Raw genomic sequence first — 55,812 nt, 5'->3', positions numbered from 1 at the left:
TCGTCGGCAGCTTCAGCGCGCGCGTCAGCGCCAACTTCTCGTCCGACAGCACCGGGAACGGCAGATGCAGCCGTGAGGCCATCTCGGTCTGGTATTCGTTGCTTTGTGTCGAGAGGCCGAATACGTGGGTGGCACCGGCGGCCTTCAGCTCGGCGAACAGATCGCGAAACGCACAAGTCTGCGGCGTGCAACCGCGCGCACCCGGGATCATGTCCCAATCGTCGACCAGCGCGATCTTGCCGGGCTCGCCTGTGCGCGGATAAGCGAAAACCACGGTGCGGCCGCGCAGCGCCGACAGCGTGACTGACCTGTCGTCGGTTGCGAGCAGGCCGATCGGCGGCAACGTCATGCCCTTGAGATGCGCGGCGCCGCCATCATCCTCGGGCGCTGGAATCCGGGTCCAATCGACCTCGAGCAGGTTCCGCTGAGTCATCCCGTCAGCCCCTCGCCCGCATCAGGCGTCCCTTCTCCCGACTCCAATCGCGCTTCTTCTCGGTCTCGCGCTTGTCGTGCAGCTTTTTGCCCTTTGCCACCGCCAGCTGTAATTTGGCCCGCCCACGCTCGTTGAAATAGAGCTTGAGCGGGATCAGCGTCATGCCCTCGCGGTCCACCGCGCCCATCAGCTTGTTGATCTGCCGACGATGCAGCAGCAGCTTTCGCGGCCGCTTGGGCTCGTGATTGAAACGGTTGCCCTGGAGATATTCGGGAATGGTGGCGTTGATCAGCCAGATCTCGCCGTTCTTGGAATCGGCGTAGGATTCCGCAATCGTGCTCTTGCCGTTGCGGATCGACTTGACCTCGGTGCCGGTCAGCGCAATGCCCGCCTCGATCGTGTCCTCGATCGCATAGTTGAAGCGGGCCTTGCGATTTTCCGCCATGACCTTGATTGGACGTTCGTTTTTATCGGCCATGACAGGCAAACCTGATCGATGCGCGGGTAAGCTAACAGTTCGGATGAAGCACGCGCGTCACTTCTTGAGGAGATCGCGGATTTCAGTCAGCAGCTCGACCTCGGCCGACGGCTTCGGCGGAGCGGCGGGCGAGGCCTCCTCCTTGCGCTTCAAGGTGTTGATGGCGCGGATCACCAGGAACAACACGAAGGCGACAATCATGAAGTTGAGCGTCAGCGTGAGGAAGCTGCCCCAAGCAAGTACGGCGCCTTGCTTTTTCGCATCGGCTAAGTTGGTGGCGGTGACCGCCTTCGACAAGGGGGTGAAGTAGTTCGAGAAGTCTAGCCCGCCAGTGACGGCGCCGATGATCGGCATGATGACGTCGCCGACCAGCGAATTGACGATGGCGCCGAAAGCCGCGCCGATGATGACGCCGACCGCGAGATCGACGACATTTCCCTTCATGGCGAACTCGCGGAACTCCGTGAGCATCCGCCTACCCCTTTGGTCGATCTCGCCCATGAAAGGTCCCCCGGAAAGGCTAACGCCTCAGTTCAGCAGGCCCGCATGAACCATGGCGGCGCGCACAGCCACACGCGTCGGCTCGGAGACCGGCACCATCGGCAGCCGCAGGGTCTCGTCCAGCTTGCCGAGCAGCGACATCGCATACTTGATCGGCGCCGGATTGCTCTCGATGAACAGGTTGTTGTGCAGCGGCATCAGCTTGTCGTGGATCGCGAGCGCCGCCTTGGTGTCGCCCTTCTGCCAGGCGGTGTGGAACTCCGAGCACAGGCGCGGCGCGACGTTCGAGGTCACCGAGATGCAGCCGTGGCCGCCATGGGCCATGTAGCCGAGGATGGTGGCATCCTCGCCGGAGAGCTGGTTGAACTCCTCGCCCATCGCCGCGCGCTGCTGCGACACGCGCACCATGCTGGCGGTGGCGTCCTTGACACCGGCGATGTTCTTCAGCTCCCACAGCCGCTTCATGGTGTCGACCGACATGTCGATCACCGAGCGCGGCGGGATGTTGTAGATGATGATCGGAATCCCGATCGCGTCGTTGATCGCCTTGAAGTGCTGGTACATGCCTTCCTGGGTCGGCTTGTTGTAGTAAGGCGTCACGACCAGCACGGCGTCCGCGCCCGCCTTCTCGGCGTGCTGCGAGAGCTCGATCGCCTCCTTGGTCGAGTTGGAGCCGGCCCCCGCGACGACAGGCACGCGGCCCTTGGCTTCGGCGATGCACCATTCGACCACCTTCTTGTGCTCGTCATGGCTGAGGGTCGGGCTCTCGCCGGTGGTGCCAACCGGGACCAGACCGTTGGTGCCCTCTGAAATCTGCCAGTTGACCAGCGAGCGGAACGCCGCCTCGTCCAGCGAGCCGTTCTTGAACGGCGTGACCAAGGCGGTGAACGACCCCCGGAATTTCGTCTTGGCTGCCATGGACTTCCTCCGTACGCGCCTATCTCTCGAGCAAGCGCCATTCATATCGGGTCTATCCCGCCGGTAAAAGGCCCGCTTCCGTGTGACGCACCGTTTAGGCCGCGATTTTGCCGCGGTGGTGGTGCAAATCGGCCCGAGGTAAGCGGCTGTTGGTATTTTGTCCGCATATTCAATCAAATACAGCTAGATCTCGAGCCACTTGACTGATTCGGGGCGACAAAACCCGTGACCTCATTCCCTCGCGCCGCTTGGCGAACCACCGGTCTGGCCGTGTGCCTGATGGCAGGGCTCTCGTTCGGCTGCGCCGCCCTGGCCAAGTCCAATGAGACGACGGCGGAGACCGCCAAGGATACCGCCAAGGATACGGCCAAGGACGCTGCGAAGAACACCGCAAAGCCAGCCGCCAAGGATGCAGCGAAGGGCTCGTCCAAGGAAACCAACAAGGGAACCAGCACTTCGAAGGACGCAGCCAAGGGCGCCAGCAAGGGCGCGGCTAGCGCCCCGAGCAAGGACGCAGCGAAGAAACCGGCCAAGGACGCTAGCAAGGATACTGGCAAGGACGCGGGCAAGAGCGCCGGGAAAGAACCCGCGAAGGACAAGCCCAAGCCTCCCGCAGCAGCACCTGCGCCGAAGACACATACGACCGCCAACGGTTCGCCTCCGAAAGCGGCCCCCGCGCCGGCCGTGACCGCCACCGTCAGACCTTCCGCTCCTGCTCCGAAACCCGCCGCGGCCCCTGTGCTGGCTCCGGCGACCCGCCAGCATGCCGCGCCGCGCAAGCCGGTCGTCCCGGCCGCGGTCGCTGCGACGTCGTCGACGTCCCAGGGCGACAAGGAGACCCTGGAGAGCGTCATCGAGCTCGTGCGCAAGCGCAAGGCGGGAGACGCCACCAATGCGAGCGCCAGCATCTCGGATCCGGTCGCGCGAAAGCTCGCGGAATGGATCATCCTGCGCAGCGAGGACAATGGCGCGACCGTGGAGCGCTATCGCGCCTTCCTCTCTGCCAATCCGAGCTGGCCGTCGCAGACCTTTCTGCGCCGACGCCTCGAAGCTGCGATGTGGGACGACAGGCGCGACGATTCCGTCGCGTGGTCGTGGTTCGAGAACGAATCTCCGATCTCGGCCAAGGGCCGCTTCACGCTCGCCAAGGCGATGCTGGCGCGGGGCGACCGCGCCAACGCCGAGCGGCTGGTGCGCGAGGCCTGGCGCAGCGATCCGATGTCGGAGGACACCGAGAACAACGCGCTCGACCAGTTCGGCGCCCTGCTGACGGCGGGCGACCAGAAGGCGCGGATGGACACTCTGCTCTACGGCAGCGAGAACGAGGCCGCGCTACGCGCCGCAAAGCGTCTCGGCGCCGGCTATGTCGCACTCGCCAGGGCGCGCATCGCCGCCGTCAAGAAGGCACCAAACGCACGCGCGCTGCTCGACGCGGTACCGCGTGAGCTGCACAACGATCCCGGCTTCACCTTCAGCAAGATCCAGCTCCTGCGCCGCGAGGAGAAATTCGCCGAGGCCGCCCAGCTGATGCTGTCAGCGCCCAAGGATCCGGGCCGCCTCCACAATCTCGACGAATGGTGGATCGAGCGGCGTCTGCTGGCGCGCAAGATGATCGACACCGAGGAATTCCGCAGTGCCTATCTGATCGCGCGCGATGCCGCGCTGCCCTCGCGCGACATCTACAAGACCGAGCAGGAGTTCACCGCCGGGTGGATCGCGCTCCGCTTCCTCAACGACCCCGCCGCCGCCGCGCAGCATTTCGCCCGCATCGGGGTCGGCAGCGTCAATCCGACCGCGCTGGCCCGTGCCGGCTATTGGCAGGGCCGCGCCGCGGAGGCGATGGGCCGCCAGCAGGAGGCGCGCAACGCCTACGCTAGAGCCGCCGAGCAATCGACCAGCTATTACGGCCAGCTCGCACGCGCAAAGCTCGGCCTGCCGCAGATCGAGCTCAACAGTCAGCCGCGCGGGCGCGGCGCCGAACGGCTGGAGATCGTGCGCGCCGCGCATTTGCTCTACGAGCTCGACGAGCGCGAGATGGCGATACCTCTGCTCGCGGACATGGGCGAGAACGGCGATCCCGAGGCGCTTGCCGGCCTCGGCGAGCTCACCCAGCGCTACAATGATGCGCGCGGCATGCTGTTGCTCGGCAAGGCCGCGCTCAACCGCGGCCTGCCGTTCGACTTCTACGCCTATCCCGTCAACGGCATTCCGCAATTCACGCCGATCGGCCCCGAGGTCGAGCGCAGCATCGTCTACGCGATCGCCCGGCAGGAAAGCGCGTTCAACCCCTCGGTGGTCTCGCCGGCACAAGCCTACGGGCTGATGCAAGTGACGCCGGACGCCGCGCGCTATGTCTGCAAGCGGCACGGCGCGACTTACGATCTGGGCCGGCTGAAGAACGATTCGGTCTACAACGCCACGCTTGGCTCGGCCGAGCTCGGCGGACTGCTCGAGGATTACCGCGGCTCCTACATCATGACCTTTGCCGCCTACAATGCCGGCCGCGGCAGCGTGAAGAAGTGGATCGACCGCTACGGCGATCCGCGCGACCCCAAGGTCGACGCAGTCGACTGGGTCGAGCTGATTCCGTTCTCCGAGACGCGCAATTACGTGCAGCGGATCATGGAGAACCTTCAGGTCTACCGCGCCCGCTTCGGCGGCGGCTCGCGCTTGCAGATCGAGGCCGATTTGCGCCGCGGCGCCGCAAGCGTGGAATAGCGATCCTCTCTCTCGATTCGTTGCCGCGAGCATGGGCGGCGAGCGCTGTCCTGGCTGGACCTGAGCCGCCGAAGCATATCCAGCACTCGAAGTGCGGTCCTCAGGCGAGCCTTCCTCGACGCGCTCCTTGAGCGCTGCGACAGCTGCGGTCAGATCGGCAAGCTCGCCGTTGCCCCGCCTGCGCGAAGATGAAGGCGCCGGACGCTACCGCTGCAAAGGCAGGTCAGCGAGGCGTTTGCACGGCCACGCTGGCCAACGGCAGTTCTCCCTGCGCGCCTCGGTCGGGGGCAAGCGCGGAGATCCCCTTCCCCACGATAGCCTCCATCAGGTCGCAACGAAGACCGATCAATGGAGAACGACGGGCCAACCTGACCCATTGCGCAAAGCAAGCACCGCGGCAAAAGAAAAGCCCCGGCGGTTTCCCGCCAGGGCTCTCTGTCAGGTCGTTAGACCGAACTTACCAGTTGCGCTGAGCGCGGAGGAGCAGGGTGATGGTGTCCTGATCCTTCAGCTCGTACACGGCAGCCGGCTTGGCCGTCGTGCCGGCACCAGCGTAACCAACAGTACCGGAGTACTTCTGGTCGAGATGGGTCCAGTTGAGGTCAGCCGAGAACGTCAGGTTCTTGACCGGGGTCCAGCGGGTGATGATACCGACCTGGCCGATGGCGAAGTCAGGATTACAACCCGTCACACCGGCGAGACCGCCGAACACGCCGCCTGCACCGCCAGCGCCGCAAAGCGTGGTCTTGGCGAGCGAGCCGAACTGCGCCTGAGCGTAGGCACCGTAGAGCGCGGTGTTCCAGTAGGGATCCCAGTTGTGGGTGTAAGCACCACGGAAGCCCCAGGTCTTCACAGTCTCCTGCGAGGAGCCGGTCACGAACACGGTGTCCGGAGCGATGGCGAAGCCGACGCTCTGGTAGGCAACGCCGGAGCTGCCGAACATCGAGTAGCTGCCGCCCGACAGGTTCTGGAAGTTGTAGCGGGACGCGCCGTCGGTGTAGACGCCCGAAATGTTGATCACGTCACCCGCACCAGTCGGGATGTTCTTGATCGACAGAGCGAGCTGAACAGCCCAACCCCACTTGTCGTCGGGGTGGCCAGTCGGCTCGGTGGCGCCGTAGTAGGCAACGTGGTTGTCATGCGCAGCAACCGACGCCTGGAACAGACCCCAGGCCTGGTCGACACGGACCATACCGACGAGGTTCGGCGAACGCGAGCCGCCGATGGCGTTGGAGCCATACGAGCCGCCGATCATGCCGGTCGCAGTCGCGCCGGTCATGTTCAGGTTGCCGGCCTGGTAGTAGGCCGTCGCATCTTCAGCCGAGAACGACGCCGTCACGCCCTGACCGAAGTCAGCGGTGTAGGTGAACTGGTTGACACCAGTGACCGTGCCGCTGCCGCCGACGAGGCTGTCGAAGTTGTTGCCGGGATAGTTGGTCCAGGGCGCGTCGAACTGCGACACGGCCTTACCCATGGTGAAGCCGGCGAACTGGATGAAGGCGTAGTACACGCCGAGCGAACCGCCCGAGGTGTTGCCGTCGGTGCCGTTGATCGACGAACCAACGAGCGCCGGGGCGGCGCCGGAGGTGTTGAGCGCCAGCGTGCCGCTGTAGGCGGTGGTGCCGGTCGCGCTGCCGGTGCCGGCGTAGTTGCCGGTGGTCCAGGAGAACACGCCGTCGAAGAAGGTACGGACGACGCCGTACTCGGTCGCGGTGCGCGTGTCGATGTTGAGATCTTCACGAGCGCGCATGGTGTAGTAGTTCGTCAGACGGTTACGCGAACCGTTATTCGACGTCAGCTGACCACTGAAGCTCGAGTTGGTGTTCAGCGCGACTTCAGCGCGCAGATAACCACCCAGCTTGATGCAGGTGTCGGTGCCCGGGATGTAGTAGAACCCGGCTCCGTACAGCGAGCAGATCTTCACGTATTCGACCGCTTTGGCCTTCACGGGGAGATCGGCTGCCTGCGCTCCGCCCACGGCGATCAGACCCGCCGCTGAGCCGAGCAAAAGGCTCTTAACCAACTTCATGTTAAACCTCCAAGTTGCTCTTCAGGGAAGGTCACTGACCGGACGGCCAATTCCCCAACCCCCTCTAAATCACCGCTTTGGGCTCCTTCGCGTCTTCGGACACACCCGCATGAACGCGAGGGACTTAAGCGAATGACCTAAACGGGACGACCTCGGGATGCCCCCCTCCGTCGCTCAGTCACAATTACCGAACGTCTTTGCACACACAACAACAGAACGCTTCGAAACGGGCCCATGGAGCTTGTTTTCCGACGGGTGTTGCACAAATAACACGCAGATGTGATCAAACCGCCTTCGCAACGTATTGTTTTGATTGATGTTTTTGAGACGGTTCCGACTGCCATCAAAGTTCCTCACTTAAGGCACCGCAGGCGGGGACGTGGCCTGGAGGGGCTTCGACGCGCTCGAATCGTGGAATCAGAGGGAGACTCATGGAGAAGGAGAAGGCATCTACCTGCCCTGCCGATTCCCGGCCTGACACAGGCACGGCCTCAGGGCGCGCGGCGAACAGCCTGCAGTGAACACTCTTTATAGAGGGCGGGACTATGCCGGCCGGCCGGCGGAGACGGGCGATTCGAACTTTCGACAGGCCATCTCCCGCGCCCGGATTGGATCTCCTAGTAAAGTCAAGCTGTTACACGGAGCAAGGACGTCCTCATACGCGGAACCATGCTTCGACATGTGCCTGACGCTCCCCCTCTGCGCCCATTCTCGCAACGTTACGTCACACCCCGGGAGCCAAGCCGTCCTGTTTCGAAAATCGTTGGGAATATTCGAGCGAAAACACACGCTTCCAAATTGACCGGCCCAAGCAATTAGATGCATAAGGCTCGCACCGGAGAGGTGGCCGAGTGGCTGAAGGCAACGCTTTGCTAAAGCGTCATACGGTCTCAAGCTGTATCGAGGGTTCGAATCCCTCCCTCTCCGCCACCCAGCGGCAGAATCAATCAAGGTCTGTGCGTTTCACCTGAAAGCGATCGTGAGGCCGGCGCGAAAGCCTGGCGCTGGGATCGGGGCGGTGCGCTCAGCTCGATTCGCACCATCCTTAATATATGTGCGCCCGCGTCGAGCGGTGGAACCGCCAGATCCGCCAGTGCGAGGGCGAAATCAGCACCGCTTCGTCGGCCCAGGTGCTGAACCATACGCCGGACCTGCGCCGGCACGGAAACGACCAGGCCAGAATCCCCGTCTTGTGCCGACGTCCGAGTTCCAGGTCGCACTCATCGGGAGCGATCTGAATCGGCAGCCATCGTCCATTCGTGTCGGGGTCGCTCATGCCGCTCGGGTCTTATGTGGCGGCACGACGAGGAAACTTGATTCAGCGACAACCGGGCCCACCCGTGCGAACACGGGTGTGGATGCGTTTCCGAGGTTCAGTGGGCGGAAACCCACGCCCTCGCCTCACGCTGCGCAGCCGAGATCTCGACCTCCGACATCTGCCCGGCAACTTCCTGGCGCAGCGTCACGGCGTCCTTGCGGCCCTTCAGGGCGGCGAGGTTGAACCATTTATGTGCGGCGATGAGATCGACGAGGCCGGCGCGGCCGCTCGCCCAATAAATCCCGCGCTCGAACAGCACGTCCGACAGCGCGCTCGCGTCGATCGGCGTTGCCGTCTCCATATCGAAAGTACCCTGAAACATCACGCATCCCCTTTTTTCTTGTGCCGCCTCGTTCCCCGAGCGCGGCTCCCGTCCAACTCTGATTTCGCATGATCCTTCCCGGAAAACCGGAAAACCACTTTTCCGGGATCATGCGCTGTTCAACTCTCCCCATGCCGTTTGCCGGCTTGTTGGAGGCGATGATGGCGGGCAAATTTGAATGGCAGTTTAAGTATCGCGATGAAGCAGACGTAAACGCGAGCGCGCGACGCGAGCGCGAAGAATTCGAGAAGCCCTTGTCTGACGGGCACTTCCGCGATTCTTCAGATTCGGTTTACCCTGCGATTTTGGGAGAACGATAACCATCGCGCGCGGTGGGATGCGCCCTATAGCATTTTGCGCACCGCTCTTCGTCGTCACTACGCAGGCGGGGGACCCAGTCTTTCAGAAGCAGCAGCCATCCACCGAGAAGCCGCGGCGTACTGGATCGCCCGGTCGCAGCCGGGCGATGACACCGCGAATGGCGATGCAGCGTGCGAAATCGCAATCAAGCCGCCGCCCTCGCCTGCCCAAGGACAGAGCAAGACGTCAGCGCGGCCACGTCGCGGTCAGATCAGCAATGTCGGGAAAAGGGATGCCGGCAATACCCCGGCCTCAGGAGAACGAGGGCGTCGGCGAACACGTCAGGATCAGATTTCACGTTGGCCCGAAGGCCGCCTGTGAAATTGCGGAGCCCCTTACGGAGAACCGCACCGAACGAAGAAAACTGGTTTCTTCTGCCGGACCGTCAAAGAGAACGATCCGACCGTTGACCTGATGTCTCGCCGACACCCTCTATCGTCGACCAGAACCTTTAGGAGGCGCTGATGACGTGCCGGCTCATTTAAAGAGCCGGCAACTTCAGAAGCGAAGTTACTTCTTCTTGGCGACCTTGCGGGTCTTCTTCGCAGTCTTCTTCACTGCGCTCTTCGCCTTCTTCGCCTTCTTTGCCTTCTTAGCTTTCTTGGCCATGTTGCCCTCCGATGTGTGAGATGGCTCTAATCGCTGCATGCAGTCGGGGATCGAGTGCACACTCATCCCGAATACACCAACACCACGAAAAAAACAGCGTCTCGCTTAAAGAAGTGTTGACGGCGTAAGCCGCGTGCGCTTGGCGAGCGCGACGCGAGTGCTCCGCACGAGGTGCTGGCGTGATCGCAGGGAGTGGGTGCATCGTGCATGTTCGCGACAGATGCGATTGCATAAAAACACTATGCAGAAAGTATTTTCCTGCACTCACGCATTGCGCATCATCGATGCGATGACGCCTATCCCGACGGGCGCGATCACCTCGCGAAGGCGTTCCGCGGACTCTGAGTCGCGATTTTTGGCAACGAAAATATTTTCATGGCTAACGGGGCGAGCGCCCGGCGAAGCGTGTTCAAGCCGCCGTTTTGCGCGAATCGCGTGACGGCGATTCGGACGCCGCATCGCCGTCGATCAGGATGAAGTTCACCGCCAGGGTGCACGCGAACGTCGCGTCGCGAACCCATCGCGAGATGACGAAGCGTGTTCGTCACCTCGTTCGAACGCGCGACGCTAGACGCCGAGCTTGGACTTGAGCAGGTCGTTGACGCTCTGCGGGTTGGCCTTGCCGCCGGACGCCTTCATCACCTGGCCGACGAACCAGCCGAGCGACTGCGGCTTGTCCTTCACCTGCGCGGCCTTGTCGGGATTGGCTGCGATGATGTCGTCGACCACCTTCTCGATCGCCGATAGGTCGGTCACCTGCTTCATGCCGCGGCTTTCCACGAGCGCGCGGGGATCGCCGCCCTCCTGCCAGACGATCTCGAACAGATCCTTGGCGATCTTGCCGGAGATCGTGCCCTCGCCGATCAGGTCGATGATCGCAGCCAGCTGCTCGGCGTTGACGGGAGAGTCCGTAATATCCCGGCCTTCCTTGTTGAGACGGCCGAACAGCTCATTGATCACCCAGTTCGCCGCCACCTTGCCGTCGCGCGCGCGGTTGGCGAGCCTGTCGAGCACGGTCTCGTAGAACACCGCGCTCTCGCGCTCGGCGACCAGCACGCTCGCGTCATAGGCCGACAGGCCGAAGTCGGCGACGAAGCGCGTCTTCTTCTGGTCAGGCAGCTCCGGCAGCTCCGCTTTCAGCGCGTCGACGAACGCCTGGTCGAACTCCAGCGGCAGCAGGTCGGGGTCGGGGAAGTAGCGATAGTCATGCGCCTCTTCCTTGGAGCGCATCGAACGCGTCTCGCCCTTGTTGGGGTCGTAGAGTCGCGTCTCCTGGTCGATGGCGCCGCCGTCCTCGAGGATCTCGATCTGGCGCCGCGCCTCGTACTCGATCGCCTGCCCGATGAAGGTGATCGAGTTCATGTTCTTGATCTCGCAGCGGGTGCCGAGCGGCCCGCCTGGCTTGCGCACCGAGACGTTGACGTCGGCCCGCAAGCTTCCCTTCTCCATGTCGCCGTCGCAGGTGCCGAGATAGCGCAGGATCGAGCGCAGCTTGGTCACATAGGCCTTGGCCTGCTCGGCATCGCGGATGTCGGGTTTTGACACGATCTCCATCAACGCCACGCCGCAGCGATTGAGGTCGACAAAGGACATGCTCGGCGACTGGTCGTGCAGCAATTTGCCTGCATCCTGCTCCAGATGCAGCCGCTCGATACCGATGGTGGCTACCTTGCCGCCGTCCAGTTCGACGACGACGTCGCCCTCGCCGACGATCGGCGACTTGTACTGGCTGATCTGGTAGCCCTGCGGCGAGTCAGGATAGAAATAGTTCTTGCGGTCGAACACCGAGCGCAAATTGATCGCGGCGTTGAGGCCGAGCCCGGTTCGGACAGCCTGCCTGACGCACTCCGCGTTGATGACAGGCAGCATGCCCGGCATCGCCGCGTCGACCAGCGAGACATGGCTGTTGGGCTCGCCGCCGAATTCGGTCGAGGCCCCGGAGAACAGTTTCGACTGCGAAGTGACCTGAGCATGCACCTCCATGCCGATCACGACTTCCCAGTCGCCGGTCTGGCCCTTGATCAGTTTTCCCTGTCTGACTGACGCGTTCATGCTTTTCCATCCCCGAGCAGCGCGGAAACCATCCGCTCCCACTCCGCTTCCAATGAATCCTTTGCCGCTGGCCGGCCGGCCTGGCGGTACCAGTAGCCGGCATTGCCGAGATCGCCTTCGACGCGGTGCAGGTAGGCATGCACCCAGGCCGCCTCGCGGCTGCTCTCGTCCTGAACGATCTTGTGCGCGCGGTCCCAGTCGCCCTTGGCGGCCCACCAGAGACCTCTCAGCGGCGCGTTCAGGTCCGGTGCGGGCGCCGCGCCGTCGAGGCTCGCGATGAACGCGGCGACATTCACCACCACCTCGCGGGCGTGAAGCGGCCGGCCGCCTGCTCGATCACCTCGCCGAGAGAGAACAGCGTCTCCTCGTCGAAGGGCCGTCCGATCAGCTGCAGGCCGAGCGGCAGACCTTGCGCGTCCTTGCCGGCGGGCACGGCGATGCCGGGCAGGCCCGCCATGTTCACGGTCACCGTGAAGATGTCGTTGAGGTACATCTCGACCGGATCGGCACCGCCCTTCTCGCCGATGCCGAAGGCCGCCGACGGCGTCGCCGGCGTCAGGATCGCGTCGACGCCCCTCGCGAAGCAATCCTCAAAATCCTTCTTGATCAGCGTGCGCACCTTCTGGGCACGCAAGTAATACGCATCATAATAGCCGGCCGAGAGCACATAGGTGCCAATCATGACGCGGCGGCGCACCTCGGCACCAAAACCTTCGGCGCGGGTGTTCTCGTACTGCTCGATGATGTTCTTACCCTGCTCGCGCAAGCCGTAGCGCACGCCGTCGTAGCGCGCGAGGTTGGAGGACGCCTCCGCCGGCGCCACGATGTAATAGGCCGGCAGCGCGTATTTGGTGTGCGGCAGCGACACCTCGACCAGCTCGGCGCCGGCCGCCTTCAGCCAGGCCGCACCCTCACTCCACAGCTTCTCGATCTCGGCCGGCATGCCGTCGAGACGATACTCCTTGGGGATACCGATCCTCATGCCCTTCACGGACTTGCCGATCGCGGCCTCATAGTCCGGCACGGCAACGTCAACGGAGGTCGTGTCCTTTGGATCGTGCCCTGCCATCGAACGCAGCAGCATCGCGCTGTCGCGCACGCTGCGCGCGATCGGCCCTGCCTGGTCGAGCGAGGAGGCAAAGGCGACGATGCCCCAGCGCGAGCAGCGGCCATAGGTCGGCTTGATACCGACGGTCGCGGTGAACGCCGCCGGCTGGCGGATCGATCCGCCGGTGTCGGTCGCGGTCGCACCCATGCACAGCAGCGCCGCCACGGCCGAGGCCGAACCGCCGGACGAGCCGCCCGGCACCAGCGTGGTGTTGCTTCCCTCGCGCCGCCAGGGATTGCCGACGGGGCCGAAGCAGGAGGTCTCGTTGGCTGAGCCCATCGCGAACTCGTCATTGTTGAGCTTGCCGAGCATCACCGCACCGTCGCGCCAGAGCTGCGAGGTGACCGTGGACTCATAGGTCGGCACGAAATTGCCGAGGATCTTTGAACACGCCGTGGTGCGCACGCCTTTGGTCGCGTACAGGTCCTTGATGCCGAGCGGGACGCCGGCGAGCGGACCGCCCTCACCCCTCGCGATCTTGTCGTCTGCGGCCTTCGCCATGTCGCGCGCCTGGTCCGGCGTCTCCATCACGAAGGCATTGAGCACGCGCGCGGCTTCGATCGCGGAAAGGTGCGCGTCGGTCAGCTCGAGGGACGTGAAAGTCTTGTCGGCGAGACCCTTGCGGGCCTCGGCGAGCGTCAGCGATGTCAAATCGGTCATTTATTGATCGGGCTGCAGAAGAACGGAGACAGGGTCTTGTCGTTGGCCGGGTCGTCTTTCTTGGCGGCTGCTTTCGCGGCGGCCTCGATCTCGTCGAGCACGGCATTGACGGCGACGTTGGGGTCGGCAGCCTTGCCCTGCCGCTCCATCTTGTCGAGATAGTTCATGTAGGCCTGATAGGCCTTCTCATCATCGCAAAGCATGCACATCGGACTTGGTCCTAAGAACTACTCAACAACCTTGGGCACCAGGAAGAAGTGACCTTCGGTCGCGGGCGCGTTGGCAACGATATCGTCGGCGATCTCGCCGTCATTGACCACGTCCTGCCGCTTCTTCATCTGCATCGGGGTGACCGAGGTCATAGGCTCCACGCCCTCGACATTGACCTCCGAAAGCTGCTCGACAAAGGCGAGCATGGCATTGAGCTCGCCTTGAAGATGCGGAACCTCGCCCTCGGAAACCGCAATGCGCGCCAAATGCGCGATGCGGCGGACGGTAGCGGCGTCAACGGACATTATATAAGGCCTCTCACGGCAAAACCTATGTGCCGTATAGCAGAGGCCGGTTTTGCGCCGCAACCGGCGCGGCTGGCCTAGCCGGCCAGCGCTTTCATGCGGGCCAGCGCCGATCTGGCCAGATCCCGGGTCAATTCAGCCGCCGGGACCTCGCGGCTCAGGGCGACGGCCTGGCCGGCCCAGAGATTGGTGAAATCCACCCTGCCCTGCTTTTCGGCAGCCGCCTTCAGCGGCCCCAGCGCGGTCGCAGCATGGGGAAAGGGAGGCGCATCCGGCGAGACCGGGCCGGCCTCGCGCATCAGGCGGTTCTGGACCCCGCGCGCCGGGCGGCCGGTCATGACATTGGTGATGACGGTGGAATCATCCTGCGCTTCGGCGAGCGCCTTGCGGCCGCCCGCGCTGAGCTTGGATTCCGGGCAGCGCAGATAAGCGCTGCCGATCTGCACACCGGATGCACCGAGCGCGAAAGCCGCGGCAATGCCGCGCCCGTCGGCGATGCCGCCGGCAGCAATAACCGGCACCTTCACGGCATCGACGACCTGCGGCACCAGCGCGAAGGTGCCGGGCTGCTCGGCGATCTTGTCGGTCAAGAACATGCCGCGATGACCGCCGGCTTCCGCACCTTGCGCGATGACGGCATCGACGCCGTGCTGTTCCAGCCAGACCGCTTCCTTCACCGTCGTTGCCGACGAGATGACGAGGCAGCCGGCCGCCTTGACGCGCTTGAGCAGCGTCGCGTCCGGCAGGCCGAAATGGAAGCTGACGATTTCCGGCTTCAGCTCCTCGACGACCTCGCAGAAGGAGGCATCAAACGGCGCACGGTTCGCGGCCGTGATCGGCGCGGCGGGATCGAGGCCATGCTCGGTGTAATAGCCCGCGAGCCGCTGCTTCCAGCGCGCCTCGGCGTCGGCCGTAAGGTCAGCCGGCGTGTGGCAGAAGAAGTTCATGTTCACCGGCGCCTTCACGCGCTGACGAATGAGCTTGACCTGCTCGCGCGCCTTCTCCGGCGATAGCATCGCACTCGGCAACGAACCGAGCCCTCCGCCTTCCGCCACGGCGATCACCAGCTCCGCATCCATCACGCCAGCCATCGGCGCCAGCACGATCGGAAATTCGGTCTTGAAGAGGTCGATCAATCGACGGTCGGGCCACATGGTTTTGCTCTCTCGTTCTTACCCTCTCCCCTTGTGGGAGAGGGTGGCTCGCCGCATAGCGGCGAGACGGGTGAGGGGTTTGCATCAGCGGATACAGGCCTCTCTGGTTTTGATTTTGTTCGCCGCGGTTAGAACCCCTCATCCGGCGCTACGCGCCACCTTCTCCCACAAGGGGAGAAGGAAGAACTCCTCTCACTGAATTACGCCGGCCGGTTAGCAGTTGCTCCGCTTCGGTCGCAATCCGTTCGACGATCTCGGCGGCTGGCGGAATATCATGGATCAGCCCGACAGCCTCGCCGGCAAAGACAGCGGCGACCTCAAAATTGCCCGCGGCCTTTGCCGCAGCATACTCGACGCCAACCTCGGCCGCGCGCTGCATCAGCTCGATCTCGCGGCCGGTCCAGCGCCTGATGTGATCGTTGACCAGCGTTCGTGCCGTGAACGGGGCCGGCCAGAACAAGCTCCGCGACCAGTCAGCGACAACGCCGCGCACCGTATCGTTGCTGTTCGCCATGCGAATGCGCTCCTTGGCCTCCTGCGCGCCGTTGGCCTCCACGCTCGCATAGAAGCGCGTGCCGATCAGCACGCCGGATGCGCCCAGCATCATCATGGCGGCAAGGCCCCGGCCGTCGGCGATCCCGCCGGCCGCGACGACCGGCACCCGTTCGGCCGCCAGATCGACGATCGCGGGCACGATGTCGACCGTGGTGCGCGATGCGCCATGGCCGCCGGCTTCGGTGCCCTGCGCGATCAGGATCGCCGCGCCGGCATCGAGCGCCTGCCTGGCCATTTCCTCGCTCTGCACCTGGCAGATCAGTCGCGCACCGCTCGCCCGAATGCGCGGCGCGAACGGCGCGGGATCGCCGAATGACAGCATGATGGCCTGCGGGCGAGCGTCGAGCGCGATGTCGAGCAGTTCGGGCTGCTTTGCCAGGCTCCACGTGATGAAGCCGATACCGAACGGCGCAAAGCCCTTCAGCTCTGCGGTCTCTGTCTCAAGTCGGCCCCGGTCTCCGTATCCGCCACCCAGGATGCCGAATCCGCCGGCCTCGCTGACAGCGCGGGTCAGCCGGCTGCCAGCGATCGTATCCATGGGCGCCGACAGGATCGGATGCCTGATCCCCAGAAGCTCCGTCAGCGGCGTGGCAATCGGCATGGGTCCTCCCGCTCTGGACAGGAAGATTAGGCCCGAATAACATTCTTCAAAATTGAATTCTATAGAACGATGCCATCTCAAATTGGGAACGCGGCCATGGAACTCGGCGACCTCAAGACCTTTGCTGCAGTCGCCCGCACCGGCGGCATCACCCGCGCCGCGGAGGAGCTGAACACCGTGCAATCCAATGTCACCCAGCGCGTGAAGGCGCTGGAGGCGGAGATCGGCACGGCGCTGTTCGAACGCCATAGTCGCGGCATGACGCTGACCGGCGCCGGCAAGCGCCTCCTGCCCTATGCACAGCGGATGGCCGCGTTGTCGCGCGAGGCCGTGCTCGCCGCGCGCGACGATGGCGAGCCAAAGGGACCGCTTGCGATCGGCTCGATGGAAACGACCGCGGCGGTGCGGCTGCCGCCGCTGCTCGCCGATTTCCACCGCCGCTTTCCCGCCGTGCGGCTCTCCTTGCGCACCGCAACCACGGCCGACCTCGTGGCAGGCGTGCTCGAAGGTGCGCTCGACGGTGCCTTCGTCGCAGGTCCGATCGCGCATGTCGACCTCACTGCGACGAGCGCCTTCCGCGAGGAGCTGGTGCTGGTCAGCGCGCGGCGCTGGAGCTCGCTTGCCGAGCTACGCGCCGGCACGCCGGAGTCCGGCCCGACCGCGCTGGTGTTCCGCACCGGCTGCACCTATCGCCAACGGCTCGAGCAGATCTTCGTCGATTTCGGCTGGCCTTCGGCCGCACGCTTCGAGCTCGGCACACTCGACGGCATGATCGGCTGCGTCGCCGCCGACATGGGCGTGACGTTGTTGCCGCGTGCGGTCGTCGAACGCAGCGCCATGAATGGCAGCGTCTCGATCCATACGCTGAGCCCCTCGCATGCGCGCGTCGAGACGCTCTTCATCCAACGCAGCGCCGGACATCGAACCAGCGCGCTCTGCGGTTTTGCCGCCTGCCTGAAGCAGGACGAGGACGTCATCGCCGCTTGACGCGACGCGTCGTTCCATCCCGCGAAATTAGCTGCCACAAATCTGTCGTACTTGAATCGATTTGCGCGCTGCGCTGTTTCAGCTCTCGCAGCGCAGCGCGTTGAAACATTTTGAAGCGCGCGCTCCTTCTGCGCTACGATGCGTCACTGGCCAAGCGCGAAACCATAACGAAGCCAAACATCGGCAAAAACATTGGGAGGACTATCGATGCGCAATACCTTCGTGTTGTGCTGCGTCGCTGCGTTGTCGGCGATATCTGGAACTGCAAGCGCACAGGACTGGACCAAATCGAAATGGGGGCCGAACGACGAGATCGGCGCCGCCAACTACATGACGCCCGAACTCGTGATGAAAGCGGCCTCGCTGGTGAAGACCGGCAAGACCTACGCCCTCGGCATTCCCGTCACGCCGCAGACGCCGGCCTATCCGCCGCGCGCATTCAAGCTCACCATCGTGCAGCCTGGACAGGCCGGCAGCCCGGGTCTCGGTCCCAACAAGGCGACCTATAACGACGACATCCTCGACACCTGGGTCGGCATCGGCAGCCAGCTCGACGGGCTCGGCCATCTTGGCGTCGAGCACGTCTACTACAACGGCAACAAGCTCGCTGATTTCGCCGATCCGAACGGATTGAAGAAGCTCGGCATCGAGAAGGTGCCGCCGATGGTCACGCGCGGCGTGCTGCTCGACATGGCGGCCTACTTCAAGACCGACGTGGTCAAGGAGGGCACCGCCTTCAACGTCAAGGAAATCGAGGAAGCCGCCAAGCAGCAGAACGTCGAGATCCGGCAAGGCGACGTCGTCATCTTCCACACCGGCTGGCTCAGTCTGATCGGCAAGGACGACAAGCGCTATTCGGCGGGCGAGCCCGGCCTCGGTGTCGAAGGCGCGAAGTACCTGACCGGCAAGGGCGTCGTCGCGGTTGGTGCCGACACCTGGGGCCTCGAGGTGCTGCCGTTCGAATCCAAGAACGTGTTCGAGGTGCACCAGATCCTGCTGGCGATGAACGGGACCTACATCCTCGAGAACATGGACACCGCCGCGCTCGCCCGGGACAAGGGTTACGAATTCCTGTTCGTGCTGGGACAGCCGCGCTGGACCGGCGGCGTGCAGGCGATGATCAACCCGATCGCGATCCGCTGAGCTGCAAGCTCCTCACGGGCGAGGACCGCAAGTGCCCTCGCCCGCCCCCTTTCTGACCGCGGCCTGAGGTGCCACCTCCGCAGCGCGACGACGGCCCAGATCGCCTCGACCAGACCGAACGGCCAGGCGCCCTGGAGAAAACCGTAGGCCGAGCCGAGCGCGCAGGACGCCGCGAACACCAGCACGAACCAGTGGCTGCGATCTTCCAGGGCGTAAGTGACCAGCATCGCCGTCACGGCGAACAGCCCGAATAATGTCAACGCATCCATGTTCCGGGTTCACTCCGCGGCGCGACGCGTGATATGCGCTAAATCCATGCCGGCTCTTATCCTGCCTCTCGTCGATGCTGCAACCCACTGGCCCGCGCGCGGCGCGCTGGTCGGGCTCGATTTGGGCACCAAGACCATCGGCGTTGCCGTGTCCGACCCGGACCGGCGGCTTGCGACCGGCGTCGAGACGGTCCAGCGCAAGCAGTTCAAGCAGGATGCCGCTCGTCTTCTCGCAATTGCGGCCGAGCGCAAGGCGGCCGGTTTCGTGCTGGGCCTGCCCATCAACATGGACGGCAGCGAGGGCCCGCGCGCGCAATCCACCCGCGCCTTCGCCCGCAACCTTGCCGGCCTGACCGCCCTTCCCATCGGCCTCTGGGACGAGCGCCTCTCGACCGCGGCGGTCGAGCGCGAGCTGATCGGCATGGACGTCAGCCGCGCCAAGCGCGCCGAGGTGATCGACGAGCATGCCGCGATCTTCATCCTGCAAGGCGCGCTCGACCGCCTCGCCAATCTTCGCGCCGCCTCGGGGACTGACTGATCCATGGCCGTCGTGATCGCGGCGCTGCTGCCGGTCTTCATCCTCATCGTGCTCGGCGTGGTGCTGAAGCGCAGCCTGATGCGGCTCGACACGCAATGGCACGGGCTGGAGCGGCTGACCTATTTCGTGCTGTTTCCGATGCTGCTGATCCAGACGCTGGTAAAGGCCGACCTCTCCAAGGTGCCGGTCGCCGGCGTCGGCGGCGCGCTGCTGCTGTCAGCGCTCGCGATGTCGCTGCTTTGCCTCGCGCTCCGCCCCGCGCTGGCGCGGCTCGGTATCGACGGTCCCGCCTTTACCTCGATCTTCCAGGGTGCGACACGCTGGCAGACCTTCGTCGGGCTGTCCGTCTGCGCCAACATGTTCGGCGACGTCGGGCTGGCGCTCGCCTCGGTCGCCATGGTTGCCATCATTCCGCTCGTCAACGTGTTCAGCGTCGCCGTGCTCGCGCATTATGCCGCGCCCGAAAAGCAATCCGGCCGCGCCATCGTCATGACATTGGTCCGCAATCCCCTGATCTGGGCCTGCGCGATCGGGCTCTTCGTCAATGTCACCCATCTGCCGCTGCCGAAACTCTGGCATGAGGTGGCCGACGCGCTCAGCCGTTCCTCGCTCGCGATCGGCCTGCTCGTCACCGGCGCGGGATTGCATCTCGAAGGCCTGCTGCGCCCGAGCGCCGGCGCTGCCATCGGCGTCGCTTTCAAGCTCGTGCTGATGCCCGCACTTGCCCTCGCCCTCGCCGTCTGGTTCGGGCTGTCAGGCGAGAGCCTGGCGATCGTCGCGATCTGCTCGGCGGTCCCGACCTCGTCGAGCGCCTATGTCCTCGCCCGCCAGATGGGCGGCGATGCGCCGCTGCTGGCGCAGATCATCACGCTGCAGACGATCTTTGCGGCGATCACGATGCCGGTAGCGATCGCGCTGGTGGCCTAGCTCCCCAACCACATCGTCAGCACCACGGCGGTCAAATTGTTCAGCGCGTGCAGGATGATGGTGAGCCAGAGCGAGCCCGCGCGATAGCGCATGTAGCCGAACCACAGGCCGATGGTGAAGACTTCGGCGAGGAAGTACATGTCGTATTGCAGGTGCACGATTGTCCAGACCAGCGACGACAAGAGGATCGCGCCCGGTACCCGCAGGAAGCTCGCCGACCAACCCCGATAAAGGAATCCGCGCGCCAGAATCTCTTCCGACATCGGCGCGGCCACGCTGAAGGCGAACAGAAGCAACAGCGCCGCCCCCTTGTCGCGACCGGATTTCAACAGATCAGTCATGAAGCCCGGCGTCGCCTCGCGGCCGAGCGCGCGCGACATCGTCTCCCAGACCAGCACGATCAGGATGAGGCCGACGGCACCCAACAGGAGCTGCTTCCAGGACGGCCAATGCAGCGCGAGATAGTCGACGAAGGAGGCTTTCTTGATGCGAATGGCGAGCCACACCGCGATAAGCGTCGCCGGCAGGCCCATGATGACCGACAGCGCGAGCGTCTGCGGCTCGTGGCCGACGAGCTGGACCGAGGCGAGGTCCATGGGAAGACCACGCTGCGCGGCCAGCAGAACGACGGCGCCGATCTGCCCGACGAACATCGCGACGAAGACGAAGAGGCCCCACAGCGCCGTGCCCCAGAACTTCCAGACGCGTGGCGCCTGCTCCGCAGGCGTCAGGGTCAGCGGGGGATGATCGGGATTGAGGGAGTCCATCAGGAGGCTTTCGTTAGTAAGCGCTAACTATCGGGAAGTCGTCATGCCCGGGCTTGTCCCGGGCATCCACGTTCTTCGCGCCGCAACTCAAGACGTGGATGGCCGGGACAAGCCCGGCCATGACGATGTGGATCGAAAATGCCTCAATCACGGCAGCGCCCGGTCCAGCAGCGCGCGCACCTCGCCGCTCGCCAGCTCCACCGCGCCATACATGCTGGCGTGATTGGCGGCGAGACGCGTGGCGGCGAACAGCTCGGCGTGCTGCGGTGACACGCCGTTGAGCGCCGCGGCAGCCGCAAGCAGCGCCAGCTTCTCGACCGCAAGCCGTGCGATGCGTTCGCCATCGGCGCGGCGGAAGGTCTTGCCGATGAACGCGACCGTCTCCCCGGCCCCAGGCAAGCCCTTCGTCTCGGCCGCGAGCGATTGCAGCACCGCCATCGCCGGCTCCGGTTCGCGCGCCAGCGCGCGGAGCACGTCGAGGCACATCACGTTGCCCGACCCTTCCCAGATCGCGTTGACCGGCGCCTCCCGATAGTGCCGCGCCAGAATGCCGTCCTCGACATAGCCATTGCCGCCGAGGCATTCCATGGCTTCATAGAGGAACGGCGGCGCGCTCTTGCACGTCCAGTATTTGATCGCGGGCGTCAACAGCCGCATATAAGCGGCCTCCGCCGCATCGTGCGGCATGCGGTCGAAGGCGCGGCAGAGCCGCATCACCAGCGCGGTGATCGCCTCGACATGCAGCGCCATGTCCGACAGCACGGCCTGCATCAGCGGCTGGTCGGCAAGATGCTTCTGGAACACGCTGCGGTGACGGGCGTGATGCAGCGCGTGCGCCAGCCCCGAGCGCATCAGGCCGACGGAGGCGATCGCGCAATCCTGCCGCGTCAGCTGCACCATCTGGATGATGGTACGGATACCCTTGCCCTCCTCGCCGATCCGTTCGGCGTAGGCGCCTGTGAATTCGACCTCGGACGAGGCATTGGAGCGATTGCCGAGCTTGTCCTTCAGCCGCTGGAACTGGATCGCATTCACGGAGCCATCCGGCGCGAAGCGCGGCATGAAGAAACAGGTCAGCCCGCCATCGGCCTGTGCCAGCACCAGAAACGCGTCGCACATCGGCGCCGACATGAACCATTTATGGCCGGTGATGCGATAGGCCTCCCCCTCGCGCACCGCGCGGGTCAGGTTGGCGCGCACGTCGGTGCCGCCCTGTTTCTCGGTCATGCCCATGCCGAGCGTCATGCCGCGCTTGTCCCACCACGGCGCGAAGCTCGGGTCGTAGCTCCTGGTCGATAGCACCGGCATCACGCGCGCGAGCAGGTCCGGCTGCGTCGCCAGCGCACCAACGGAGGCGCGCGTCATCGTGATCGGACAGAGGTGGCCGGTCTCGACCTGCGCAGCGATGTAGAATTTTGCTGCCCGAATGACTTCGGCGGCATCGCCCGCAGGCTTTCCATCCGCGGTCCAGGTCGAATTGTGCACGCCGGCGTGCGCAGAGTGCGCCATCAGCTCGTGATAGACGGGATGAAACTCGACCTGGTCGCGCCGGTTGCCCTTGGCGTCGAAGGTGCGCAGCTTTGGCGTGTTCTCGTTCGCGGCGCGCCCGCGGTCGGCCATCGCGGCCGAGCCCCATTGCTTGCCGAACTCGGACAGCTCGCGTTCCGCTGCCGCACCGCCATTGGCCTTGACCGCCTCGACCAGCGGCCGATCCACGGCGAACAGGTCGATATCCTCGAACGGCGGCGATTGATTGAAGACCTCGTGGGTCGCGAAGCTCGGCTGGGTCATCAGTTTCCTCGGCGCAGACTTTAGTTCCGGCGCGGCTGGATCGGGAAATCATAGGCTGCCCCACCGGCCCCTGGCAGGGAAAAATGCCACCACTCCTTCGAATAGTTCACAAAGCCTTGCCTTGCCATTGCAGCAACCAGCCGCTTGCGCCAGATGCGCTGGTCCGGCGTGATCGACGGTGCCGCGGTATAGCCTTTCGTGTCGGTACAGTCGTAGCCGGTGCCCATGTCGACACTGCCTTCCGGCGCGCGCGTCTCGACCGAGGCCGTACAGTCGGCATAGGTCCTCGAGGCGTCGTACTTGCCCGAATTGTCAGCTTTGAGATCGACCAGCGTGAGATCGAGTGCTGCACCGGTAGAGTGCTGCGAGCGGCTCGCGATGTAGCCGAGGCGGAATAGCTCGGTCTTGGGGATCTCCGGATTGTAACGCCGCTCGGCGGCGGTCTCGTGGCCGTTCTGCGACCACTTGACCATGTCGAGCGAGGCCCGCGCCGGCCGGTAGCAGTCAAACATTTTGAGCGACAGGTTTTGCCCCGCCAGCTCCTCCTGCACCGCCCTCAGCCGCAGCCCCACCTCCCTTTTGACCACGCACTCTCCGGCGCCATAGCCGGCAAGCGGACGCCCGACGAAATTGTTCGACGTGGCGTAGCGGATGTCCTGGATGATGCTGGGATCGATGTCGCGCAGATAGGCGAAGCCGCCGGGGAGCGATTGGGCGTGGGCGGGCGAACCGATAGCTATCACGACAGTCGCAATCAGAAGTGATCTCACGCTATGGCCTCCGCACCGTCATGGCCGGGCCTGTCCCGGCCATCCACGTTCTTTTGCGTCAAATGCGATAGAAGATCGTGGATGCCCGGGACATAGGCAAGCGGAAGCGACGCCGTCCTTCGGACGGCTAAGCCCGGGCATGACGGAGGGGATGACGTCGCGCCGCCCGCGCCGACAGATCGGGGGATAACTCCCATCCCGCCGTTTGCCCCTTGCTCCCCCCGCCATCCCCCCCTATAGCTCTGCTTTTAATGACATCGAAATCGACCTTCGTCCTCGGCCACCGGCATTTGCTGGGCATCGAGGGCCTTTCCGCGGCCGACATCACCGGCCTCCTCGACCTGTCCGAAGAATATGTCGAGCTCAACCGTCAGGTTGACAAGAAGCGCACCGTCCTGCGGGGACGGACGCAGGTGAACCTCTTCTTCGAGGCCTCCACCCGGACCCAGTCCTCGTTCGAGCTCGCCGGCAAGCGCCTCGGCGCGGACGTCATGAACATGTCGGTGTCCTCCTCGTCCATGAAGAAGGGCGAGACGCTGATCGACACCGCGATGACGCTGAACGCGATGCATCCGGACATCCTGGTGATGCGCCATCACGCCTCCGGCGCGGTGGAACTGCTGGCGCGCAAGGTTGACGGTTCCGTGATCAACGCCGGCGACGGCGCCCATGAGCATCCGACGCAGGCCTTGCTCGACGCGCTCACCATCCGCCGCAACAAGGGCCGGATCGAAGGGCTCGTGGTCGCGATCTGCGGCGACGTGCTGCATTCGCGCGTCGCCCGCTCCAACATCATCCTGCTCAACACGATGGGCGCCCGCGTCCGCGTGGTCGGCCCCACCACGTTGTTGCCGCCCGGCATCGAGCGGATGGGCGTCGAGGTCGCGCGCGACATGCGCGAGGGGCTCAACGGCGCGGATATCGTCATGATGCTGCGGCTCCAGCGCGAGCGCATGAACGGCTCCTTCGTGCCGTCGTCGTCCGAATATTTCCACTATTTCGGGCTCGACCAGAAGAAACTAGCCTACGCCAAGCCGGATGCACTCGTGATGCATCCCGGCCCCATGAACCGCGGCGTGGAGATCGACTCGATCGTGGCCGACGGCGCGCAGTCCCTGATCCGCGAACAGGTGGAGATGGGCGTCGCCGTGCGCATGGCGGTGCTCGAAGCGCTCGCCCGTAACCTGCCGAACGCGTGATGCCGATGTTGACCGATCGCCGCCCCATCCTGCTCGCCAACGCCCGCGTCGTCGATCCCTCCAGGGATTTCGACGGTGTCGGCGACGTCCTCATCGCCGATGGTATCATCCGCGAGACCCGCCGCGGTATTGGCGCTGCCGGCGTCCCCGAGGGCACCGACATCGTCAACTGCGCCGGCAAGGTCGTCGCGCCCGGCCTGATCGACATGCGCGCCTTCGTCGGCGAGCCCGGCTTCAGCCATCGCGAGACCTTCGCCACCGCGAGCCAGGCGGCCGCGACCGGCGGCATCACCACCATCATCTGCCAGCCCGACACGTCTCCGGTGATCGATAACTCGGCGACCGTCGACTTCGTGATGCGCCGCGCCCGCGACACCGCCATCGTCAACATCCAGCCGATGGCGGCACTCACCAAGGGCATGCACGGCGAGGAGATGACCGAGTTCGGCCTGTTGAAGGCCGCTGGCGCCGTCGCCTTCTGCGATAGCGCCAGAAGCGTGACCAATGCGCAGGTGATGCGCCGCGCGCTGACTTACGCGCGGGATTTCGACGCGCTGATCGTCCACTACACCGAGGACCCCGATCTCGTCGGCGAGGGCGTGATGAACGAGGGCGAGTTCGCATCGCGGCTCGGCCTCGTGGGCATCCCAAATGCCGCCGAGGCGGTGATGCTCGAACGCGACATGCGCCTCGTGGCGTTGACCGGCGGCCGCTATCACGCGGCCTCGCTGACCTGCATCGACTCGCTCGACATCCTGCAGCGCGCGCGCGATGCCGGGCTCGCCGTCAGCGCCTCGGTCTCGATCAACCATCTGGCGCTGAACGAGAACGACATCGGTCCCTACCGGTCGTTCCTGAAACTGTCGCCCCCGCTGCGCACCGAGAACGACCGCCGCGCGCTGGTGGCCGCAATCGCCTCCGGCCTCCTCGACGTCATCATGTCCGACCACAATCCGCAGGACGTCGAGGTCAAGCGCCTGCCGTTCGCGGAAGCCGCTCCCGGCGCCGTCGGTCTGGAAACCATGCTGCCCGCCGGCCTGCGCCTCGTTCACAACGGCGAGCTGGAACTGAAGACGCTGATCCGGGCGATGTCGTCCCGCCCGGCCGAGCTGCTCGGCCTGGCTGGCGGAACCTTACGCGCCGGAAGCCCGGCCGACGTCATCGTGATCGACCCCGATGTGCCCTGGGTGGTCGATCCCGCCGACCTCAAATCGCCCTGCAAGAACACCCCGTTCGACGAGGCCCGCTTTACAGGCCGCGTGGTGCGCACCATTGTCGGCGGCCGGACGGTGTATGAGCATGTCTGACGTGCGCGATCCCTCGACATTGAGATCCAGCCTTTGGAGCTGCTGCCATGGGGCTTGAAGCATTCCTGCCGGTGGCCTTCGTCATCGGCTACCTGCTCGGCTCGATTCCGTTCGGGCTGATTCTGACCAGGCTCGCCGGCACGCAGGATATCCGCTCGATCGGCTCCGGCAGCATCGGTGCCACCAATGTGCTGCGCACCGGACGCAAGAGCCTTGCTGCGGGCACCCTGCTGCTCGACGCGCTCAAGGGCACCGTGGCCGTGGTGATCGCCGGTTACATTGCAGGCCCCAATGCCGCCATGGTGGCCGGGCTCGGCGCCTTCCTCGGCCATCTCTTCCCGGTCTGGCTCAAGTTCAAAGGCGGCAAGGGCGTCGCCGTCTATATCGGCATCCTGCTCGGCCTGTTCTGGCCCGGCGCACTGGTGTTCTGCCTGCTCTGGCTGGCGACCGCCTTCACCACCCGCTACTCCTCGCTGTCGGCGCTGGTGGCGGCGTTCATCACGCCGATGTTCCTGTGGTGGTTCGGGCACCTCGCGCTCGCAGCACTGTTCGCGGTGCTGACGCTGCTCTTGTTCTACGCGCATCGCGAGAACATCAAGCGATTGCAAGGGGGCAAGGAAAGCCGGATCGGCGAGAAGGCTTAGAGCGTTTTCGAGCGAAGTGGAGACCGGCTCGCGTCAAGACAACGCGTCAAAACAAGAATCCAAAGCCGGGCATCTACGGATATCGAAGTGCCCTTTCTGCATTATATCTCAAATCCTGTTCGCAACTTGCGGCCGAATCACGGTTGTATTGGCGAAAGGGTCCGGGGCCTGTCATCCTGACGGCCGAGATGGCGTTACGCGGTTGCTCAGAATGAGCGAGAAGATTGTCGACGCGCATGACGGAGTTGGTTCGCTGGGTGCTTCCTGCACCGCAGCAAGCCGGCTGCTCTCGACGACCAATATCTGGTCCGACGCGCCCTCGCCTCCGCCATCGCCGAAACCTCTTCCGGTTTTGCCGCCAGCGTCGCAAGCCGATGTGATCGCGCAAGCGCCTGCGACGGTCGAGGTCGCGAGCACGACCGCACCGGTCGCGCCCGTGCAGCCGCGTTCCAACCAATGGCCGCCGCGAAGACTGTCGCTGGCGCTGCAGGGCGGCGGCACCTTTGCCGCCTTCACATGGGGCGTGCTGGAGCGGCTGCTGGAAGAGCCCGGCATCGAGATCGACACCATCAGCGGCGCCAGTGCCGGCGCCATCAATGCGCTCCTGCTCGCCTCCGGCCTCGCGGAGGGCGGCCGCGAAGCTGCACGTAGCCGGCTGAACCGCTTCTGGCTCCGCCTGATGCACGAGGCCTCGTTCCGCTCGCTGATGCTGGTCGGCGGCTTCTCGCCGGCGGGAAGCTCGGTCGCTTTCGGTCCGACGTTGCGCTCCGGCCAGTTCGATCCGTTCGATCTCGATCCGCTGCGGCAGGCGCTGTCGCGCGACATCAATTTCGCCGTCCTGCTTAATCCGGACTGCCCGAAGCTCTTGATCGCGGCGACGCGGATCCGCGACGGGCAGCAGCAAATCTTCCGCAACGACGCCCTCACCGCCGACGTCGCGCTGGCCTCGACCTGCCCGCCGCTGGTTCACTGCGCCGTCGAGATCGACGGCGAGGCCTATTGGGACGGCGGCTTCGGCGGCAACCCGCCGCTGCTGCGGCTGGCGCAGGAGACGACGACCTCCGACGTCCTGCTCGTCCAGGTTACGCCGGCGCGCGACAGCTACGTGCCGATCACCCTCGCCGCGATCGACCGTCGGCTCGACCAGATCGCGGCCAACGCCGCGCTCAGTGCCGAGATCGCGGCGCTGGAATGGGCGCAGTCGCATGCAGCCTCCTCGCTGCGGCTCACGAGGATCGCGGCAGAAGACTCCGTTGACGGGCTGGCGCAGCGCTCATCGACCGATCTCGGCCGCGGCTTCATTCGGCTGCTGCACCGGAGCGGCCGCGCAGCCGCCGAGCGCTGGCTCGGGCAAGGCACGACGAGCAACGAGGCCCAACGCAGATTGCCCGCGGCCGAACCGGCGCTAGCCTGACTTCGCCAGCGAGTCCTCCAGGAACCACGCCGCCGCGAGTGCGCGTGCGTCATTGCCGAAGCGCGCGATCAGCTGCACGCCGATCGGCAGGCCACCCACCTTCAGCACCGGCACGTTGACGCTAGGATTACCCATCAGCGTCCAGAGCCGGTTGTAGCGGGGATCGCCGGTGGTCGCGAGCTCCTTGGCCGGCGCCGTCCCCGGCGCCGAATAGGTCAGGAGCACGTCAAAACCCTCGAACAGCTCACTAAGCTCGCGGCGGCCACGACGGGCGATCCGGCGTGCCTCGTCATAATCCTTTGGCGTCAGGCCGACCGTCGCATCGAGGCTGGCGCGCAGCAGTGGCTCGATCTCATCGTGACGTTCGGAGAATTCCCAGGCGAGCGCGCGATGCGCCTCGAATTCCATGACGACCGGATGGATGCGCCAGGCCTCCTGCACCGCCTCGGGCAGGTCGATGGCCTGCACACTGGCACCGGCGCGCTCCGCGGCCTTGATCGCGGCCAGCAAGCCCTCTTCCGCCGCCGGCTCGACGGCGCCGGCGAACTCCTGCCTGACCACGCCGATGCGCGGCGACTTCGCCGGAACGATGCCGGAAAATTCGCTGCGGCCCGTCATCGCCAAAAGTCCGCGCGCGAGATCCTCCGCACGCGCGCCGAACAGGCCGACCGTGTCGAGCGCCCACGAGTAGCATTTGACGCCGACCGTCGGCAGCATGCGGAACGACGGCTTGATCGCAGCGGTCCCGCAATAGGCGGCGGGCCGGATCACCGAGCCACCGGTCTGGGTGCCCAGCGCCAGCGGGATCATGCCGGCGCCGACGGCTGCGGCCGAGCCCGCGGACGAACCGCCCGGCGAATGGCCGAGATTATGCGGATTGAGCGTCGGGGTCGGATCGCGCGAGGCGAAAGCCGTGGTCGTGGTCTTGCCGATGATGGTGGCACCTGCCCGCTTCAGCATCATCACCACCGGCGCATCCGAACGCGGCTGCCAGCCGCGATAGATTTCCGAGCCCATCTCGGTCGGCATATTGGCGGTGTCGATGATGTCCTTGATGCCGACCGCGATGCCGCGCAGCGGACCGGAGGCCTGCGCCTTTGCGGATTTGTCGTGACGGACGAAGGCACGGACGTCCTTCTCCTTGGCCTCGATCGCCGCATGCGACTGGGCGATGGCGGCATCGGGCGACAACTCGCCGGCTTCAATGCGGCGCTGGAGGTCGGCGAGTGAGATCATGGCAAAATCCTTCTTATTGGATCGCTTTTAGCATCGGGGCGAGGTCGCGCAAGCACACGTCACTGTTGCGCAACGCCCTCAGGTTGTTCCATGCTGCGCCTGCAAGGAGACGCCGTGGACGCCATCAATCCGAGCGTGGAGCTGACCGAGGCTGATCGGATCGACCGTCTGCGGCTGATCCGCTCCGACAATGTCGGGCCCCGCACATTCCGCTCGCTGGTCGATCATTTCGGCAGCCCGCGCGCCGCGCTGGAGCGGCTGCCGGATCTGGCGCGCCGCGGCGGTGCGCAGCGATCGGGGCGTATCTGTAGTGCCGATGAAGCCAAGGCCGAGCTCTCTGCGAGCCGCAAGTTCGGCATCGCCTGGCTCGCGCCAGGCGAGGACGGCTATCCGGCGCGGCTGGCGATGATCGACGATGCGCCGCCACTGCTTGCCGTGCGCGGCGACACCAAAACCTTGATGCGGCCGATGATCGCGATCGTCGGCTCGCGCAATGCCTCCGGCGCCGGACTGAAATTCGCAGGCATGCTCGCGCGCGAGCTCGGCGAAGCCGGTTTCGTCGTCATCTCCGGGCTCGCCCGCGGCGTCGATCAGGCCGCGCACCGCGCGAGCGTCGAGGGCGGCACGATCGCGGTACTCGCCGGTGGACATGACTGCATCTATCCGCCCGAGCATGGTGATCTCCTCACAGCGATCCTCGACCACGCGGGCGCCGCGATCTCCGAGATGCCGCTCGGCCACGAGCCGCGCGCCCGTGACTTCCCTCGCCGCAACCGATTGATCTCCGGCGCCTCGCTCGGCGTGGTCGTGGTGGAAGCAGCGCACCGCTCGGGTTCGCTGATCACCGCGCGCATGGCGGCCGAACAGGGCCGCGAAGTGTTCGCGGTACCGGGTTCGCCGCTCGATCCGCGTGCCGCGGGTGCCAACGATCTGATCAAGCAGGGCGCTACGCTCGTCACGGAAGCCGCCGACATCGTCAACGCGGTGCAGCCGATCATGGAGCGGCCGCTGATGATTCCTGCGAGCGAGCCCGACAGCGAGCCGTTCGAGAGCGATCCGCAAGGCGACGACCGCGACCAGATCACCGGCCTGCTCGGGCCCGCCCCTGTTACGATCGACGACCTCGTGCGGATGTCGGGCGCCTCGCCTGCGATCGTGCGCACCGTGCTGCTGGAGCTCGAGCTTGCCGGAAAGATCGAGCGCCATGGCGGCGGGCTGGTTTCGCTGCTTTAGCTAGTCACCCTTTGCATCGAAACGCGCCCGCGCCGCCTCGATCTGGCCTTGGTGCTCCCTCGCCCACAAACCGAGCGCCACGACAGGCTGTTGGAGACCGCGGCCGAGATCGGTCAGTTCGTAATCCACGCGCGGCGGAATGGTAGGATAGATCGTGCGCGTCACGAGCCCGTCGCGCTCGAGCCCGCGGAGCGTCAGGGTCAGCATCCGCTGCGAAATGCCTGCGATCATGCGCTTGAGCTCGTTGAACCGCCGCGGCCCGTCACCGAGCATCATGATCACGAACACGCTCCATTTGTCGCCGACCCGGGCGAGGATCGAGGCGACGCCGCGGCAGTCGGCATGATCAGGGTGCGGCGCCTGCAAGGCAGGCAAATCGCTGTGTGTCGGTTCCAAAGATGTGCCCATGGCTCAAAAATGTGCGTTCTTGCGGGGGTTTCGATAGTCACTCATGTAGCGCTGGTTACAAACTTATACCAGGGTGATCCCAAATGAAACTCCTCCATATCGACTCCAGCGTCCTCGGCCCCCACTCCGTCTCCCGGCAGGTCTCCGCCGCCATCGTCGACCGGCTGCGGCAGGCGACGCCGTCGCTTGAGGTCGTCTACCGCGACCTGACCCAGAGCCCGCTCGCTCACCTCTCCGGCTCGCACCTCGCGGCCGCGCAAGGCGCCCCTGCGCCGGCGGAACTCGGACCTGACCTCGCCGCCAGCAAGGCTGCGCTGGAGGAGTTCCTGGCCGCCGACATCGTCGTGATCGGCGCGCCCATGTACAATTTCACGATTCCCAGCCAGCTCAAGGCCTGGATCGACCGAGTCCTGGTGGCGGGGAAGACTTTCAGCTACGGGGCGAACGGACCGCAGGGGCTTGCCGGCGGCAAGCGTGTGATCCTGGCGATCTCGCGCGGCGGCTATTACGGCGCGGAGACGCCCTACGCAGCGCTGGAGCATCTGGAAACCTACTTGCGCGGTGTATTCGGCTTCATGGGCATTCAAAATCCCGAATTCATCGCCGCAGACGGCATTCAGGTCGGCCCCGAGCATCGCGAGAAGTCGCTCGCAAGCGCGCTTGCGGCGGCAACCAGCCTCCGCGCAGCCTGAGGCCACGTGGAAAATCAGCCGCCGCCGGACTGCGCGGCGGCTGATGCCTGCGCGCGATCTGCGAAGCTAAAACCAGACGCCCTGCATGCCCACGATCACGGCAATCAGCGAGACGAACAGGCCGATCCCGGAAAACAGCGCCACCGCCACGAATTCGGAGGTGTCTGAGCGCCTTGCCGGAATGACGGATTGTTCGGTGAAAATACGCGGCGCTGAAATCGGCGAAAAAATGCGAGCTGCCTTTGGCATGACGGGCTCCCTTAAATGAGTCTTGTGACCCCTGCCCGTAAAAATGTCTTGGCAGACGGCGCGAAGGTTCAACGCGTCACGCAAGGTTCAGAGAATACAACTTTGATGGAACTGGCCGGCGCGACCGCTTCCGCTGCGCCGACCGATTCAATTTTCGTCTGATTTGATCAGCCGCGATAGATCGGCGCGCCGCTTGGAGATGCGACCGCGCCGCCGTCGACGAAGATTTCCTGGCCCTGCACATGCGCGGAATCATCCGAGGCCAGGAACAACACCGTCTTCGCAACGTGATCGGTTTCGCCAATGCGCCCGAGTGGCGTCGACAGCGCGATCCGCTTCTCGAACGCCTTCTCGGCTTCCGGCGTCGCGGTCGCAGGCCCCCAGATCGGCGTACGGGTCGCACCGGGCGCGACGACGTTGACGCGGATGCCGCGCGGCGAGAGCTCCGAAGCCATGATCCGCGCCATCGCGCGCACGCCCGCCTTCGCTGCACCGTAGGCCGAGTAACCGGGAATGCCGAGCACCGAGATCACCGAGCCGTTGAGGATGATCGAGCCGTTGTCGTTGAGATAAGGCAGCGCCGACTGAACGGTGAAGAAGACGCTGGTGAGGTTGGTGCTGATGACCTTTTCGAAAACCTCCAGGGTCGCCGAGCCGAGCGGCGTGCCGCCGGCGATGCCGGCATTCGCGAACACGATGTCGAACTTGCCGAATTTTTCGGCGCCCCGCTTGATCGCAGCTTCAGTCGCGGCGATGTCCGTGGCATCGGCGGCGAGCGCGAGCGCGTTGGGCCCAAGCTCCTTCGCGGCGGCCTCCAGCGTCGCCTTGTTGCGTCCGGTGACCACCACCTTCGCGCCTTCGGCGACGAACAGCTTTGCGGTCGCAAGACCAATGCCGCTGTTGCCGCCGGTGATCAAGGCCGTCTTGTTTTTCAGTCTCACGTTCGCCTCCAGTGGTTGCATCATAAAACCAAGTTGCCATCTAGGGCATGTGGTTTTATAATGCAACCACACAAGCGTGTGATCGGCGCCAGACTTGGCGAATGCTGTGGGACTTAGACGGTGGTGAAACGAACGAGCTTCGAAGGCGATTCCTGCCCGGTCGCACGGGCGCTGGAAGCAATCGGCGATTGGTGGTCGCTGCTGATCATCCGTGAGGCGCTGTCCGGCCAGCGCCGCTTCGGCGAGTTTCAGAGCAAGCTCGGCATGGCCAAGAACATCCTGTCGGCGCGGCTGCGCGCGCTGGTCGATCACGGCATTCTGGCGACCGCCCCCGCCTCCGACGGCAGCGCTTATCAAGAATACGTGCTGACGCCAAAGGGCCGCGGCGCCTTCCCGATCCTGGTGGCGCTGCGGCAATGGAGCGAGGAGTTCGACGATCGTCCCGAGGAAATCGCGACCATCCTGGTCGATCGCGCAAAGGGCCGCCCGGTGAAGAAGCTGGAACTGCACGCAGAGGACGGACGGCGGCTCAGCTCGGCGGAGACGACGTTGAAGCCGCGGCTCGCGCGACGGCGAAGGTCGGTCTGACAGCGCCGAACCACCGCGACACCGTCTTGCGAGCGTAGCGAAGCAATCCAGAGTCTTTCCGCTGAGGCAGTCTGGATTTGCTTCGCTACGCTCGCAATGACGCCGTTAGAGCGGCGCTCCCAACGCTCTTCCCGTCACCCTGAGGCGCTCGCCTCTTCGGCGAGCCTCGAAGGGCGACGGCCCGGCTGCATCTCGGCCGTGCATCCTTCGAGGCTCCCGGCGCGATGCATTGCATCGCGCCACTCGCGCCTCAGGATGACGGAACTGATAGAGGCGCCGGTCTCACGACAGCTTGCGCCTGCTCCGCAGCCGCAAATGCTCGTCGGCCTCGAGCTGCGTCATGCCCAATAAATAATGCAACACGTGCAGCTTGTGGCGCTCGGCGAGCTTGCGCAGGGCAGCCGTCTGCTCGGCAATGAAGGCGACCGCCTCATCCGCCCCGCCTTCGCCCGGTTCCTCGTGGCGCGAGCCCCCCGCCACGCCTGATGCGGCGCGCGGCCGTTTCTTTCCTGGCTTAGTCACCAGACCCCACCCCGAATCCATGCCCCGCGGAAACATTACGCCGACATCGGCCGCAACTCCAAGGTGGTATTCTGCAACTTTCTCGATATGAAACTTTTCCCATCGCGGCGGCTTTCAACACGCTTCGATTTGACAGGAACGACCTCACCACCCATGTTCGGGTCGAAACGGCCGACCCGAGTCCTTTCGTTTTCGGCCCAAGTTTTTCCCATAAGTTACTGGAACTACATGAATATCGTCATTGTGGAGTCGCCGGCGAAAGCCAAGACGATCAACAAATATCTGGGCTCGTCCTACGAGGTTCTGGCCTCGTTCGGCCATGTCCGCGACCTGCCCGCCAAGAACGGCTCCGTCGATCCCGAGGCCAATTTCAAGATGATCTGGGAGGTCGACCCCAAGGCGGCCGGCCGGCTCAACGACATCGCCAAGTCCCTGAAGAACGCCGACCGCCTGATTCTCGCCACCGACCCTGATCGCGAGGGCGAGGCCATCTCCTGGCACGTGCTGGAGGTGCTGAAGGAAAAGCGCGCGCTGAAGGACCAGAAGATCGAGCGGGTGGTGTTCAACGCCATCACCAAGCAGGCCGTCACGGACGCGATGAAGCATCCGCGCCAGATCGACGGTGCGCTGGTCGACGCCTATATGGCGCGCCGCGCGCTCGATTATCTGGTCGGCTTCACCCTCTCCCCCGTGCTGTGGCGCAAGTTGCCGGGCGCCCGCTCCGCCGGCCGCGTGCAGTCGGTGGCGCTGCGCCTCGTCTGCGACCGCGAGCTCGAGATCGAGAAGTTCGTCGCGCGCGAATATTGGTCGCTGATCGCGACCCTGCTGACCCCGCGCGGCGATGCGTTCGAGGCCCGCCTCGTCGGCGCTGACGGCAAGAAGATCCAGCGTCTCGACATCGGCACCGGTGCGGAAGCCGAGGATTTCAAGAAGGCGCTGGAAACGGCGGCCTACGCCGTGACCTCGGTCGACGCAAAACCGGCCCGGCGCAATCCGCAGGCGCCCTTCACGACCTCGACGTTGCAGCAGGAAGCCAGCCGCAAATACGGCTTTGCGCCGGCGCACACGATGCGCATCGCCCAGCGCCTCTATGAAGGCATCGACATCGGCGGCGAGACCACCGGGCTCATTACTTATATGCGTACCGACGGCGTGCAGATCGCGCCCGAGGCGATCACGCAGGCGCGCAAGGTGATCGGCGAGGATTACGGCAACGCCTATGTGCCGGATGCGCCGCGCCAGTACCAGGCCAAGGCCAAGAACGCGCAGGAAGCGCACGAAGCGATCCGCCCGACCGACATGTCCCGTCGCCCCGACAGCATGACCCGCAGGCTCGATGCCGATCAGGCGAGACTCTATGAGCTGATCTGGAAGCGCACCATCGCGAGCCAGATGGAATCGGCCGAGCTCGAGCGCACCACCGTCGACATCACGGCGAAGGCAGGCTCCCGCACGCTGGAGCTGCGCGCCACAGGCCAGGTCGTCAAGTTCGACGGCTTCCTCGCGCTCTACCAGGAGGGCCGCGACGACGAGGAAGACGAGGATTCCCGCCGCCTGCCCGCGATGAGCCCGAACGACGCGCTCAAGCGGCAGAGCCTGTCCGTCACCCAGCACTTCACCGAGCCGCCGCCGCGCTTCTCGGAGGCCTCGCTGGTCAAGCGCATGGAAGAGCTCGGCATCGGCCGGCCCTCGACCTATGCCTCGATCCTCCAGGTCCTGAAGGACCGCGGCTACGTCAAGCTGGAGAAGAAGCGCCTGCATGGCGAGGACAAGGGCCGCGTCGTGGTCGCGTTCCTCGAGAGCTTCTTCAGCCGCTACGTCGAATACGATTTTACCGCCAATCTGGAAGAGCAGCTCGACCGCATCTCCAACAATGAGATCTCCTGGCAGCAGGTGCTGAAGGATTTCTGGACCGGCTTCATCGGCGCCGTCGACGAGATCAAGGACTTGCGTGTGGCGCAGGTGCTCGACGTGCTGGACGAGATGCTCGGACAGCATATCTATCCGCCGCGCCCCGATGGGGGTGACATCAGGCAGTGCCCCAGCTGCGGCAATGGCCGCCTCAATCTGAAGGCCGGCAAGTTCGGCGCCTTCGTCGGCTGCTCGAACTATCCGGAGTGCCGCTACACCCGTCAGCTCGCCGCCGATGGCGAGGCGACTGCTGACCGTTCGCTCGGCCAGGATCCTGATACGGGTCGCGATGTCTGGGTCAAGGCCGGCCGGTTCGGCCCCTACATCCAGCTCGGCGAGCAGAAGGATTATGAGGAAGGCGAGAAGCCGAAGCGCGCAGGGATTCCCAAGGGCACCTCGCCCGGCGATGTCGACCTCGAGCTCGCATTGAAACTGTTGTCGCTGCCGCGCGAGATCGGCAAGCATCCTGAGACCGGCCAGCCGATCACCGCCGGCCTCGGCCGCTTCGGGCCGTTCGTGAAGCATGAGAAGACCTATGCCAGCCTGGAAGCCGGCGATGAGGTCTTCGACATCGGCCTCAATCGCGCGGTGACGCTGATCGCGGAGAAGGTCGCCAAGGGCCCGAGCCGCCGCTTCGGTGCCGATCCCGGCAAGGCGATCGGCGATCATCCGACGCTCGGCACCGTCACCGTGAAGAGCGGCCGCTACGGCGCCTATGTCACCGCAGGCGGCGTCAACGCGACGATCCCCGCCGAGTTCGAAAAGGACACCGTCACGCTGCCGCAGGCGATCGCGCTGATCGACGAGCGGGCGGCCAAGGGCGGCGGCAAGACCAAAGCCAAGAAGGCGGCAAAGCCGGCCAAGGCCAAGAAGGCTACGGAGAAGGCCGCGGACGGCGAGGACGCCGCGCCAAAGCCGAAGAAACCGGCCGCGAAGAAAGCCGCGGCCAAATCGAAAACCGAATCCACCAGCAAGGCGCGCGCCGCATTGTCATCGACAGCCAAGACGTCGCCGACCAAGGCTGCCGCCAGCAAGGCTCCGGCCAAGAAGAGTGCCGGCAAGACCTAAGTCAGAATTAGAGGTTAAGTGAAACGCAAGAATGACCATGGCTTTCCCGACAGGCAAGCCATCGTCGCCTTCATCAAGGCAAATCCAGGAAAGGTCGGGACCCGCGAAATTGCGCGCGAGTTCGGCCTGAAGAACGCCGATCGCGTCGAGCTCAAGCGCATGCTGCGCGAGCTCGCCGACGACGGGACCATCAAGAAAAAACGTCACAAGGTGTCCGAGCCGGACGCGCTGCCGCCGACGCTGGTCGCCGACATTACCGGGCGCGACTCCGACGGCGAATTGATCGCCTCCCCCACCGAATGGGACGAGGTCGAAAGCGGCGAGCCGCCGAAGATCCGCATCCAGATGCCGCGCCGGCCAAAGCCGGGCACCGTCGCCGGTGTTCGCGACCGCGTGCTGCTGCGCGTCGAGCCGAGCAACGAGGCCGAAGGCCCGGCCTATCTCGGCCACGTCATCAAGGTTTTCGACAAGACCAAGAGCCGTATCCTCGGCGTGTTCCGCAGCCTTCCCGAAGGCGGCGGACGGCTCGTGCCCGTCGACAAAAAGGCTGCCGACCGCGAGCTGAACATTGCAGCAGTCGATACGCACGGCGCGCAGGACGGCGACCTCGTCAGCGTCGACATCGTCCGCACGCGCAGCTTTGGGCTGGCGTCTGGCCGGGTGAAAGAAAAGCTCGGCTCGGTCAAGTCGGAGAAGGCGATCAGCCTGATCGCAATCTATGCCCACGACATCCCCCTGCAATTCTCCCCTGCCGCTGAGCGCGAGGCGGAGGCGGCTGAGCCCGCGAACCTCAAGGGGCGCGAGGACTGGCGCGACGTGCCGCTCGTCACCATCGATCCGCCGGACGCCAAGGATCACGACGACGCGGTGCACGCGCAACCCGACGACGACCCCAACAACAGAGGCGGCTTCATCGTCAACGTCGCCATTGCGGACGTCAGCTTCTACGTCCGGCCGGGCACTGCGCTCGACCGCGACGCGCTCGACCGCGGCAACTCGGTTTACTTCCCCGACCGCGTCGTGCCGATGCTGCCCGAACGTATCTCCAACAATCTCTGCTCGCTGGTGCCGGGCGAGCCGCGCGGCGCGCTCGCGGTCCGGATGGTGCTCGGCCCCGACGGCCGGAAGCGCTCGCACAGCTTCCACCGCATCCTGATGCGCTCAGCCGCGAAGCTGAGCTACGCGCAGGCGCAGGCCGCGATCGACGGACGGCCGGATGACACCACCGGCCCGCTGCTCGATCCGATCCTGCGGCCGCTCTACGCCGCTTTTGCCTGCGCCAAGCGAGCGCGCGACGAGCGCGATCCGCTCAATCTCGATCTGCCGGAACGCAAGATCCTTCTGAAGAGCGACGGTACGGTCGATCGTGTCGTGGTGCCTGAACGGCTCGACGCGCACAAGCTGATCGAGGAGTTCATGATCCTCGCCAACGTCGCCGCGGCCGAGATGCTGGAGAAGAAGTCGCTGCCGCTGATCTACCGCGTGCATGACGAGCCGACCTTGGAGAAGGTCCACGCGCTCTCTGAGTTCCTGGAGACGCTCGACGTCCCCTTCGCGAAATCAGGCGCGCTGCGCCCCACCCTGTTCAACCGCGTGCTGGCCCAGCTCGAAGGCCATGACTACTACCCGCTGGTGAGCGAGGTGGTGCTGCGCGCCCAGGCGCAGGCCGAATACTCCTCCGAGAATTACGGTCATTTCGGCTTGAACCTGCGCCGCTACGCGCATTTCACCTCGCCGATCCGCCGCTATGCCGACCTCGTCGTGCACCGTGCGCTGGTTCGCGCGCTCGGGCTCGGCGAGGGCGCCCTGCCCGACAGCGAGACGCCGGAAAGCCTGGGCGAAGTCGCCGCCCACATCTCGGTGACCGAGCGGCGCGCGATGAAGGCGGAGCGCGAGACCGTCGACCGCCTGATCGCCCATCATCTCGCCGACCGCATCGGGGCGACCTTCCAGGGCCGCGTTTCCGGCGTCACGCGCGCCGGCCTGTTCGTCAAGCTTGCCGAGACCGGCGCCGACGGTCTGATCCCGATCCGATCCCTCGGCACGGAATATTTCAACTATGACGAGGGACGGCATGCCCTCGTCGGCACGCGCAGCGGCACCATGTATCAGCTCGGTGACGTCGTCGACGTCCGCCTGATAGAGGCTGCCCCCATCGCGGGCGCGTTGCGCTTCGAGCTGCTGTCGTCGGCCAGTGAAAGCGCGCCGCGCAGTCGCAGGCCATCTGGCCCGCAACGCCGCCCCTCGTTCAAGGCGCATCCCGGGCGCAGCCCGGATAAGAAACGCAAGCCGGCGAAGCCAAAATCCGGCAAGGGGAAGAAAAACAAGGGAAAAGCCGGGGGCAAAAAGGGCAAAGCATGGTGACGATGAGCACGGCCCCAAAAATCTGGACGCGCGAGACAGGTCTCGTCGAGAAGCGCGATCTCTGGACGTCAATGAAGCGCGGCTTTCGCGGCCGCTGCCCGCGCTGTGGCGAGGGAAATCTGTTCCGCGCCTTCCTGAAGACAGCGGATAATTGCGCCAATTGCGGCCTCGACTTCACGCCGCATCGCGCCGACGATCTGCCCGCCTATCTCGTCATCGTCATCGTCGGCCACATCGTGGTGCCCGCCATCCTATGGATCGAGACCAATTACACCACGCCGGTCTGGCTCAGCTTTGCGGCCTATCTGCCCTTCACCTTCGTCGCCTCGCTCGCGCTGCTGCAGCCCGTCAAGGGAGCTGTGGTCGGCTTGCAATGGGCTCTGCGCATGCACGGGTTTGACGAGAACCCTCCGGATGGTATTCCGCCTGTATAAGCAAAATAAGCAGGAACGGTCTGGGTGAGGACATGACGGATACGACGCAAGTTGCGGAGAAAGCAAAGGTTCACGAGGAAAAGGAAGCCGATCATCATCCCTATTTCCGCCCGAGGGATGCGGCGACCCTGATCCTGGTCGATCGCAGCGGCGCCATTCCGAAAGTGCTGGTCGGCAAACGCCACGACAAGGTGGTGTTCATGCCCGGCAAGTTCGTCTTCCCGGGCGGCCGCGTCGACAAGGCCGACTATCGCGTGCCCTGCGCGGCGCCGATCACGGCCGAGCTAGAGGCCAATCTTGCCAAGGGCAGCCCGAAGACGCCGGCGTCACGCGCGAAGTCTCTCGCCATCGCTGCAATCCGCGAAGCCTGCGAGGAGACCGGTCTCTGTCTCGGCCGCAAGACCGAGGGCAAGCTGACGAAGCTCGATGGTCCCTGGAAGCCATTTGCGGATGCAGGTCTCCTGCCCGATCCCTCAGGCCTGTTCCTGATCGCCCGCGCCATCACACCGCCGGGCCGCGTCAAGCGCTTCGACACGCGTTTCTTCACCGCGGATGCCTCCGCGATCACCCACCGCGTCGACGGCGTGATCCACGCCGATGCCGAGCTGGTCGAGCTGGTCTGGGTCGAGCTCGGCTCGAAGCCGCTGGCCGATCTGCATCCGATGACGCGCAACGTCCTCAACGAGCTCGACACCCGCCTTGCCACCGGCCCGCTCCGCCACGATGCGTCGGTGCCGTTCTTCCACTTCTACGGCGGCAAGATGCAGAAGGATGTTTTAAGCTAGGCTGGCATTTCGCGGCGCGGCTCTCACCTCCGTCATTCCGGGGCGCGCGTAGCGCGAACTACGGTGCGCAATTGCGCATCTGAGAAATCCATTCATCCACCGTCTCTGCGGCGCGATGGATTCCGTCGCCGCTACGCGGCGCCCCGGAATGACGCGATTGTGCTGAGCGCGCATCGAAAAACAAAATAATCTTCCCGCCTCCGCCGATGGCGGAGTTCCCCGGCATGCCTATGTCTTCCCGAGCGTCACCAAGAACGGACACCGGGCGATGGCACAACGGCAACTCAAGCTTGGCGCGTTCATGCGCCCGATCAGCATCCACACCGGCGCCTGGCGCTATCCCGGGGCCTGGCCCGACGCCAATTTCAACTTCTCGCACATCAAGCAGCTGATCCAAAAGCTAGAGGCCGGCAAGTTCGACGCCTTCTTCATGGCCGATCACCTCGCCGTCCTCAACATGCCGATCAACGCGCTCAAGCGCAGCCACACTGTGACCTCGTTCGAGCCGTTCACGCTGCTGTCGGCGCTCTCGGCCGTCACCGAGCGGATCGGCCTGATCGCGACCGGCTCGACCACGTTCGACGAGCCCTATCACGTCGCCCGCCGCTTCGCTTCCCTCGACCATCTCAGCGGCGGCCGCGCGGGCTGGAACATTGTCACCACCTCGAACCCGGATGCCGCACTCAACTTCGGCCTCGACGATCACATGGAGCACGCCGAGCGCTACAAGCGCGCCCGCGAGTTCTACGACGTCGTCACGGGCCTGTGGGATTCCTTCGCCGACGACGCCTTCGTGCGCGACGTCGAGAGCGGGCTATTCGTTGATCCCGCGAAGATGCACACGCTCGACCACAACGGCAAATATCTGAAAGTGCGCGGCCCCCTCAACATCGCCCGCCCCGTGCAGGGCTGGCCGGTGATCGTTCAGGCCGGCGCGTCTGAAGACGGCAAGCAGCTCGCGGCTGAAACCGCGGAGGCTGTGTTCACCGGCGGCGGCAGTCTTGCCGACAGCCAGAAACTCTATGCCGACATCAAGGGCCGCATGGAGAAGATCGGCCGCGACCCCGAGCACCTCAAGATCCTCCCCGGCGCCTTCGTGGTGGTCGGCGACAGCGTCGATGAGGCCAAGGAAAAACGCGCGCTGCTCGACAGCCGCGTGCATTACGACAGCGCCATCGCCTCGCTGTCCGTCATCCTCGGCACCGACGCCTCAGGCTTCGATCCTGACGGCCCACTTCCTGAAGTCCCCGAGACCAACGCCAGCAAGAGCGGCCGCCAGCGCATGGTCGATCTCGCCGCGCGCGACAAGCTCACGGTGCGCCAGCTCGCGCAACGCGTCGGCGGCTATGGCGGGCTGTCCTTCGTCGGCACCGCCAAAACCATTGCCGACCAGATGGAGGAATGGCTGGTCGGGCGCGGCTCCGACGGCTTCAACATCATGTTCCCATTCCTGCCCGCCGGCCTCGACGATTTCGTCGACAAGGTGGTCCCGGAGCTGCAGCGCCGCGGGATTTTCCGCAAAGAGTATGAAGGGGCCATTTTGAGGGAGAATCTGGGCCTGCCGCGGCCGAAAAACCGGTTCTTCGAGGCCTAATGGGCCCGTTTTGGGTGGTTTTTGGGGCCTAGAGCCCCTTCGGCGCTCTAGGTTGTTGTTTTTGACGCGTTTTCTTGACGCGAACCGGTGCCCACTTCGCTCGAAAACGCTTCGAAACCTTGACATCAGGCGGTTTCTGACTAGGTTGCCGGCCAACGCGGGCCGTTTGGCCGGCTCCAGATTCCCTTCATCTCTGAGGTTCAGAACATGGCCAAAGCGGTCACCATCAAGGTCAAGCTCGTGTCCTCGGCCGACACCGGCTTCTACTACGTCGCCAAGAAGAATTCGCGCACCATGACCGACAAGCTGGTCAAGAAGAAGTACGACCCGGTCGCGCGCAAGCACGTCGAATTCCGCGAAGCCAAGATCAAGTAAGAGATCGGCGCAGCGTCGAAGAGTTTTGCGGGGCCCGTTCGGGCCCCGTTTTTATTTTGCCCCTCTCCTCTCATGTCGGCGCACCCGCGGCACCAGACTGAAGTTGACGCGACGCCTTTTCTCCACGCCGTCATTGCAGGGAGCTCTTGCGACGAAGCAATCCAAGAGTCGTTCCGCGGAAAGACTGGATTGCTTCGCTCCCGCCTTCGCTCTTCGAGCTTCGACGGACAAGCCGCTCGCTACGACTGAGTGTGAGTGACAGCACAGATCACTCTCGTATTGCCAGTCAATGCCGCGCGATTGCGCAGTCATCTCATCAACCCTCGGTTGCCCAATTCGGGATGTATGTTAGCGTGCACTCACCGGCACGGCATTTCCGTGCCGGATTTGGAAGGACATGGTCATGAGATTTTCATCAAGCCTTGTCGTGCCTTCAGCTATCGCCACCTTGTCAACCGTGTTGCTCTGCGCCCCCGCAGCGTCTCAGATCCCAACAGGCTCCGCCGCCACGCTTCCCCCCATCACGGTCGACGCGCCGAAGCAGGTGGCAAGGCCGCACGTGTCGGAGCGGGGAGTAAACACAACGGCGCCGCGTCGGACCGCGTCAACCGCTCAAACGTCGTCTTCGGCGACACGGACGCCTTCGTATGCGCCGGGTTCTGTGATGGGGAGGATTGCCAGCCTGGAGAAAGTCGCCAGCAGCTGCAACGGTGGCTGTGCATCAAGCTTCCCACACGGCAAAGAGCCGTGGATTGGATGCAGCGAGTCGGGCGGCAATGTGAACTACGGACCTTTCTCGCCAACGTGCCGAGACACCATCACCCATAAATCCTACATGGATTGCGTCGAGACGAAGGTGTTCCTGGGCGAGAATCGAAACAGAGCCCACTGGTTCTGCAGCAGCCTGGCCGCCGGCAACAGGTTCAAGGTCGCCGATCTCAAGCGGTCAGGACGCACGCGTTAATTCTTTCTCTCCGTAGGCATTCTGTTGCGGTCGAGCTTCAGCTCTCTCGTGTCCCGGACGCGGTGCAGCGCTTAGCGCTGCTCCGCAGAGCCGGGACCCAGAAAGCAACACAGCGCGCTGCTCAGGCATGGGCTCCGGCTCTGCAGCAGCATCGCATCGCATTGGACGATGCCGTGCCAAGGAAGCGCTGCGTCCGGGGCATGAGAGCTGGACTACGTACCCCCCAATATCTGCCCATTTCGACGGCAGCCGACCAAGTGTGACCCACCTCGCAGAGCGACATGGGCGGCTTCAATATCTCCAGCGGGATCGTTGCATGAACCTGGTCCATTCCCGTGAAGAGCCATTTGCCCCTGCTGGATCCGCTGCGCTTCGGAGCCGCGCTCGGCGTCGCCATCTTTCACCAGATGTTCTGGTCCTGGGCCTGGGTTTCGATCGGCGTCCCCGGCTTTGAGCGCTACGTCGCCGCCGATGTTCTGTACCCGTCGGCCGCGCCCTTCACATGGTTCGGCTGGGTCGGCGTCGAAATCTTCTTTGTCATCTCCGGTTTCGTCATCGCGAATTCCGCGAGCCAGTCTTCACCGGGCGCGTTTCTCCTCGGTCGCGTACTCCGGCTTTATCCGGCGGTCTGGGTTTGCGCCACTGCGACCTTCCTCGTTCTGTTGCTCTTCGGCAGCGGCCCGGCCTCCGAATTCATTCTGCCCTACATCCACGCCATGCTGATAGTTCCCAAGGGCGTCACTGGTCAATGGCTTGACGAGGTCTACTGGACGCTGGCAGCCGAAACAGCGTTCTATGGCCTCGTGTTTTGCGCGATGCTCACGAGGAAGATCACGCTCCGGCACCTGGCCTTTGGTCTCACCATCTACAGCGCAATATTCAACGCCGTCGCGCTGCTGGTCGCGTCATGCACGACGCCGTCCGACCTGCCCTATCTCGTCATCCTGATGTTTCGGGTGCCGTGCGCAGCGTTCCTGTTGAGCCACGGCTGCTTCTTTGCGCTCGGTATCTGGCTGTTCATTTCCGCAAACAGACAATTGACGGAGCTCGAGCAGGTCGCCGTTGCGGTCACGTGCCTCTCGGGTGCCGCCGAGATCTACGTCTTCGCATCTTTCTTTTTGGCATCGATACCCGCCATCGCGGATCAATCGGCCCTTGTGCCGATCATGGTCTGGGCGGCTGCGGTGCTCCTCATCGCCCGTGCCGCGAACCGAAACAGGCGCGCTGCGTGCATCGCTTCTCCCGAAGCGCCAGCCTATTTGAGAACGCTCGGGCTGATCACCTATCCACTCTATCTCACCCACAACGTCATCGGCACTGCGATCATTCGTGCGCTGGTCGAAGCTGGCCTGGACGCCACCACGGCCGTGTGGCTCGCGCTCGGCATGCTTGTCCTGGTCTGCTGGTTCATTTGCGCGAGGATCGAGCCCGCCGTCAAATCCGCGCTGATGCAAACCCTCTCGCATTACGGAAAGCTCCCGAAAAGGCAGCCGGCGGCGCGCCGCCCGGCACTTGCTCGGCGGCTGCGCCTTCCGCTACCCGTCTCGGTCAAGGTGAACGTCGCGGCGTCCCAGCCAGCGCCCGCAGTTTTGCGGCCTTCAGCGACCGGTGACACCGGCAACAGCCAGCCCTTCGGCGAAACGATCGACGAAGCTTTGATCGTTGCAAAAGAACAGTTCCTGCCGCGCGGTCCCGATCGTGTAATCCGGCTTGCGTTGCAGCAGCTCGACGGTTGCCGCATGGGCCTGCGTCTTGTCGCCGAGATGGCCAAGGGACGCAGCCAGCGTCGCATAAGCGCGATACGTGGCGTTCGGTTGCCGCGTCGCCCTGCGAGCGAACTCTACCGCAATGTCATATTCCTCGAGCGAGAAATGCGTCCACGAACGAACGTGGTGAAAGCTCCAGAGATGGCTGTCGCGGGGACTGAGCATCGTCGCGCGATCGAGCAGCGCTTCGGCTTCGATCTCCCGCCCGCACCACAGCAGGTTGAACCCTTGCGCAAAATATCCCTGTGCGAAACTCGGATTGAGCTCCAGCGAGGTGTCGATGGCGGCCACCGCCTCGTCGTTCTGACGCGTCAGGCATAGCGCTCGCCCGAGCGCGCAATGACAGAAGCAATCGAGCTCGTCGAGCTTCACTGCAAGACGTGACTGGCGCAGCGCCGTTTCCAGCCGCCCGGGGCGCGTCTTCGGATCATCATACAGCGCGCGCTGGATATTGACGTAGGCCAGCGCGCCATGGCCACGCGCGAAGCCGGGATCCGCCGCGATCGCACGCTGGAAATAATCCTCGGCCGAGTCGAATCCCGGCGTGGTAAATCGCCAGAGATTCCATAGCCCACGCTGGTAGCAGTCCCACGCGTCGAGGCTTTCGGGCGCCTTTCGCGCGGCGAGCTGCTGCTCGACCTTCGACAATTCGGGTTCGATGGTGGCGGCGATCTGCTTGGCCATCTCCTCCTGGATGTCGAAGATGTTCTCGAGCTGAAGTTCGTATTTGTCGGACCAAAGCTGCATCCCGTCCGCGGCCCGGGTGAGCTCCGCCGTAATCCGCACCACATCGCGGCTCTTGCGAACGCTGCCGGACATGACATAGCTCACACCGAGCTGTGCACCGACGTCGCGCGCGTCGACGACCCGCCCCTGAAACCCGATCGTCGAGTGGCGCGAGATCACGGAAAGCCAGCGATTGCGGGCGAGCAGCCGGATGATGTCTTCCGTCAATCCGTAGCTGAAATACTCGTTCTCCGGATCGTTCGACATGTTCCTGAAGGGCAGTACGGCGATGAATGAACGCGAGTTCGCCTCTGCCTTGACCGATTCCGAAACGACGTCGTCGAGATGGGACACGTCGGTCGAGAGCGATGCCTGTTTCGGAACGTCGATCGTCGCACGCTGGTCCGGTGCAAGCCGGATCGCATCGGCGTCGGAGCCGCCGATCGCCTGCACCTGGGCGACGAACCGAAAGCCGCGGCGATGCAAAGTCCTGATGAAGAGCTGATCGGTGCCGTTGTCGCCGAGCACGCGTCGGGCGCCGTTGATGCGGCTGGAAAACGCCGCCTCGGAGATGATGCGGCCGTTCCACACGATGTCGATGAGCTCGTCCTTGCTCACAACCCGCTCGTGGTTGCGCACCAGATGAACGATGAGATCGAAGACCTGAGGTTCAATATGGACAGGCATCCCCTCACGTCGAAGCTCTTGCTGGCTGAGATCGACCTCGAAATCCGAAAAACGGTATTTGACTACCATTATCACTTTCCTACCGAGGCTGACCGCATATGGCGGCCGTCGTCGAAACAACTCCAACTCAGGGAAAAACCAACGTGTCCTGAAGAACTCCGTCAAGCGTGAGGGATCGGTTGAGTTTAGAGACCGGTCAATCATCGTTCAACCGGAGACGCCACATGATCCGTGCGTCCAATCGTCTGCACCGCTATTGCGCCGGATGGTTTGCCGTCATGGCACATCGCGGCTCCCTGGAGGCGCTTGCATCTCTCCCGTCCGCGACGCGGCCGACCCTGAGGAAGAAGGTTCTGCTGCTGGCGGCCCGTCTGAGGCGTTTGTTCAATACGTGGGCTGCAGCGTCGCTCGCTCATCACGCCGCTTCAGCTGCTGGACAATTGCCGGCAGCGCGCGGGATTTCTTCCAGCGCTGTGCGATCGACTCGTGCGGCGCAAAGCGGCGTCGTTCGACGAGCACCGCCATGATCCAACTTGGCGGCGAATAGCGGAAGCATCGCGAGCGGGTCGCAATGCTGTTGGATGGCTCTCGAGCGGCCCGCGATGACTGAGCGAGCCGCTCGACGCCCTCCCTACGCCGTCCGCAGCACCGGCGCGGGCGGCTGCGACGGCCTGACGAGCGCGAACGCGACCTGCACGATGCCCCCTGCCAAGCCCAGCGCCACGCCGATGCGCCAGGCCATGGTGTAGGAGCCGAGCGCGTCGTAGAGCACCCCGCCTCCGTAGGCACCGAGGAAGCTGCCGATCTGGTGGCTCATGAAGGCGAGGCCCTGGATCATCGCCTGCCAACGCAGGCCGAACATCTCGGCGACCGCGCCTGCAACCAGCGGACCGACGCCCATCCAGAGGAAGCCCATGATGGCGCCGAACAGCAGCGTCGAGAACGGCGTTGCCGGCAGCATGAAGTACCAGGCAAGCGCCAGCGAGCGCAGGATGTAGATCGCGCCCAAGAGCGCCAGCTTGTTCCAGCGCTCGCCGGCCCAGCCGAAGAACAGCGAGCCCAGCACGTTGAAGCCGCCGATCATACCGAGCGTCTGCGCGCTCAGCATCGGGTCGAGGCCGCAGATCGCCAGATACGACGGCAGATGCGTGGTGAGGAACACGAGCTGCATGCCGCAGACGAGATAGGCGCAGGTCATCACCACGAAGGAGGTATTGCCGAACGCCGCCTTGGTTGCGGACGCTGCGGTCGCATCATCGATGTCGTCGGCGGTGGGCTTGGGCAGCGGGACCTGATCCACGCGGCCGGCATACCAGGCCGCGGGGATCATCAGCACCGACATGATGACAAAGCCGGCGAGCCCGACACGCCAGCCAAAACCCTCGTTGAGCATCTGCCCGATCGGCGCCGACAGCAGCGCGCCGAGCGAGCCCGCGCCCGAGACGATGCCGAGCACGGTCGAGCGCACCGTTGCAGGGACAGCGCGCGCCGCCACCGACATCGCGATCGCCGCCGCGGTGCAAGCCAGCGACGTTCCGATCAGCACGCCGGCGCCGATCATGATGCTGACCAGCCCGTTCGCGGTCGCCATCAGAATGAGGCCGACGATGTACATCAGCGAGCCCACGATCATGATCGGACGGAAGCCGTAGCGCACCGTCATCGCGCCAGCGAGCGGCTGGAGAAAGCCCCAAGCGAGGTTCTGCACCGCCAGCGCCAGCGTGAAGTCCGAGATCGAAAGGTGAATGTCATGCGTCAGCGGCTGCATGAAGATGCCGAGCGACTGCCGCAGCCCCATGCTCAGCGTCAGCATGATCGAGGCGCCGATCAGGATGGGCAATGTCGGACGCAGGACCTGCAACAGGGGCATGTTTCTTCTCCCTCGGCGGCGCGGCGCGAACGCCGCCGTCTGCAATATCAGTTGATTTTGGTTACACAGACCTGTGTACTTAGGCTATGAATGATGCCCGCTGTCAAGCAAACAGGACGCCCGTCGCCGCATGGCTCCCCCGCCCGCCCCACAGACGATGAAAGAGCGGATCCTCGCGACCGCCGACAAGCTGTTCTATCTGCAGGGCATTCGCGCGATCGGCGTCGACACCATCGCGGCCGAGATCGGCATCTCCAAACGCACGCTCTACAACCACTTTCCCTCCAAGGACGCGCTGATCGCGGCCTATCTGGAACGCCGCTTCGTCGCTCAGCGTCCCTCCGACAAGCCCCCGGCCGAGCAGATCCTCGCCACCTTCGATTCGCTGGAGCGGCGGTTTGCGGCCAAGGATTTTCGCGGCTGCCCGTTCGTGAACGCGGTCGCCGAGCTTGGCCCTCAGGACCGTGCCGTGAAGAAGATTGCAATCGCCTTCAAGGAAAGCCGCCGCGTCTGGTTTCGCGACCGCCTGAACGAGCTCGGTGTACGGGACGCGGACGCGCTCGCAACGCAGCTGGTACTGCTGGTCGACGGCTCGATCGCGCAGGACCTCGTGCGCGACGATCCGGCGATGGCAAGAGCCGCGAAGGAAGTGGCGAAGGTGCTGCTGCGGAATGCGGGGGTGGATGTGGGGGATGGTGCGAAGGCGCCGGTGAAGGGACGCAAACGCGCGCCATGATAGCAGTCGCCGTAGCACGCGGCGCCATCAGCCGGCAAAAGGAGGATATCCAACGCGCGCCTAAGAAAAGCAGTCCCCGCTCACCCAAGCTGTCCGCGTATCCCTCTTGTTCTCCGGCGCTGTCGAGTTTCGCTACGCCCGGAAGTTTTTCTCCAGCGCATCAAAATTGGGCCAGAGCGCATTCGTCGGCCCACGCCCGGAATTTCTTGTCCTCAAACCGGAGCTCCCGCGCTAAACAGGCAAGGCGATTGTCGTCGTGCATGCGGCCCAGCAATCTAGACCGTCGAACCGAGCGATGTCAGGATGAACCGGATCACTTTCAGCTCGGACCAGCTTCCCGCGCGCCTCGGCGACGCGGCGCGGTTCGGGCATTGGCATGAGCAATTCGAGGCGCTCACCTGCTGCGTCGACTATTCGCGCTTCGAGGAGTACGCCTTTCGCGCTCAGTTTCAATTTGCGCAATTCTCCGATGTGCGAGTTGCGTTGTTCGATGGAACGCTCAAACGGTTTGCCCGGTCCGCAAGCGCCATCGCACGCGGCCCTGACGATGATTTTTGTCTATTGCTCAATCGCGGGACGGCGCGACTACAACTGTCACAGTTCGGACGGGATGCGGTGGCTGGAGCCGGTGGCGCGTTCCTCGGGACCAACGGCGCGACCGCCGAGATGGTCGTCGAGGCACCAGGGGAATGGGCGACGGTGACGATCGCCCGCGAGCGTCTGCTGCAACTCGTTCCTCGCGCTGACGATCTTATGGCAAGGCCACTCGATCCCGGCCAACCGGCGCTGCGTCATCTCAAGCGCTACTTGGAGAGCGTGCTCGATCCAAACGACGCCGGCAGCGATCCGGATTTGGACCAACACATAGGCACGACCCTGCTGGATATTCTCGCGCTTACGCTAGGCGCCGGCCGCGATGCCGCAGAGGTGGCCACCCTGCGGGGCTTACGCGCAGCGCGGCTGCGCGAGATTCTTGCCGAGATCAGAGCGAATTTCACCAATCCGGCATTCTCGCCGCGCTGCCTTGCGCAAAAGATCGGACTGTCGCCCCGCTACATTCAGGCTCTCCTGCATGAGACCGGAGCGAGCTTCACCGAGCGCGTGCTGGAATTGCGGCTCCAAAATGCAAGAACGGCGCTCATGTCGCGCCAGCACGCCCGGCTGAAGGTGAGCGAGATCGCCTATTCATGCGGCTTCAACGACATCTCATATTTCAACCAGGCCTTCCGTCGCCGCTTTGGCGCCTCACCGACCCAGTTCCGCGGATCAACATAATGGCATGCCGAGGACTCGGCGCGGACCCGTCCTGACCGAGCGAATTCCCTGGCCGTCCCCGAGACCCCAACTCAAGCCGTTTTGTAACCGGTGTAAGCCATTGATCCGACTAGCGTCGGCTACTGTGCATGGGGTTGTTTTCGCAACTTTGTGCCCGGCAGCTCACGCCGCTTGCGACACCACGCGGTTGCGGCCGTCGTGCTTGGCGCGATAGAGCGCGGTGTCGGCGCGCTTGAGGACGTCGGCGACCGCCTCGCCCTTCTGCTCCAGCGTGGTCAGGCCGATCGAGATCGTGACCTCGATGCGCTTGGCACCCTTGTGGATCGCGAACGGCTCGCCCGCGATCGAGCGGCGCAGGCGCTCGGCGACCATGCCGGCGACGTGGAGATCGGTCTCGGGCATCACGATGACGAACTCCTCGCCGCCGTAGCGGCAGGCCAGATCAATGCCGCGGATCGACTTGCGGACCCGCACAGCGAACTCGCGCAGCACGTCGTCGCCGGCGTCGTGGCCGTAATTGTCGTTGATCGACTTGAAGAAGTCGATGTCCAGGATCATCAGCGCCAGCGGCTTGCCGCGGGTCGCGGCCTGCTCGGCGAGCGTCGCCAGATGGCTCTCCATGTAGCGGCGATTGTGCAGGCCGGTGAGCGCATCGGTGATCGCCATCTCGATCGAGTTCTGCACGTTGTCGCGCAAATGATCGGTGTAGCGGCGGCGGCGGATCTGGGTGCGGGCGCGCGCCAGGAGCTCGATCTTGTCGATGGGACGCAGCAGGTAGTCGTTGACGCCGATCTCGAGGCCGCGGAGCAGCCGCGTCGAGTTCTCGGGGTCCGCGATCGCCAGGATCGGCACGTGCCGCGTCCGCTCCAGCGAGCGCGCCTGACTGCAGAGCCTCAGGCCGTCGAAATTGTTGAGGTCGAGCGAGACGATCAGGAGGTCGTAATTGCCCTCGGCGGCGTGGAACAGCGCCTCCGTCGGGTTCGGCTCGACGTCGATGGTGTGCTCGGCGGCGAGGATCGTCGCCAGCCGTTCGTAGGAGGACTGACGGTCGTCGACCAGCAGGACGCGGCCGCCCTTGCCGGTGTCCGCCACGGCGCTGCGCTCGGGCGCCTGCATGCCGATCTCGAGCGAGGTGATGGCGCGCATGCGCAGTTCGTCCGTCATCATCTTCAGCCGCGTCAGCGAGCGCACCCGCGCGATCAGCACGACGTCGGAGACGGGTTTGGTCAGGAAATCATCGGCGCCGGCTTCCAGTCCGCGATTGCGGTCGGACGGGCTGTCGAGCGCCGTCACCATGACGACGGGAATATGATGCGTGGCCGGGTCGGTCTTGAGGCGGCGGCAGACTTCGAAACCGTCCATATCAGGCATCATCACGTCGAGCAGGATGATGTCGCATTCGGCGCGGCGGCTGATCGCCAGCGCCTCGGTGCCGTTCGCGGCGGTCATCACGTCGAAATATTCGGCGGACAGGCGGGCTTCGAGGAGTTTGACGTTGGCAGGAACGTCATCGACAACCAGGATACGCGCGGACACTGTGAACTCACTTCCTATCCGATAAAACGCCGGACCGTCTCGATGAATTTGCCGACCGAGATCGGCTTGGACAAATAGGCCTCGCAGCCGCCCTCGCGGATGCGCTCTTCGTCGCCCTTCATCGCGAACGCCGTGACCGCGACGACGGGAATGGCGCGCAGCTCCGGATCGTCCTTGATCCAGCGCGTCACCTCGAGGCCGGAGACCTGCGGCAATTGGATATCCATCAGCACGAGGTCGGGCCGCGTCTTGCGCACGAGGTCGAGCGCCTCGTAGCCGTTGCTGGTGCCGGAGGTCTGGTAGCCGTGCGCCTCCAACAGGTCGCGGAAGAGCTTCATGTTGAGCTCGTTGTCTTCCACGATCAGGACGGTCTTAGCCATCCCGCCCTCCTGTTTGGTCCGAAGGACCCATACATGTGACGCCTCAGGCGCCGCTCGCCGGCGCTTCGAAAACTGGATTCAAACTAGCCTCAGATTCGCTTGAGTTTCGTTAAACCCGAGGGTCGACTTTCTACGATGTGGTTTCCAGTTGCTTGCCTGGGGTCGGAAGACTCACGGACGAGACTCGGGCATGATGATTCCAAATTAGAGACCGAAAGTTAACGGAAAGGCAAACCGTCCCCTTGAAAAAGCCTGTTCACAACCCCCGCGAAGTCGCTGAAATCGTTGCGATTCAGGCACTGTCCTTCATCGCGAGCGAGCCTGAGCGGCTGGGCCTGTTCCTGGCTGAGACAGGGGTCGGTCCGGAGACGCTGCGCAATGCCGCCGCGGACCCCAATTTCCTGCTCAGCGTGCTCGATTTCGTGCTGCGCGATGACGCCACTGTGAAGGCCTTTGCCAGCTCCGCGGAACTACACCCGACCAACGTTGCCGCAGCGCGGCAGGTCCTTGGCGACGCGCTCGGCGATCCCTCTTGGGAGCGCGACGTGCCGTGACCAGTCCCGACCCGCCCGGGCCCCGCTGCTTCTGCCGGGATTGTCTGGCCGATCTGGATATGGGGGTGCGGCGCTGCTCGGCCTGCGGTTCCCCTCGCCTTGTCCGCCACCGGGCGCTGTCTGCGCTGAACATCGCGCATATCGACTGCGACGCCTTCTATGCGACGGTCGAGAAGCGGGATAACCCCGATATCGCCGACAAGCCCGTCATCATCGGCGGCGGCAAACGGGGCGTGGTATCGGCCGCCTGCTACATTGCGCGCACCTATGGCGTGCGCTCCGCGATGCCGATGTTCAAGGCGTTGGAGGCCTGTCCGCATGCGACCGTGATCCCGCCCGACATGGCGAAGTACGTCCGCGTCGGCCGCGAGGTGCGCCAGGCCATGCAGGCGCTGACGCCGCTGGTCGAGCCGCTCTCGATCGATGAGGCCTTCCTCGACCTCTCCGGCACCGAACGGGTGCACGGCATGATCCCGGCAAAGGTGCTGGCGCGCTTTGCCCGCGACGTCGAGCGCGATATCGGTATCTCCGTCTCGGTCGGCCTGTCCTGCAATAAGTTCCTGGCCAAGATCGCCTCCGACCTCGACAAGCCACGCGGCTTTGCCACGCTCGACCAGGAGGACGCGCTGACAATGCTGGCTTCGAGGCCGGTCGGATTCATTTTCGGCGTCGGACCCGCGACGCAGGAGCGCCTCGGGCAGCGCGGCTTCCGCGTCATCGCCGACCTGCAGAAGGCCGACGAGATCGAGATGATGCGGCAGTTTCCGAGCGACGGCCGCAGGCTGTGGCGGCTCGCGCGCGGCATCGACGACCGCCGCGTCGAGCCTGACCGCGGCGCCAAGACGATTTCCAGCGAAACCACCTTCGAGACCGATATCCGCGATTTCGCGACGCTGGAGAAGATCTTGTGGCGGCTGTGCGAAAAGACCTCGTCGCGGCTCAAGAGCGGCGAGCTCGCCGGCTCGACCGTCACGCTGAAGCTGAAGACCGCCGATTTCCGCCAGCGCACACGTTCGCAGTCGATCGCCGCCCCGACGCAGCTCGCCGCCAAGATCTTCTCGATCTGCCGCGAGATGCTGGCGAAAGAGATCGACGGCACTGCTTTCCGCCTGATGGGCGCCGGCGTCAGCGCGCTGCGCGACGGCTCGGTCTCCGACGACACCGACATGCTCGACCGCCGTGCCGCCCACGCCGAACGCGCCGTGGACAGCCTGCGCAAGAAGTTCGGCAGCGCCGCTGTGATCCGCGGCATCGCCTATGAGGGACCGCAGAAGGCGCAGGAGTGATCGGGCCCTGCTCAACTTAGTCGCGTTCGAAGATCCGTGCACCCGGATAGACGCGCCGGGCATACTGCACGACCAACTGCCGATCCTGCGTTTCCGGGAACGGCGTTCGGATCTGACAAGACCCGACGATGAGGTGCCACAAGCCGTTGAGCTTTCCAATGACGACGTTCATGTGAGCCTTCTCGCAGTGACCCGAGTGGACTCAAATTGTAAGAATCTCCCGCCGTCGCTCAATTGTACCAGCGTAAGCTCGGCGCATGAGAAGGATTGCAGGAGATATACAAAGGTATGTTGACCATGGCTTCCACAGCCGCCGGCCCCGATAGCTTCGCAGGGGCGCAAACGACCCTCCTCGTCCAGGGGTTGGCACCGTGACAGGCGAACGCGGTCTCGACGCGCTGCTGACAAGCATGAAGCCGGAGATGCTGGACGGCACCTTCGTGTTTTGCACGCTTGCGCCGGGCGCGAGCATTCCAGCCAACGTCAACCCGATGCTGACGTTCCGCGAACGAGAAGGAACGACGCTGGTGATGCTGCAGGAGGAAGCCGAACGTGCCGAACTATACCATGAATTCCCCTCGCGCCTGATCATCCTGACGGTTCACTCCGCGCTCGATGCGGTGGGCTTTCTGGCGGCAATCACGGCGCGTCTGGCCGAAGCCGGCATCAGCGTGAACGCCGTGTCGGCTTTCTATCACGATCATCTCTTCGTGCCTGCCGACCGGGCCGACGAGGCGCTGGCTCTCCTGCGAGAGATGTTCAAAGCGAAGCACTCGTAGCCCGGATGGAGCGCAGCGATCCTGAGCGACTGGTTTCCCGGATTACGCTTGGGCTTCATCCGGGCTACCGGAAAAACCTCAATCCGCGACTGCCACCGCCTCGATCTCGATCAGCCATTCCGGCGCGGCGAGTGCGGAGACGCCGACGAGCGTAGAGGCCGGCGGCTCCATGCCTTCGAAGAAAGCCGAACGAGCCTTGCCGATGATGGGGCGCAGCTCCGGCTTGTAGTTCACGACGAAGGTCGTGATCTTGACGATGTTGGCGTAGGTCGCGCCGGCCGCTTTCAGCGCGTGCCCGAGATTCTGCATCACCTGCGTCGTCTGCGCGGCAATATCGCCCTCGCCGACGATCCGCCCCTCCTCGTCCACCGACACCTGGCCGGAGATGTAGATAGTCCGCGCGCCGGTCGCCGTTACGACGTGGGAGTAAGCGGGATTGTGATGCAGGCCGCTGGGACGGAGATGATCGAGCTTGGGCATGGGCTGGCTCCCTTAGGTTTTTGCTTGGGCGGGAGCCTAGCTGGGGATCATGACAAGAGCTAGATGCGACGCGCACCAATGGCACTCCGTCATCCTGAGGCGCTCGCGCAGCGAGCCTCGAAGGATGCACGGCCCCCGCTGCCGCAGCCGGGCCGTCGCCCTTCGAGGGCCGCTGAAGAAGCGGCCGCCTCAGAGGCTGTGAATCTATGTGATTTGGCGCGTTTCCGTTTGCCGAACGGTGAGCCGAATGATTCTCTGCTTTCAAAGGTCGATGGAGGCAGGGATG

General features: G+C 64.5%; 53 protein-coding genes, 1 tRNA gene and 2 pseudogenes (1 of these 56 only partly in view). 27 read left to right on the top strand and 29 right to left on the bottom strand.

The annotated features are described in order from the left end of the window. The 4 genes in view from IVA81_RS26260 to dapA are tightly spaced (at most 57 nt apart) and all read right to left on the bottom strand, a layout consistent with a single transcriptional unit that may run on beyond the window. A protein-coding gene (locus IVA81_RS26260) for a peroxiredoxin (protein ID WP_247323329.1) crosses the window boundary here: on the bottom strand, positions 1-433 show its 5' portion. 152 nt of this gene lie to the left of the window's left edge; only the first 433 of its 585 coding nucleotides appear in the window; the start codon lies at positions 431-433; its stop codon lies beyond the left edge, outside the window. Positions 434-437: 4 nt separating this feature from the next. Next, positions 438-911 carry an SsrA-binding protein SmpB gene (gene smpB, locus IVA81_RS26255; RefSeq protein ID WP_061847806.1) on the bottom strand — a complete coding sequence of 158 codons (474 nt, stop codon included), beginning with the start codon at positions 909-911 and terminating at the stop codon, positions 438-440. A 57-nt stretch (positions 912-968) separates the two neighbouring features. Further along, positions 969-1,382: a large conductance mechanosensitive channel protein MscL gene (gene mscL / locus IVA81_RS26250; protein WP_247323320.1), complete on the bottom strand. Its 414-nt coding sequence runs from the start codon at positions 1,380-1,382 to the stop codon at positions 969-971. Positions 1,383-1,439: 57 nt separating this feature from the next. After that, positions 1,440-2,330, bottom strand: a complete 891-nt coding sequence (gene dapA / locus IVA81_RS26245) for a 4-hydroxy-tetrahydrodipicolinate synthase (protein ID WP_247323319.1) — start codon at positions 2,328-2,330, stop codon at positions 1,440-1,442. 279 nt (positions 2,331-2,609) lie between these two features. On the opposite strand from dapA, the gene IVA81_RS26240 reads away from it, so the two are divergent. Next, complete coding sequence (locus IVA81_RS26240; RefSeq protein ID WP_247323460.1) at positions 2,610-5,048, top strand: lytic transglycosylase domain-containing protein; 2,439 nt, start codon at positions 2,610-2,612, stop codon at positions 5,046-5,048. A 457-nt stretch (positions 5,049-5,505) separates the two neighbouring features. Here the strand turns inward: IVA81_RS26240 and IVA81_RS26235 are convergent, their stop codons facing one another. Beyond that, positions 5,506-7,077, bottom strand: a complete 1,572-nt coding sequence (locus tag IVA81_RS26235) for a porin (RefSeq protein ID WP_247323317.1) — start codon at positions 7,075-7,077, stop codon at positions 5,506-5,508. 837 nt (positions 7,078-7,914) lie between these two features. On the opposite strand from IVA81_RS26235, the gene IVA81_RS26230 reads away from it, so the two are divergent. Then, positions 7,915-8,007, top strand: a tRNA-Ser gene (locus tag IVA81_RS26230). A gap of 443 nt (positions 8,008-8,450) precedes the next feature. Here IVA81_RS26230 and IVA81_RS26225 read toward each other — a convergent pair. Next, complete coding sequence (locus tag IVA81_RS26225) at positions 8,451-8,717, bottom strand: hypothetical protein (RefSeq protein WP_247323315.1); 267 nt, start codon at positions 8,715-8,717, stop codon at positions 8,451-8,453. Positions 8,718-8,785: 68 nt separating this feature from the next. Here IVA81_RS26225 and IVA81_RS26220 point away from each other — a divergent pair, with 68 nt between their 5' ends. Continuing rightward, positions 8,786-9,037 (top strand): hypothetical protein, encoded by a 252-nt coding sequence (locus IVA81_RS26220; RefSeq protein WP_247323313.1) that lies wholly within the window; start codon positions 8,786-8,788, stop codon positions 9,035-9,037. A 1,216-nt stretch (positions 9,038-10,253) separates the two neighbouring features. Here IVA81_RS26220 and gatB read toward each other — a convergent pair. The 7 genes from gatB to IVA81_RS26185 all read right to left on the bottom strand — a co-directional run bounded on the left by gatB (position 10,254) and on the right by IVA81_RS26185 (position 16,331). Then, positions 10,254-11,738, bottom strand: coding sequence for an Asp-tRNA(Asn)/Glu-tRNA(Gln) amidotransferase subunit GatB (gatB, locus tag IVA81_RS26215; RefSeq protein WP_247323312.1), 1,485 nt, complete (start codon positions 11,736-11,738; stop codon positions 10,254-10,256). Continuing rightward, positions 11,735-12,040, bottom strand: coding sequence for a hypothetical protein (locus tag IVA81_RS26210; RefSeq protein WP_247323310.1), 306 nt, complete (start codon positions 12,038-12,040; stop codon positions 11,735-11,737). The genes gatB and IVA81_RS26210 overlap by 4 nt, the downstream gene beginning before the upstream one ends. Continuing rightward, positions 12,031-13,506 (bottom strand): Asp-tRNA(Asn)/Glu-tRNA(Gln) amidotransferase subunit GatA, encoded by a 1,476-nt coding sequence (gene gatA, locus IVA81_RS26205; RefSeq protein ID WP_247323309.1) that lies wholly within the window; start codon positions 13,504-13,506, stop codon positions 12,031-12,033. Before gatA ends, IVA81_RS26210 begins: the two co-directional genes overlap by 10 nt. Then, positions 13,503-13,715, bottom strand: a complete 213-nt coding sequence (locus tag IVA81_RS26200) for a hypothetical protein (protein WP_035709922.1) — start codon at positions 13,713-13,715, stop codon at positions 13,503-13,505. The genes gatA and IVA81_RS26200 overlap by 4 nt, the downstream gene beginning before the upstream one ends. 18 nt (positions 13,716-13,733) lie before the next feature. Next, positions 13,734-14,021 carry an Asp-tRNA(Asn)/Glu-tRNA(Gln) amidotransferase subunit GatC gene (gatC, locus tag IVA81_RS26195; protein ID WP_007611211.1) on the bottom strand — a complete coding sequence of 96 codons (288 nt, stop codon included), beginning with the start codon at positions 14,019-14,021 and terminating at the stop codon, positions 13,734-13,736. 77 nt (positions 14,022-14,098) lie between these two features. Continuing rightward, complete coding sequence (locus tag IVA81_RS26190; protein ID WP_247323306.1) at positions 14,099-15,175, bottom strand: nitronate monooxygenase family protein; 1,077 nt, start codon at positions 15,173-15,175, stop codon at positions 14,099-14,101. 148 nt (positions 15,176-15,323) lie between these two features. Continuing rightward, positions 15,324-16,331, bottom strand: a complete 1,008-nt coding sequence (locus IVA81_RS26185) for a nitronate monooxygenase (RefSeq protein ID WP_247323304.1) — start codon at positions 16,329-16,331, stop codon at positions 15,324-15,326. A gap of 96 nt (positions 16,332-16,427) precedes the next feature. Between IVA81_RS26185 and IVA81_RS26180 the strand changes: the two genes are divergently transcribed. Together IVA81_RS26180 and IVA81_RS26175 are read left to right on the top strand one after the other, a co-directional pair. Then, complete coding sequence (locus IVA81_RS26180) at positions 16,428-17,318, top strand: LysR family transcriptional regulator (protein WP_247323295.1); 891 nt, start codon at positions 16,428-16,430, stop codon at positions 17,316-17,318. Positions 17,319-17,525: 207 nt separating this feature from the next. Then, positions 17,526-18,461 (top strand): cyclase family protein, encoded by a 936-nt coding sequence (locus IVA81_RS26175; RefSeq protein WP_247323293.1) that lies wholly within the window; start codon positions 17,526-17,528, stop codon positions 18,459-18,461. Between the two features lie 56 nt (positions 18,462-18,517). On the opposite strand, the pseudogene IVA81_RS26170 reads toward IVA81_RS26175, so the two are convergent. Continuing rightward, a pseudogene (locus tag IVA81_RS26170) lies at positions 18,518-18,730 on the bottom strand (hypothetical protein); the annotation flags it as partial. 46 nt (positions 18,731-18,776) lie between these two features. On the opposite strand from IVA81_RS26170, the gene ruvX reads away from it, so the two are divergent. Together ruvX and IVA81_RS26160 are read left to right on the top strand one after the other, a co-directional pair. Continuing rightward, complete coding sequence (gene ruvX, locus IVA81_RS26165; RefSeq protein ID WP_247323291.1) at positions 18,777-19,268, top strand: Holliday junction resolvase RuvX; 492 nt, start codon at positions 18,777-18,779, stop codon at positions 19,266-19,268. A 3-nt stretch (positions 19,269-19,271) separates the two neighbouring features. After that, positions 19,272-20,195, top strand: a complete 924-nt coding sequence (locus tag IVA81_RS26160) for an AEC family transporter (RefSeq protein WP_247323289.1) — start codon at positions 19,272-19,274, stop codon at positions 20,193-20,195. Here the strand turns inward: IVA81_RS26160 and IVA81_RS26155 are convergent. The 3 genes from IVA81_RS26155 to IVA81_RS26145 form a co-directional block, all read right to left on the bottom strand. Further along, positions 20,192-20,962: a type II CAAX endopeptidase family protein gene (locus tag IVA81_RS26155; protein WP_247323287.1), complete on the bottom strand. Its 771-nt coding sequence runs from the start codon at positions 20,960-20,962 to the stop codon at positions 20,192-20,194. The genes IVA81_RS26160 and IVA81_RS26155 overlap by 4 nt on opposite strands. Before the next feature lie 147 nt (positions 20,963-21,109). Next, positions 21,110-22,753, bottom strand: a complete 1,644-nt coding sequence (locus IVA81_RS26150; RefSeq protein ID WP_247323285.1) for an acyl-CoA dehydrogenase family protein — start codon at positions 22,751-22,753, stop codon at positions 21,110-21,112. A 20-nt stretch (positions 22,754-22,773) separates the two neighbouring features. Beyond that, positions 22,774-23,523, bottom strand: a complete 750-nt coding sequence (locus tag IVA81_RS26145; protein ID WP_247323283.1) for a M15 family metallopeptidase — start codon at positions 23,521-23,523, stop codon at positions 22,774-22,776. 251 nt (positions 23,524-23,774) lie between these two features. Between IVA81_RS26145 and IVA81_RS26140 the strand changes: the two genes are divergently transcribed. The 4 genes from IVA81_RS26140 (at position 23,775) to IVA81_RS26125 (ending at position 28,087) form a co-directional block, all read left to right on the top strand. After that, on the top strand, positions 23,775-24,722 hold the full coding sequence (locus IVA81_RS26140) for an aspartate carbamoyltransferase catalytic subunit (RefSeq protein ID WP_028135931.1): 948 nt from the start codon (positions 23,775-23,777) through the stop codon (positions 24,720-24,722). A gap of 5 nt (positions 24,723-24,727) precedes the next feature. After that, positions 24,728-26,029, top strand: a complete 1,302-nt coding sequence (locus IVA81_RS26135) for a dihydroorotase (protein WP_247323459.1) — start codon at positions 24,728-24,730, stop codon at positions 26,027-26,029. Between the two features lie 47 nt (positions 26,030-26,076). Then, complete coding sequence (gene plsY, locus IVA81_RS26130; RefSeq protein ID WP_247323281.1) at positions 26,077-26,673, top strand: glycerol-3-phosphate 1-O-acyltransferase PlsY; 597 nt, start codon at positions 26,077-26,079, stop codon at positions 26,671-26,673. A gap of 211 nt (positions 26,674-26,884) precedes the next feature. After that, entirely contained in the window at positions 26,885-28,087 is a 1,203-nt protein-coding gene (locus IVA81_RS26125; RefSeq protein ID WP_247323279.1) for a patatin-like phospholipase family protein, read from the top strand. On the opposite strand, the gene IVA81_RS26120 is transcribed toward IVA81_RS26125, so the two are convergent. Next, entirely contained in the window at positions 28,079-29,323 is a 1,245-nt protein-coding gene (locus tag IVA81_RS26120) for an amidase (protein ID WP_247323277.1), read from the bottom strand. The genes IVA81_RS26125 and IVA81_RS26120 overlap by 9 nt on opposite strands. Positions 29,324-29,413: 90 nt before the next feature. Here IVA81_RS26120 and dprA point away from each other — a divergent pair, with 90 nt between their 5' ends. Further along, positions 29,414-30,556: a DNA-processing protein DprA gene (dprA, locus tag IVA81_RS26115; RefSeq protein ID WP_247323276.1), complete on the top strand. Its 1,143-nt coding sequence runs from the start codon at positions 29,414-29,416 to the stop codon at positions 30,554-30,556. Here dprA and IVA81_RS26110 read toward each other — a convergent pair whose 3' ends face one another. Further along, positions 30,557-30,964, bottom strand: a complete 408-nt coding sequence (locus tag IVA81_RS26110; RefSeq protein WP_247323273.1) for a helix-turn-helix domain-containing protein — start codon at positions 30,962-30,964, stop codon at positions 30,557-30,559. A gap of 83 nt (positions 30,965-31,047) precedes the next feature. Between IVA81_RS26110 and IVA81_RS26105 the strand changes: the two genes are divergently transcribed. Further along, positions 31,048-31,656, top strand: coding sequence for an NAD(P)H-dependent oxidoreductase (locus IVA81_RS26105; protein WP_247323271.1), 609 nt, complete (start codon positions 31,048-31,050; stop codon positions 31,654-31,656). Positions 31,657-31,722: 66 nt separating this feature from the next. Here the strand turns inward: IVA81_RS26105 and IVA81_RS26100 are convergent, their stop codons facing one another. Further along, positions 31,723-31,905 carry a hypothetical protein gene (locus IVA81_RS26100; RefSeq protein WP_247323270.1) on the bottom strand — a complete coding sequence of 61 codons (183 nt, stop codon included), beginning with the start codon at positions 31,903-31,905 and terminating at the stop codon, positions 31,723-31,725. 15 nt (positions 31,906-31,920) lie between these two features. Between IVA81_RS26100 and IVA81_RS26095 the strand changes: the two genes are divergently transcribed. Then, positions 31,921-32,067, top strand: a complete 147-nt coding sequence (locus IVA81_RS26095) for a hypothetical protein (RefSeq protein WP_247323268.1) — start codon at positions 31,921-31,923, stop codon at positions 32,065-32,067. Positions 32,068-32,072: 5 nt separating this feature from the next. Here the strand turns inward: IVA81_RS26095 and IVA81_RS26090 are convergent, their stop codons facing one another. After that, positions 32,073-32,846, bottom strand: a complete 774-nt coding sequence (locus IVA81_RS26090; protein WP_247323267.1) for an SDR family oxidoreductase — start codon at positions 32,844-32,846, stop codon at positions 32,073-32,075. A gap of 120 nt (positions 32,847-32,966) precedes the next feature. On the opposite strand from IVA81_RS26090, the gene IVA81_RS26085 reads away from it, so the two are divergent. Next, positions 32,967-33,434 (top strand): helix-turn-helix domain-containing protein, encoded by a 468-nt coding sequence (locus IVA81_RS26085; RefSeq protein WP_247323265.1) that lies wholly within the window; start codon positions 32,967-32,969, stop codon positions 33,432-33,434. 282 nt (positions 33,435-33,716) lie between these two features. Here the strand turns inward: IVA81_RS26085 and IVA81_RS26080 are convergent, their stop codons facing one another. Continuing rightward, the gene (locus tag IVA81_RS26080; RefSeq protein ID WP_247323263.1) at positions 33,717-33,956 is read right to left on the bottom strand and encodes a hypothetical protein; all 240 of its coding nucleotides are present in this window, start codon (positions 33,954-33,956) and stop codon (positions 33,717-33,719) included. A 228-nt stretch (positions 33,957-34,184) separates the two neighbouring features. Between IVA81_RS26080 and topA the strand changes: the two genes are divergently transcribed. The 7 genes and pseudogenes from topA to IVA81_RS26045 form a co-directional block, all read left to right on the top strand. Beyond that, the gene (gene topA / locus IVA81_RS26075; RefSeq protein WP_247323261.1) at positions 34,185-36,935 is read left to right on the top strand and encodes a type I DNA topoisomerase; all 2,751 of its coding nucleotides are present in this window, start codon (positions 34,185-34,187) and stop codon (positions 36,933-36,935) included. Positions 36,936-36,953: 18 nt separating this feature from the next. After that, on the top strand, positions 36,954-39,299 hold the full coding sequence (rnr, locus tag IVA81_RS26070) for a ribonuclease R (protein WP_247323259.1): 2,346 nt from the start codon (positions 36,954-36,956) through the stop codon (positions 39,297-39,299). After that, positions 39,293-39,733, top strand: a complete 441-nt coding sequence (locus IVA81_RS26065) for a DUF983 domain-containing protein (RefSeq protein ID WP_247323257.1) — start codon at positions 39,293-39,295, stop codon at positions 39,731-39,733. The genes rnr and IVA81_RS26065 overlap by 7 nt, the downstream gene beginning before the upstream one ends. 32 nt (positions 39,734-39,765) lie before the next feature. Beyond that, positions 39,766-40,518: an NUDIX domain-containing protein gene (locus tag IVA81_RS26060; protein ID WP_247323256.1), complete on the top strand. Its 753-nt coding sequence runs from the start codon at positions 39,766-39,768 to the stop codon at positions 40,516-40,518. A gap of 268 nt (positions 40,519-40,786) precedes the next feature. After that, positions 40,787-42,112, top strand: coding sequence for an LLM class flavin-dependent oxidoreductase (locus tag IVA81_RS26055; protein WP_247323253.1), 1,326 nt, complete (start codon positions 40,787-40,789; stop codon positions 42,110-42,112). A 207-nt stretch (positions 42,113-42,319) separates the two neighbouring features. After that, positions 42,320-42,487, top strand: a complete 168-nt coding sequence (gene rpmG / locus IVA81_RS26050; protein WP_007603295.1) for a 50S ribosomal protein L33 — start codon at positions 42,320-42,322, stop codon at positions 42,485-42,487. Between the two features lie 1,371 nt (positions 42,488-43,858). Beyond that, positions 43,859-44,806 (top strand): annotated as a pseudogene (locus tag IVA81_RS26045) (acyltransferase); the annotation flags it as partial. A 243-nt stretch (positions 44,807-45,049) separates the two neighbouring features. On the opposite strand, the gene IVA81_RS26040 reads toward IVA81_RS26045, so the two are convergent. The 3 genes from IVA81_RS26040 to IVA81_RS26030 form a co-directional block, all read right to left on the bottom strand. Next, entirely contained in the window at positions 45,050-46,699 is a 1,650-nt protein-coding gene (locus tag IVA81_RS26040; protein WP_247323252.1) for a winged helix-turn-helix domain-containing protein, read from the bottom strand. A 315-nt stretch (positions 46,700-47,014) separates the two neighbouring features. Continuing rightward, positions 47,015-47,155 (bottom strand): hypothetical protein, encoded by a 141-nt coding sequence (locus IVA81_RS26035; RefSeq protein WP_247323250.1) that lies wholly within the window; start codon positions 47,153-47,155, stop codon positions 47,015-47,017. Positions 47,156-47,261: 106 nt separating this feature from the next. Beyond that, complete coding sequence (locus IVA81_RS26030; protein ID WP_247323248.1) at positions 47,262-48,500, bottom strand: MFS transporter; 1,239 nt, start codon at positions 48,498-48,500, stop codon at positions 47,262-47,264. Positions 48,501-48,630: 130 nt separating this feature from the next. Here IVA81_RS26030 and IVA81_RS26025 point away from each other — a divergent pair, with 130 nt between their 5' ends. Together IVA81_RS26025 and IVA81_RS26020 are read left to right on the top strand one after the other, a co-directional pair. Continuing rightward, positions 48,631-49,236 carry a TetR/AcrR family transcriptional regulator gene (locus IVA81_RS26025; protein WP_247323246.1) on the top strand — a complete coding sequence of 202 codons (606 nt, stop codon included), beginning with the start codon at positions 48,631-48,633 and terminating at the stop codon, positions 49,234-49,236. 303 nt (positions 49,237-49,539) lie between these two features. Continuing rightward, positions 49,540-50,511 (top strand): AraC family transcriptional regulator, encoded by a 972-nt coding sequence (locus IVA81_RS26020; RefSeq protein WP_247323244.1) that lies wholly within the window; start codon positions 49,540-49,542, stop codon positions 50,509-50,511. 162 nt (positions 50,512-50,673) lie between these two features. On the opposite strand, the gene IVA81_RS26015 is transcribed toward IVA81_RS26020, so the two are convergent. Together IVA81_RS26015 and IVA81_RS26010 are read right to left on the bottom strand one after the other, a co-directional pair. Then, entirely contained in the window at positions 50,674-52,047 is a 1,374-nt protein-coding gene (locus tag IVA81_RS26015; RefSeq protein WP_247323242.1) for a PleD family two-component system response regulator, read from the bottom strand. Positions 52,048-52,061: 14 nt separating this feature from the next. Next, entirely contained in the window at positions 52,062-52,427 is a 366-nt protein-coding gene (locus IVA81_RS26010) for a response regulator (RefSeq protein ID WP_246919875.1), read from the bottom strand. 242 nt (positions 52,428-52,669) lie between these two features. On the opposite strand from IVA81_RS26010, the gene IVA81_RS26005 reads away from it, so the two are divergent. Together IVA81_RS26005 and IVA81_RS26000 are read left to right on the top strand one after the other, a co-directional pair. Beyond that, the gene (locus tag IVA81_RS26005) at positions 52,670-52,981 is read left to right on the top strand and encodes a DUF3572 domain-containing protein (protein WP_247323231.1); all 312 of its coding nucleotides are present in this window, start codon (positions 52,670-52,672) and stop codon (positions 52,979-52,981) included. Beyond that, positions 52,978-54,267: a DNA polymerase IV gene (locus tag IVA81_RS26000; protein WP_247323225.1), complete on the top strand. Its 1,290-nt coding sequence runs from the start codon at positions 52,978-52,980 to the stop codon at positions 54,265-54,267. Before IVA81_RS26005 ends, IVA81_RS26000 begins: the two co-directional genes overlap by 4 nt. 16 nt (positions 54,268-54,283) lie before the next feature. Here IVA81_RS26000 and IVA81_RS25995 read toward each other — a convergent pair whose 3' ends face one another. After that, positions 54,284-54,439: a hypothetical protein gene (locus tag IVA81_RS25995; RefSeq protein WP_247323224.1), complete on the bottom strand. Its 156-nt coding sequence runs from the start codon at positions 54,437-54,439 to the stop codon at positions 54,284-54,286. 199 nt (positions 54,440-54,638) lie between these two features. Between IVA81_RS25995 and IVA81_RS25990 the strand changes: the two genes are divergently transcribed. After that, positions 54,639-55,046 carry an ACT domain-containing protein gene (locus IVA81_RS25990; RefSeq protein ID WP_247323223.1) on the top strand — a complete coding sequence of 136 codons (408 nt, stop codon included), beginning with the start codon at positions 54,639-54,641 and terminating at the stop codon, positions 55,044-55,046. Between the two features lie 78 nt (positions 55,047-55,124). On the opposite strand, the gene IVA81_RS25985 is transcribed toward IVA81_RS25990, so the two are convergent. After that, positions 55,125-55,526, bottom strand: coding sequence for a RidA family protein (locus tag IVA81_RS25985; protein ID WP_061877286.1), 402 nt, complete (start codon positions 55,524-55,526; stop codon positions 55,125-55,127). Between the last annotated feature and the right edge of the window lie 286 nt (positions 55,527-55,812).

It is taken from the genome of Bradyrhizobium sp. 141 (assembly GCF_023074055.1).
Taxonomy (GTDB): Bacteria; Pseudomonadota; Alphaproteobacteria; order Rhizobiales; family Xanthobacteraceae; genus Bradyrhizobium.
Note: the sequence above shows the minus strand (reverse complement) of the source record. Positions and strands in the feature narration are given on the sequence as shown.

Bases quoted from the DNA above. Each gene is read 5' to 3' on its own strand.
- smpB (WP_061847806.1), bottom strand. From the start codon at position 911: ATGGCCGATAAAAACGAACGTCCAATCAAGGTCATGGCGGAAAATCGC.
- mscL (WP_247323320.1), bottom strand. From the start codon at position 1,382: ATGCTCACGGAGTTCCGCGAGTTCGCCATGAAGGGAAATGTCGTCGAT.
- dapA (WP_247323319.1), bottom strand. From the start codon at position 2,330: ATGGCAGCCAAGACGAAATTCCGGGGGTCGTTCACCGCCTTGGTCACG.
- IVA81_RS26240 (WP_247323460.1), top strand. From the start codon at position 2,610: ATGGCAGGGCTCTCGTTCGGCTGCGCCGCCCTGGCCAAGTCCAATGAG.
- IVA81_RS26235 (WP_247323317.1), bottom strand. From the start codon at position 7,077: ATGAAGTTGGTTAAGAGCCTTTTGCTCGGCTCAGCGGCGGGTCTGATC.
- IVA81_RS26225 (WP_247323315.1), bottom strand. From the start codon at position 8,717: ATGTTTCAGGGTACTTTCGATATGGAGACGGCAACGCCGATCGACGCG.
- IVA81_RS26220 (WP_247323313.1), top strand. From the start codon at position 8,786: ATGATCCTTCCCGGAAAACCGGAAAACCACTTTTCCGGGATCATGCGC.
- gatB (WP_247323312.1), bottom strand. From the start codon at position 11,738: ATGAACGCGTCAGTCAGACAGGGAAAACTGATCAAGGGCCAGACCGGC.
- gatA (WP_247323309.1), bottom strand. From the start codon at position 13,506: ATGACCGATTTGACATCGCTGACGCTCGCCGAGGCCCGCAAGGGTCTC.
- IVA81_RS26200 (WP_035709922.1), bottom strand. From the start codon at position 13,715: ATGTGCATGCTTTGCGATGATGAGAAGGCCTATCAGGCCTACATGAAC.
- gatC (WP_007611211.1), bottom strand. From the start codon at position 14,021: ATGTCCGTTGACGCCGCTACCGTCCGCCGCATCGCGCATTTGGCGCGC.
- IVA81_RS26190 (WP_247323306.1), bottom strand. From the start codon at position 15,175: ATGTGGCCCGACCGTCGATTGATCGACCTCTTCAAGACCGAATTTCCG.
- IVA81_RS26185 (WP_247323304.1), bottom strand. From the start codon at position 16,331: ATGCCGATTGCCACGCCGCTGACGGAGCTTCTGGGGATCAGGCATCCG.
- IVA81_RS26180 (WP_247323295.1), top strand. From the start codon at position 16,428: ATGGAACTCGGCGACCTCAAGACCTTTGCTGCAGTCGCCCGCACCGGC.
- IVA81_RS26175 (WP_247323293.1), top strand. From the start codon at position 17,526: ATGCGCAATACCTTCGTGTTGTGCTGCGTCGCTGCGTTGTCGGCGATA.
- ruvX (WP_247323291.1), top strand. From the start codon at position 18,777: ATGCCGGCTCTTATCCTGCCTCTCGTCGATGCTGCAACCCACTGGCCC.
- IVA81_RS26160 (WP_247323289.1), top strand. From the start codon at position 19,272: ATGGCCGTCGTGATCGCGGCGCTGCTGCCGGTCTTCATCCTCATCGTG.
- IVA81_RS26155 (WP_247323287.1), bottom strand. From the start codon at position 20,962: ATGGACTCCCTCAATCCCGATCATCCCCCGCTGACCCTGACGCCTGCG.
- IVA81_RS26150 (WP_247323285.1), bottom strand. From the start codon at position 22,753: ATGACCCAGCCGAGCTTCGCGACCCACGAGGTCTTCAATCAATCGCCG.
- IVA81_RS26140 (WP_028135931.1), top strand. From the start codon at position 23,775: ATGACATCGAAATCGACCTTCGTCCTCGGCCACCGGCATTTGCTGGGC.
- IVA81_RS26135 (WP_247323459.1), top strand. From the start codon at position 24,728: ATGTTGACCGATCGCCGCCCCATCCTGCTCGCCAACGCCCGCGTCGTC.
- plsY (WP_247323281.1), top strand. From the start codon at position 26,077: ATGGGGCTTGAAGCATTCCTGCCGGTGGCCTTCGTCATCGGCTACCTG.
- IVA81_RS26125 (WP_247323279.1), top strand. From the start codon at position 26,885: ATGAGCGAGAAGATTGTCGACGCGCATGACGGAGTTGGTTCGCTGGGT.
- IVA81_RS26120 (WP_247323277.1), bottom strand. From the start codon at position 29,323: ATGATCTCACTCGCCGACCTCCAGCGCCGCATTGAAGCCGGCGAGTTG.
- dprA (WP_247323276.1), top strand. From the start codon at position 29,414: ATGCTGCGCCTGCAAGGAGACGCCGTGGACGCCATCAATCCGAGCGTG.
- IVA81_RS26110 (WP_247323273.1), bottom strand. From the start codon at position 30,964: ATGGGCACATCTTTGGAACCGACACACAGCGATTTGCCTGCCTTGCAG.
- IVA81_RS26105 (WP_247323271.1), top strand. From the start codon at position 31,048: ATGAAACTCCTCCATATCGACTCCAGCGTCCTCGGCCCCCACTCCGTC.
- IVA81_RS26100 (WP_247323270.1), bottom strand. From the start codon at position 31,905: ATGCCAAAGGCAGCTCGCATTTTTTCGCCGATTTCAGCGCCGCGTATT.
- IVA81_RS26095 (WP_247323268.1), top strand. From the start codon at position 31,921: ATGAGTCTTGTGACCCCTGCCCGTAAAAATGTCTTGGCAGACGGCGCG.
- topA (WP_247323261.1), top strand. From the start codon at position 34,185: ATGAATATCGTCATTGTGGAGTCGCCGGCGAAAGCCAAGACGATCAAC.
- IVA81_RS26065 (WP_247323257.1), top strand. From the start codon at position 39,293: ATGGTGACGATGAGCACGGCCCCAAAAATCTGGACGCGCGAGACAGGT.
- IVA81_RS26060 (WP_247323256.1), top strand. From the start codon at position 39,766: ATGACGGATACGACGCAAGTTGCGGAGAAAGCAAAGGTTCACGAGGAA.
- IVA81_RS26055 (WP_247323253.1), top strand. From the start codon at position 40,787: ATGGCACAACGGCAACTCAAGCTTGGCGCGTTCATGCGCCCGATCAGC.
- rpmG (WP_007603295.1), top strand. From the start codon at position 42,320: ATGGCCAAAGCGGTCACCATCAAGGTCAAGCTCGTGTCCTCGGCCGAC.
- IVA81_RS26040 (WP_247323252.1), bottom strand. From the start codon at position 46,699: ATGGTAGTCAAATACCGTTTTTCGGATTTCGAGGTCGATCTCAGCCAG.
- IVA81_RS26035 (WP_247323250.1), bottom strand. From the start codon at position 47,155: ATGGCGGTGCTCGTCGAACGACGCCGCTTTGCGCCGCACGAGTCGATC.
- IVA81_RS26030 (WP_247323248.1), bottom strand. From the start codon at position 48,500: ATGCCCCTGTTGCAGGTCCTGCGTCCGACATTGCCCATCCTGATCGGC.
- IVA81_RS26025 (WP_247323246.1), top strand. From the start codon at position 48,631: ATGGCTCCCCCGCCCGCCCCACAGACGATGAAAGAGCGGATCCTCGCG.
- IVA81_RS26020 (WP_247323244.1), top strand. From the start codon at position 49,540: ATGAACCGGATCACTTTCAGCTCGGACCAGCTTCCCGCGCGCCTCGGC.
- IVA81_RS26010 (WP_246919875.1), bottom strand. From the start codon at position 52,427: ATGGCTAAGACCGTCCTGATCGTGGAAGACAACGAGCTCAACATGAAG.
- IVA81_RS25995 (WP_247323224.1), bottom strand. From the start codon at position 54,439: ATGAACGTCGTCATTGGAAAGCTCAACGGCTTGTGGCACCTCATCGTC.
- IVA81_RS25985 (WP_061877286.1), bottom strand. From the start codon at position 55,526: ATGCCCAAGCTCGATCATCTCCGTCCCAGCGGCCTGCATCACAATCCC.